The organism is Bacillus sp. FAU20, from assembly GCF_056033865.1.
This window is the reverse complement of the sequence record NZ_JBVYHY010000004.1, coordinates 1-55,632: the sequence shown is the minus strand read 5'-3', so window position 1 is coordinate 55,632 and position 55,632 is coordinate 1. Positions and strand designations below refer to the sequence as shown.

69 protein-coding genes and 2 pseudogenes (1 of these 71 only partly in view) are annotated in these 55,632 nt (G+C 44.2%); 2 read left to right on the top strand and 69 right to left on the bottom strand.

Features of this window, described 5'->3' with window-relative positions:
• The 14 genes from AC0OM3_RS07630 to AC0OM3_RS07565 all read right to left on the bottom strand — a co-directional run.
• On the bottom strand, positions 1-360 hold the 5' portion of the coding sequence (locus AC0OM3_RS07630; RefSeq protein ID WP_474211271.1) for a hypothetical protein. The gene continues 45 nt to the left of window position 1, outside the view; only the first 360 of its 405 coding nucleotides appear in the window; the start codon lies at positions 358-360; its stop codon lies beyond the left edge, outside the window.
• A 140-nt stretch (positions 361-500) separates the two neighbouring features.
• Positions 501-932: a hypothetical protein gene (locus AC0OM3_RS07625; protein WP_474211270.1), complete on the bottom strand. Its 432-nt coding sequence runs from the start codon at positions 930-932 to the stop codon at positions 501-503.
• A gap of 55 nt (positions 933-987) precedes the next feature.
• On the bottom strand, positions 988-1,128 hold the full coding sequence (locus AC0OM3_RS07620; RefSeq protein ID WP_154695881.1) for a hypothetical protein: 141 nt from the start codon (positions 1,126-1,128) through the stop codon (positions 988-990).
• Positions 1,125-1,427, bottom strand: a complete 303-nt coding sequence (locus AC0OM3_RS07615; protein WP_061655124.1) for a hypothetical protein — start codon at positions 1,425-1,427, stop codon at positions 1,125-1,127. The genes AC0OM3_RS07620 and AC0OM3_RS07615 overlap by 4 nt, the downstream gene beginning before the upstream one ends.
• Positions 1,428-1,446: 19 nt before the next feature.
• Positions 1,447-1,785: a hypothetical protein gene (locus AC0OM3_RS07610; protein WP_098605630.1), complete on the bottom strand. Its 339-nt coding sequence runs from the start codon at positions 1,783-1,785 to the stop codon at positions 1,447-1,449.
• Between the two features lie 87 nt (positions 1,786-1,872).
• Positions 1,873-2,136, bottom strand: coding sequence for a hypothetical protein (locus AC0OM3_RS07605; RefSeq protein WP_098605631.1), 264 nt, complete (start codon positions 2,134-2,136; stop codon positions 1,873-1,875).
• Positions 2,136-2,702, bottom strand: a complete 567-nt coding sequence (locus tag AC0OM3_RS07600; RefSeq protein WP_098605632.1) for a hypothetical protein — start codon at positions 2,700-2,702, stop codon at positions 2,136-2,138. The genes AC0OM3_RS07605 and AC0OM3_RS07600 overlap by 1 nt, the downstream gene beginning before the upstream one ends.
• Positions 2,703-2,713: 11 nt before the next feature.
• A complete protein-coding gene (locus AC0OM3_RS07595; protein WP_098605633.1) occupies positions 2,714-3,067 on the bottom strand; it encodes a sigma factor-like helix-turn-helix DNA-binding protein in 354 nt (117 codons plus the stop codon).
• Positions 3,054-3,707 carry a deoxynucleotide monophosphate kinase family protein gene (locus tag AC0OM3_RS07590; RefSeq protein WP_061655119.1) on the bottom strand — a complete coding sequence of 218 codons (654 nt, stop codon included), beginning with the start codon at positions 3,705-3,707 and terminating at the stop codon, positions 3,054-3,056. Before AC0OM3_RS07590 ends, AC0OM3_RS07595 begins: the two co-directional genes overlap by 14 nt.
• Positions 3,708-3,916: 209 nt before the next feature.
• Positions 3,917-4,657, bottom strand: coding sequence for a 3D domain-containing protein (locus AC0OM3_RS07585; protein ID WP_474211264.1), 741 nt, complete (start codon positions 4,655-4,657; stop codon positions 3,917-3,919).
• Positions 4,657-4,920 (bottom strand): hypothetical protein, encoded by a 264-nt coding sequence (locus tag AC0OM3_RS07580; RefSeq protein ID WP_098605635.1) that lies wholly within the window; start codon positions 4,918-4,920, stop codon positions 4,657-4,659. The genes AC0OM3_RS07585 and AC0OM3_RS07580 overlap by 1 nt, the downstream gene beginning before the upstream one ends.
• On the bottom strand, positions 4,920-5,495 hold the full coding sequence (locus tag AC0OM3_RS07575; RefSeq protein WP_061655116.1) for a thymidine kinase: 576 nt from the start codon (positions 5,493-5,495) through the stop codon (positions 4,920-4,922). Before AC0OM3_RS07575 ends, AC0OM3_RS07580 begins: the two co-directional genes overlap by 1 nt.
• A gap of 77 nt (positions 5,496-5,572) precedes the next feature.
• Positions 5,573-5,830, bottom strand: coding sequence for a hypothetical protein (locus AC0OM3_RS07570; protein WP_098877696.1), 258 nt, complete (start codon positions 5,828-5,830; stop codon positions 5,573-5,575).
• Between the two features lie 87 nt (positions 5,831-5,917).
• Entirely contained in the window at positions 5,918-6,151 is a 234-nt protein-coding gene (locus AC0OM3_RS07565; protein ID WP_061655114.1) for a hypothetical protein, read from the bottom strand.
• 357 nt (positions 6,152-6,508) lie between these two features.
• On the opposite strand from AC0OM3_RS07565, the gene AC0OM3_RS07560 reads away from it, so the two are divergent.
• Positions 6,509-6,889, top strand: a complete 381-nt coding sequence (locus AC0OM3_RS07560) for a helix-turn-helix domain-containing protein (RefSeq protein WP_061655113.1) — start codon at positions 6,509-6,511, stop codon at positions 6,887-6,889.
• On the opposite strand, the gene AC0OM3_RS07555 is transcribed toward AC0OM3_RS07560, so the two are convergent.
• The 21 genes from AC0OM3_RS07555 to AC0OM3_RS07455 form a co-directional block, all read right to left on the bottom strand.
• Positions 6,886-7,200: a DNA ligase LigA-related protein gene (locus tag AC0OM3_RS07555; protein WP_061655132.1), complete on the bottom strand. Its 315-nt coding sequence runs from the start codon at positions 7,198-7,200 to the stop codon at positions 6,886-6,888. The genes AC0OM3_RS07560 and AC0OM3_RS07555 overlap by 4 nt on opposite strands.
• A gap of 354 nt (positions 7,201-7,554) precedes the next feature.
• Positions 7,555-7,698, bottom strand: a complete 144-nt coding sequence (locus AC0OM3_RS07550) for a hypothetical protein (protein WP_172793962.1) — start codon at positions 7,696-7,698, stop codon at positions 7,555-7,557.
• Positions 7,691-8,002, bottom strand: coding sequence for a hypothetical protein (locus AC0OM3_RS07545; RefSeq protein WP_474211258.1), 312 nt, complete (start codon positions 8,000-8,002; stop codon positions 7,691-7,693). Before AC0OM3_RS07545 ends, AC0OM3_RS07550 begins: the two co-directional genes overlap by 8 nt.
• Positions 8,003-8,087: 85 nt before the next feature.
• A complete protein-coding gene (locus AC0OM3_RS07540; protein WP_061655111.1) occupies positions 8,088-9,278 on the bottom strand; it encodes a NupC/NupG family nucleoside CNT transporter in 1,191 nt (396 codons plus the stop codon).
• On the bottom strand, positions 9,275-9,445 hold the full coding sequence (locus AC0OM3_RS07535) for a hypothetical protein (RefSeq protein WP_474211256.1): 171 nt from the start codon (positions 9,443-9,445) through the stop codon (positions 9,275-9,277). The genes AC0OM3_RS07540 and AC0OM3_RS07535 overlap by 4 nt, the downstream gene beginning before the upstream one ends.
• Entirely contained in the window at positions 9,442-10,101 is a 660-nt protein-coding gene (locus AC0OM3_RS07530; RefSeq protein ID WP_098605638.1) for a deoxynucleoside kinase, read from the bottom strand. The genes AC0OM3_RS07535 and AC0OM3_RS07530 overlap by 4 nt, the downstream gene beginning before the upstream one ends.
• 1 nt (position 10,102) lies before the next feature.
• Positions 10,103-10,600, bottom strand: coding sequence for a crossover junction endodeoxyribonuclease RuvC (locus tag AC0OM3_RS07525; RefSeq protein WP_474211253.1), 498 nt, complete (start codon positions 10,598-10,600; stop codon positions 10,103-10,105).
• A complete protein-coding gene (locus AC0OM3_RS07520) occupies positions 10,582-11,712 on the bottom strand; it encodes a hypothetical protein (RefSeq protein WP_061655108.1) in 1,131 nt (376 codons plus the stop codon). Before AC0OM3_RS07520 ends, AC0OM3_RS07525 begins: the two co-directional genes overlap by 19 nt.
• Positions 11,713-11,841: 129 nt before the next feature.
• A complete protein-coding gene (locus tag AC0OM3_RS07515; RefSeq protein WP_142340690.1) occupies positions 11,842-12,030 on the bottom strand; it encodes a hypothetical protein in 189 nt (62 codons plus the stop codon).
• Positions 12,031-12,085: 55 nt separating this feature from the next.
• A complete protein-coding gene (locus AC0OM3_RS07510) occupies positions 12,086-12,382 on the bottom strand; it encodes a hypothetical protein (RefSeq protein ID WP_474211249.1) in 297 nt (98 codons plus the stop codon).
• A gap of 185 nt (positions 12,383-12,567) precedes the next feature.
• Positions 12,568-12,783 carry a hypothetical protein gene (locus AC0OM3_RS07505; protein ID WP_061655105.1) on the bottom strand — a complete coding sequence of 72 codons (216 nt, stop codon included), beginning with the start codon at positions 12,781-12,783 and terminating at the stop codon, positions 12,568-12,570.
• Positions 12,780-13,736, bottom strand: a complete 957-nt coding sequence (locus AC0OM3_RS07500) for a 3'-5' exonuclease (protein WP_474211248.1) — start codon at positions 13,734-13,736, stop codon at positions 12,780-12,782. Before AC0OM3_RS07500 ends, AC0OM3_RS07505 begins: the two co-directional genes overlap by 4 nt.
• A gap of 253 nt (positions 13,737-13,989) precedes the next feature.
• On the bottom strand, positions 13,990-15,075 hold the full coding sequence (locus AC0OM3_RS07495; protein WP_061655102.1) for a DNA polymerase: 1,086 nt from the start codon (positions 15,073-15,075) through the stop codon (positions 13,990-13,992).
• Positions 15,076-15,231: 156 nt separating this feature from the next.
• Positions 15,232-15,891, bottom strand: a complete 660-nt coding sequence (locus AC0OM3_RS07490) for a hypothetical protein (protein WP_474211247.1) — start codon at positions 15,889-15,891, stop codon at positions 15,232-15,234.
• A 54-nt stretch (positions 15,892-15,945) separates the two neighbouring features.
• Positions 15,946-16,560, bottom strand: coding sequence for a hypothetical protein (locus AC0OM3_RS07485; protein ID WP_474211246.1), 615 nt, complete (start codon positions 16,558-16,560; stop codon positions 15,946-15,948).
• Positions 16,561-16,675: 115 nt separating this feature from the next.
• The gene (locus AC0OM3_RS07480; protein WP_474211245.1) at positions 16,676-18,451 is read right to left on the bottom strand and encodes a 3'-5' exonuclease family protein; all 1,776 of its coding nucleotides are present in this window, start codon (positions 18,449-18,451) and stop codon (positions 16,676-16,678) included.
• A gap of 58 nt (positions 18,452-18,509) precedes the next feature.
• The gene (locus AC0OM3_RS07475; RefSeq protein ID WP_061655100.1) at positions 18,510-19,235 is read right to left on the bottom strand and encodes a hypothetical protein; all 726 of its coding nucleotides are present in this window, start codon (positions 19,233-19,235) and stop codon (positions 18,510-18,512) included.
• Between the two features lie 132 nt (positions 19,236-19,367).
• Positions 19,368-19,544 carry a hypothetical protein gene (locus tag AC0OM3_RS07470; protein WP_180227090.1) on the bottom strand — a complete coding sequence of 59 codons (177 nt, stop codon included), beginning with the start codon at positions 19,542-19,544 and terminating at the stop codon, positions 19,368-19,370.
• A gap of 68 nt (positions 19,545-19,612) precedes the next feature.
• Entirely contained in the window at positions 19,613-19,885 is a 273-nt protein-coding gene (locus AC0OM3_RS07465) for a hypothetical protein (RefSeq protein WP_098605647.1), read from the bottom strand.
• 15 nt (positions 19,886-19,900) lie between these two features.
• Positions 19,901-20,431, bottom strand: coding sequence for a hypothetical protein (locus AC0OM3_RS07460; RefSeq protein ID WP_061655098.1), 531 nt, complete (start codon positions 20,429-20,431; stop codon positions 19,901-19,903).
• The gene (locus tag AC0OM3_RS07455) at positions 20,412-21,140 is read right to left on the bottom strand and encodes a hypothetical protein (protein ID WP_474211244.1); all 729 of its coding nucleotides are present in this window, start codon (positions 21,138-21,140) and stop codon (positions 20,412-20,414) included. The genes AC0OM3_RS07460 and AC0OM3_RS07455 overlap by 20 nt, the downstream gene beginning before the upstream one ends.
• A gap of 769 nt (positions 21,141-21,909) precedes the next feature.
• Between AC0OM3_RS07455 and AC0OM3_RS07450 the strand changes: the two genes are divergently transcribed.
• Positions 21,910-22,329: a helix-turn-helix domain-containing protein gene (locus AC0OM3_RS07450; RefSeq protein WP_061655096.1), complete on the top strand. Its 420-nt coding sequence runs from the start codon at positions 21,910-21,912 to the stop codon at positions 22,327-22,329.
• 126 nt (positions 22,330-22,455) lie between these two features.
• Here the strand turns inward: AC0OM3_RS07450 and AC0OM3_RS07445 are convergent, their stop codons facing one another.
• From AC0OM3_RS07445 to terL, 34 genes and pseudogenes are all read right to left on the bottom strand, one after another.
• Complete coding sequence (locus AC0OM3_RS07445) at positions 22,456-23,427, bottom strand: toprim domain-containing protein (RefSeq protein ID WP_474211243.1); 972 nt, start codon at positions 23,425-23,427, stop codon at positions 22,456-22,458.
• Between the two features lie 11 nt (positions 23,428-23,438).
• Positions 23,439-23,942, bottom strand: a complete 504-nt coding sequence (locus AC0OM3_RS07440) for a hypothetical protein (protein ID WP_474211242.1) — start codon at positions 23,940-23,942, stop codon at positions 23,439-23,441.
• A gap of 12 nt (positions 23,943-23,954) precedes the next feature.
• Positions 23,955-24,767: a P-loop NTPase family protein gene (locus tag AC0OM3_RS07435; protein WP_474211282.1), complete on the bottom strand. Its 813-nt coding sequence runs from the start codon at positions 24,765-24,767 to the stop codon at positions 23,955-23,957.
• Positions 24,768-25,266: 499 nt separating this feature from the next.
• Entirely contained in the window at positions 25,267-25,491 is a 225-nt protein-coding gene (locus AC0OM3_RS07430; protein WP_474211241.1) for a hypothetical protein, read from the bottom strand.
• On the bottom strand, positions 25,488-25,826 hold the full coding sequence (locus tag AC0OM3_RS07425; protein ID WP_226800209.1) for a P-loop NTPase family protein: 339 nt from the start codon (positions 25,824-25,826) through the stop codon (positions 25,488-25,490). The genes AC0OM3_RS07430 and AC0OM3_RS07425 overlap by 4 nt, the downstream gene beginning before the upstream one ends.
• A 420-nt stretch (positions 25,827-26,246) precedes the next feature.
• Positions 26,247-26,627, bottom strand: coding sequence for a hypothetical protein (locus AC0OM3_RS07420; protein ID WP_098605654.1), 381 nt, complete (start codon positions 26,625-26,627; stop codon positions 26,247-26,249).
• 179 nt (positions 26,628-26,806) lie between these two features.
• Complete coding sequence (locus tag AC0OM3_RS07415) at positions 26,807-27,151, bottom strand: helix-turn-helix domain-containing protein (protein ID WP_061655089.1); 345 nt, start codon at positions 27,149-27,151, stop codon at positions 26,807-26,809.
• Positions 27,152-27,217: 66 nt separating this feature from the next.
• Positions 27,218-27,364, bottom strand: coding sequence for a hypothetical protein (locus AC0OM3_RS07410; RefSeq protein ID WP_154695878.1), 147 nt, complete (start codon positions 27,362-27,364; stop codon positions 27,218-27,220).
• A gap of 103 nt (positions 27,365-27,467) precedes the next feature.
• Complete coding sequence (locus tag AC0OM3_RS07405; protein WP_474211240.1) at positions 27,468-27,656, bottom strand: hypothetical protein; 189 nt, start codon at positions 27,654-27,656, stop codon at positions 27,468-27,470.
• Positions 27,657-27,777: 121 nt separating this feature from the next.
• Positions 27,778-28,038: a hypothetical protein gene (locus tag AC0OM3_RS07400; RefSeq protein WP_098605655.1), complete on the bottom strand. Its 261-nt coding sequence runs from the start codon at positions 28,036-28,038 to the stop codon at positions 27,778-27,780.
• A 16-nt stretch (positions 28,039-28,054) separates the two neighbouring features.
• Positions 28,055-29,086 carry a ParM/StbA family protein gene (locus AC0OM3_RS07395; RefSeq protein ID WP_061655087.1) on the bottom strand — a complete coding sequence of 344 codons (1,032 nt, stop codon included), beginning with the start codon at positions 29,084-29,086 and terminating at the stop codon, positions 28,055-28,057.
• A 160-nt stretch (positions 29,087-29,246) separates the two neighbouring features.
• Complete coding sequence (locus AC0OM3_RS07390) at positions 29,247-30,260, bottom strand: helix-turn-helix domain-containing protein (protein ID WP_474211239.1); 1,014 nt, start codon at positions 30,258-30,260, stop codon at positions 29,247-29,249.
• Between the two features lie 870 nt (positions 30,261-31,130).
• The gene (locus tag AC0OM3_RS07385; RefSeq protein WP_266009562.1) at positions 31,131-31,466 is read right to left on the bottom strand and encodes a hypothetical protein; all 336 of its coding nucleotides are present in this window, start codon (positions 31,464-31,466) and stop codon (positions 31,131-31,133) included.
• Between the two features lie 20 nt (positions 31,467-31,486).
• The gene (locus AC0OM3_RS07380; RefSeq protein WP_474211238.1) at positions 31,487-32,518 is read right to left on the bottom strand and encodes an N-acetylmuramoyl-L-alanine amidase; all 1,032 of its coding nucleotides are present in this window, start codon (positions 32,516-32,518) and stop codon (positions 31,487-31,489) included.
• A 75-nt stretch (positions 32,519-32,593) separates the two neighbouring features.
• A complete protein-coding gene (locus AC0OM3_RS07375; RefSeq protein WP_098605658.1) occupies positions 32,594-32,947 on the bottom strand; it encodes a hypothetical protein in 354 nt (117 codons plus the stop codon).
• 76 nt (positions 32,948-33,023) lie between these two features.
• Positions 33,024-33,167: a hypothetical protein gene (locus AC0OM3_RS07370; RefSeq protein WP_180227094.1), complete on the bottom strand. Its 144-nt coding sequence runs from the start codon at positions 33,165-33,167 to the stop codon at positions 33,024-33,026.
• 101 nt (positions 33,168-33,268) lie between these two features.
• Positions 33,269-33,922, bottom strand: coding sequence for a PHD finger domain-containing protein (locus AC0OM3_RS07365; protein WP_474211237.1), 654 nt, complete (start codon positions 33,920-33,922; stop codon positions 33,269-33,271).
• A gap of 77 nt (positions 33,923-33,999) precedes the next feature.
• Entirely contained in the window at positions 34,000-38,904 is a 4,905-nt protein-coding gene (locus AC0OM3_RS07360) for a hypothetical protein (protein ID WP_474211284.1), read from the bottom strand.
• A 756-nt stretch (positions 38,905-39,660) separates the two neighbouring features.
• Positions 39,661-40,734, bottom strand: a pseudogene (locus AC0OM3_RS07355) (phage tail spike protein); the annotation flags it as partial.
• Between the two features lie 100 nt (positions 40,735-40,834).
• Positions 40,835-42,313: a distal tail protein Dit gene (locus tag AC0OM3_RS07350; protein WP_061654624.1), complete on the bottom strand. Its 1,479-nt coding sequence runs from the start codon at positions 42,311-42,313 to the stop codon at positions 40,835-40,837.
• A gap of 1 nt (position 42,314) precedes the next feature.
• The gene (locus tag AC0OM3_RS07345; RefSeq protein WP_474211236.1) at positions 42,315-45,686 is read right to left on the bottom strand and encodes a phage tail tape measure protein; all 3,372 of its coding nucleotides are present in this window, start codon (positions 45,684-45,686) and stop codon (positions 42,315-42,317) included.
• Positions 45,687-45,700: 14 nt separating this feature from the next.
• Complete coding sequence (locus AC0OM3_RS07340) at positions 45,701-45,958, bottom strand: hypothetical protein (RefSeq protein WP_474211235.1); 258 nt, start codon at positions 45,956-45,958, stop codon at positions 45,701-45,703.
• A 29-nt stretch (positions 45,959-45,987) separates the two neighbouring features.
• A complete protein-coding gene (locus tag AC0OM3_RS07335; RefSeq protein ID WP_098605758.1) occupies positions 45,988-46,434 on the bottom strand; it encodes a hypothetical protein in 447 nt (148 codons plus the stop codon).
• 116 nt (positions 46,435-46,550) lie between these two features.
• The gene (locus AC0OM3_RS07330; RefSeq protein ID WP_474211234.1) at positions 46,551-47,108 is read right to left on the bottom strand and encodes a hypothetical protein; all 558 of its coding nucleotides are present in this window, start codon (positions 47,106-47,108) and stop codon (positions 46,551-46,553) included.
• A gap of 5 nt (positions 47,109-47,113) precedes the next feature.
• Positions 47,114-47,485 carry a minor capsid protein gene (locus AC0OM3_RS07325; RefSeq protein WP_474211233.1) on the bottom strand — a complete coding sequence of 124 codons (372 nt, stop codon included), beginning with the start codon at positions 47,483-47,485 and terminating at the stop codon, positions 47,114-47,116.
• Between the two features lies 1 nt (position 47,486).
• A complete protein-coding gene (locus tag AC0OM3_RS07320; RefSeq protein WP_474211232.1) occupies positions 47,487-47,891 on the bottom strand; it encodes a hypothetical protein in 405 nt (134 codons plus the stop codon).
• Positions 47,891-48,223, bottom strand: a complete 333-nt coding sequence (locus tag AC0OM3_RS07315; RefSeq protein ID WP_061655952.1) for a hypothetical protein — start codon at positions 48,221-48,223, stop codon at positions 47,891-47,893. Before AC0OM3_RS07315 ends, AC0OM3_RS07320 begins: the two co-directional genes overlap by 1 nt.
• On the bottom strand, positions 48,223-48,621 hold the full coding sequence (locus tag AC0OM3_RS07310) for a hypothetical protein (RefSeq protein WP_061655953.1): 399 nt from the start codon (positions 48,619-48,621) through the stop codon (positions 48,223-48,225). The genes AC0OM3_RS07315 and AC0OM3_RS07310 overlap by 1 nt, the downstream gene beginning before the upstream one ends.
• A gap of 63 nt (positions 48,622-48,684) precedes the next feature.
• Positions 48,685-49,826, bottom strand: a pseudogene (locus AC0OM3_RS07305) (SU10 major capsid protein).
• A gap of 84 nt (positions 49,827-49,910) precedes the next feature.
• Positions 49,911-50,576, bottom strand: a complete 666-nt coding sequence (locus AC0OM3_RS07300; RefSeq protein WP_474211231.1) for a hypothetical protein — start codon at positions 50,574-50,576, stop codon at positions 49,911-49,913.
• Positions 50,577-50,711: 135 nt separating this feature from the next.
• Complete coding sequence (locus AC0OM3_RS07295) at positions 50,712-51,659, bottom strand: phage minor capsid protein (protein WP_474211230.1); 948 nt, start codon at positions 51,657-51,659, stop codon at positions 50,712-50,714.
• Positions 51,652-52,332, bottom strand: coding sequence for a phage portal protein (locus tag AC0OM3_RS07290; RefSeq protein WP_226800216.1), 681 nt, complete (start codon positions 52,330-52,332; stop codon positions 51,652-51,654). The genes AC0OM3_RS07295 and AC0OM3_RS07290 overlap by 8 nt, the downstream gene beginning before the upstream one ends.
• A gap of 970 nt (positions 52,333-53,302) precedes the next feature.
• A complete protein-coding gene (locus AC0OM3_RS07285) occupies positions 53,303-53,797 on the bottom strand; it encodes a nucleoside 2-deoxyribosyltransferase (protein WP_474211229.1) in 495 nt (164 codons plus the stop codon).
• A gap of 77 nt (positions 53,798-53,874) precedes the next feature.
• On the bottom strand, positions 53,875-55,632 hold a 1,758-nt coding region (terL, locus tag AC0OM3_RS07280; protein ID WP_080451004.1), incomplete at its 5' end, for a phage terminase large subunit.

The window sequence follows — 55,632 nt, the reverse complement described above, 5'->3', positions numbered from 1 at the left end:
TATCTTTAAATAAGTCCTTACGCCAGTCGCCTTCATATCGCACGATCCTAACGTACCTTTTTCGATTTTCTTCGCATCTACTTCTATCTTTACAGGTACATTTATATTGATTTCGCCTTTGATCTGCTCTAGGTGGTTAATTGCTACCGTAGTCGATGCGAATGTTTTCGGGTTATAAATAACCGCCAGTTTATCGCGCTTGCGCTTGTCCGTCTTATTATCGATCACTCGCAGGATCTCGACCATATCGCCGCGTACGTGTCGTTCTACATCTTCGTGATCGTCGAATGTATAGTCACCGCCGCGCTCTACCATTTCGAATGAGATCTTTAATATTGCCTTGTCGCCTGTTTTGAACATATATAACGCCCTCCTATTAAAAAGACGCCCTATTCGGCGTCCCTTTTATTGTGTAATTAATACATACATAAGGATCGCGGCCATTGTGGCCAATACCGCATATCCTCGTATCAGTCGTTTCTTTACATTTGGCATTATTCTTATTCGCCTTCTTCTTCATAGGTTACGACGAATTTATCACCACGTAAGCCAGCTTTATACGCAGCTTCCATCATGTCGGGAATATCTAAAACGAAGTCTAGATCACGCTCTAGATTTGCGTCTTCGGGACATTCGTGTAGATCGCCGATACTAATGTCGCAGATCCCTTTCGGCATTTCTATTTCTACATGTGATCCGCTACACATTCCGCCTTCTGTATGTTTTACTACGATCTTAAATTCTTGTTCATTAAGCGCCGTTCGGATCAATTCTTGCGAATCTAGTTCGATTACGTCGTACGTGCCTTTCCGATTGCTCGTTTGTCCCATCGAACGACCTAAGAAACTACGATTTAAAAATGCCGCTTGTCCTTTTGCGCCCGTCAATAATTGCCCTGTCTCTTTGCTTACCGCGATATAGATTTTACTCATATATCCGCCTCCTTATCGTTTGTGCTTACATGTACATAAACGCAAAAAAGACGCCCTACGCGGCGTCCCTTGTCTCGATCTTCCATAATTCATTATGTATGTGATTCGCAATATCATCGAACCATGCAGCGGTACATTTACGATTTTCAAATAGATCATATACACGCTCTAGCAATTTCATGTACTTTTCGATCATTTTACGTTACCTCCTTCGATTAATCTCACGTTAGTAATTTCGTCGTGTCCGTCGCAGAATGTAACTTCGATCTTATCGCCTACCTCTAATGTACGAACGACCTCGAAGATGTCGTCTTCATATAACACTACGTCGCCGTTTTCGTTTTCCGCCCAGACTTCGGAATCTGTATGATTTAATGCGGATACTGTATATTGTTCTTTCGTAAAATTGCCGTCATATACGTCCGTATTTGCGCAACCTCCGATCGTTAGGACAATGATTGCAGCAGTTGTCAATTTCGTGATTTTCTTTAACATATGATCGACCACTTTCGATTTAATAGAATATTTTACGAACCGCACGTCTTTTGATCGCTCTAGGCGTATATCGTTTCCACGGTTTCAATTTGTAGAATAAGTCGTACGGCATCGGAACGAAGATAACGTCAGGTTGTGCCGCAGCTTCTTGCATCGGTGCGGTCAATTCGATTGAGCCGCCGTGTATGTCATTCTCTACTTGAATCTCTTTCAATAGATCCAGTACATACTCGTTTGTATATTGCGCATAACCGCCGTGATAACGCGTATTTAGTTTCGTTGTGATCTCAGATACTAAAAGCTCGTCGTTTTCCTGTAATAGCGCGCCAACACTTTGTTTTACTTGCTCTTTCTTCATAGTGACCGCTCTCCTTTTGTTATTTCGCATGTTGCTTAATTAAATAAGTAATACGATATCTTGAAGATGTCAATAAAAAGTTAGAACCTACATTAAAGAGGCTCTAACTACTTGCTTATTACTGACTTCTACCCACAATTTAAATGGTTGGGTATTACTATATACTTCGACTATATTAACACCGTCATCGAGTCGATAATCTTCATCGATCGGGTTACTATTTACACGAATGTTTTCCCAGTCGCATAAGTTAGCGTATTCGGCTTTCGTTAGATCAAGATAGTTAGCTTTAAGAACTTTTCGTACGTGCGGCTTTCTTCTGAAATACGCGAGTAACTGTCCTAGTGTCATTACGCAGCTACCTTTGATCGTGTGATCTTGCTAGATTGCGTCGCCTTGCGGTACGCCTCGTTCTCGCTCGCTAACTTTGCGTCTTTACGCTTATTTACGCTATCCTCTTCGTACGGGCGCAGAATACGTCGTGTAGGTTTGCGATAGTTCATATCGTCAGCACCAACCGTTCTACATGCGCGTTGTACATCTACCGTAATTTCTCCACGACTGATGATGCGGTTTTTCGCCTGATTGTCCGTCATTACTGGGTACTCTTCTAAAGTCATTTTATCGACGCGTGTATCGCCCTCTAGCGATTCGTATAGAATATGATCCGCTAGATATTCAAGTACGCCGATCATTTTATTTTTATCGTTGCGTAGTCGTACGTCCGCAGGCGGTTTTCCGACCTGTTTAATGTATTGATCCGTTAAGAATTCCACCGCAGCCATACGATCATGAATCGGTAGCATTAGATCAACTAGTTTGCGAGCCTCTTCGACGAAGACCGTTTTAAAGTCGCCGACAAACATTCTCGTGAAATTGAGTTTATATTCTTCGATGTTAGTAATTTGCTTTTCCATATGTAGCCCTCCTAGTAATCCCACGCCGTATATACATCGGCGATCTTTTTTAATGCAGCTTTTGTATTACGGCTTGTCGTAGACTTATCGACGCCCATAATTTGCGCAGTTTCTATGTTTGATAGATCTCTACCGAATCGAAGATCCATGCAGCGTGCTTGTAAGTCCGTTAATTCCGCCTGATAGATTGCGTTTTCTAGATCCGCCAGTAGATCGATTGCAGCCGTATCGCCTCGTGATTCCGCAGCAGATCGTATGTTATGTTGTTGTTCTAGTAACGCCTCGACGCCCGCTACCGTGCAAAGCTCGAAACGTACTTCTAATCGTTTCGTTGCCGCTTGTTTATCGAAGTTAGATACGCCCATATCGCATAGCCTCCCTACGTGAAATAGTCTTCATATCCTGATTGATCTTCTTCATAAATTCGCGCCATGACTTATCGGCAGCAATACGGCGCTTTTCTTTTCTATCAATATCGATCAAGATTGCGTCTAGTTGTTGTACGAGCTGAATTAAGCCGTCGTTATTGTAAATCTCGTAATCTACCTCGAATTTATCGATCGCCGTTTCCGTTTCATGATAGAAGTCTTCTTCTTTGAACTCGTCGCCCGCATCGATAATACGTTGCTTTCTGATCTCGTCGTCTACGTTTACACGAATGATATATGTGCCCTGTTCTCGCAACGAATCGATTTCATTTTGTTGTCGTACGTCCGTGATAACCACGTTATGGCCTGTTGATCGTAAGAAGTCAATCTTCGGTTGTAGTCGTTTGATCCAAACTAATGCATCATGTTTGCGCTCTTCTTGCCCTTCGTGTTGCAACAATGCACGACGCTTTCCACCTTCTTGCTTTCCGTACTTGCGATCCACCTGCTTTTTCAGCTCGTCCGCATATGCACCACGTTGGAAACCTCCGCGACGATCCTTCGCCATTAATCGGGCGATCGTATCTTTTCCCGTTCGCATCTTGCCCGCGATGCCGATTAGTACTGTGTTTTTCATGATTCCTTACCACCTTCCACGATCTGATTAATGCCGTATCGAATGCCTAACGCAAACATACCCGCACCCAGCCATACAAATAATCTATCTACCATCATCTTTTTCATTTCTTCGCCTCTTTTCGTTGTTTTGCCTTACAAGTACATAAACGCAGCAGCAGCGTCATATCGGCATTTAGGCAAATAAAAAAGAGCGAAGGCGTATAGCCCTCACTCTCGTAGATATCCCGTTACATATTTCACACCGAACGAAGACGTCGCCGCTTCGCTAGATCCGCGAAACATATCAAACGTATTGCCCTGTATTGCGCCGCCGCGATCCTCGCACACATAAGTACCGTCTAGATCGGGAATTTCGATCTTTGTACCGAACTTATATTGCGGTGGACATGCGAGCGTACGACCTTGTGTGTAGTCCGTTCCGCTTGCCGTCTTTCCTTCGCAGCCGTTGCAATCAGCGCCGTACGCCGTAACTCTCATATCTATTTTGCGCCCACCATTCTTATTTTCGGACGGCTTCACCTCTTCGGATTGATCCTTTTCTTTCGGAACTTCCTTCGGTAGCTCTACCTTCTTCGACTTATTAACGGTGGACGCTCGTAACTTTTTTAAGCGTTCGACCTCGCTCGTCAGGTGTTCGATCGTTTCCGATTTGGTGCGATCTTCGAGTTTCGTCTTTTCGTGATTCTCTTTTTCGACCGCTAGATCCCATTGGGCTTGGCCTAGATCATTTTCTAGATTGTTAATGCGCTTGTATAGATCGAATGTCTCGTCTTCTAGCTTTTTGCGATCACCCTTCGCCTTATTGTGCGCAACTTTTTCGCGTGCTAGATCATTTTCGAGTGCTTCGATCTTCGCGTCAGACGATCGCATCTTATCGATAGATACCGTCATGCCGACGAATAGCAGCATAAAACCGAATATCAGTAACAGAAATTTGATTTTCCTCATTACGACATCAATCCTTCTTTAATTGCCTTACGCACGCCGCGGAAATACTCGACCTGATTGTCGATCGTAATGTTTAGCTCTTTTTTCAAACCATTTAAGAAGTTCTTTGATCCTTTGAGCGGAAAGATATTGCCGAATGCTACAACCTTCTCACGACCTGTTTTAAGTTCGATCAGGTGAAAGCCTTTCGGGTTTGTTGGTGCGACTCTCAATTCGCAGGGAATCGGCTTCGCTTTTGGCCTTTCGTTTGTTTGTGGTTGCATTAAAATTCCTCCCAGTTATAGAAATGTTTGCGGCAAACGCTTCGATATTCTTCGTCGCCGATCAGTACTTCGTCTCCCTCTTTTGCGGGATTCCCGTCTACAAAACGTAAGTTCATCGTAGCTTTGCGGTCGCAGCATTGACACAATCCCTTAATTTCGGAAATGTCGTCCGCTAGTGCGAATAGTTCCGCAGATCCTTCGAATAACTCGCCTTTGAAGTTCGTTTTTAGTCCGTAGCAGATTACAGGAATGTTAAGGCCGTCAACGATCGCGACCGCTAACGTTTCGATAACTCGCTTCGTAAAGAACTGACATTCATCTATTAGAATTACGTCAGGCCGTTCGAATACCGCTGATCGATAGATTTGTTCGGCGTCGTCGATATGTACCGACGTAGCTTCGTGCCCTAGTCCTGTACGACTTACGACGCGATCTTTGCCGTACCTGTTATCGATATTTGGTGTAAATATCAATACACGACGTCCCGATCTTTCGTAGGTGTCCGCAGTCTTTAGAAGTTCTAGCGACTTCCCCGCCGCCATTGTTCCCAGTTTTGCGTATAATTTCGAACTCATATATCGCCCTCCTTCCGTTTTGCTTACAAGTACATAAACGCAAAAAAAGACGCCCATAGGCGTCCTTCGTCGTCGTTCTATTCTTTTTCGTTAAGTTGTCGTAGCTCTATTAATGTAGCCTCTTTTAATTCGATTACTACCGCCATGAACATAAACACTGCGGCAGTTAGTCCGCCTGATACTAGAAATACTATTCCGTTAAAAATACCGTCTTCCGCGTAATCAGTCGACAAAAAGCTCATTAGTGCGAATATGCCGAAGAGAACCGCAGTAACTAGAGCGGCCAGCCTAAAGATTACCGTGATAGACGATCGTACGGTTTGTTGTAAATTCATATATAATAACCTCCAAATTTAATTATCCACGAACATCATTACACAACTTGCGTAACTAATCAAGTAATTGAGCACTAAAAAGACGCCCTATTCGGCGTCCTTCGTTTGTTCTTCTACTAATTTCTTATACCTATCGATAGACATTTGATGAAATTCCGCAGACGTATACGAAGTCTTATCAATCATTGCCTCGATCGATTTAACCAATTCACCTGATGCGATCACTAGATCCATATTATCGGATTGCGACGCAACTAGTCGAGCATGTGCCGCCATTTCTACTAATACGTTGATCTCTAATGTAGTTGTAAGTTTTACCATAACAAAACCCCCATATAGACTTATTTTTAAATATTACGCAACTTGAGTAATATTTAAAAATTAATCGATCGCTTCGATCTCTTCTAATGATCTTTACGATATCCCTAACTTTTCAATTATTAGTGATAAGATGTCCACATTTACCTCTAATCGCGCTCCTATTACAGTATTTATTGGGATTTCAAATAAATTCAACTGTTCCATTGTGATAACTACATATTATTAATTTGTTGAGCTAACCATATAACGATATCGCATGTATGTCAATAATAATTTTTAAACGTTGCAACAATGCGAATAAATGTGATAAAATGAGTGCACATTAATAGGATATCGATATTATCGGGGGTTATATAGATGAACAACTTAAAGTATGTGAATTTCCACAACGCCACGAAAGACGATCCGCGTTGGGAAAAAGCTAAATACAAGGATTTCGAGCCACTACATCGAACAAATACAGGTACAGGCATACGATTCGTATTACGTGAATATCTAGAAAAGATAGGTTTATCACAACGATCTCTAGCCGAACTAAGCGGATTAAATCAGCCGACTGTAAATGACATTTGTGAGAATAGAGCGTTACTACTAAACGTTACACATCTTGTGCGTATATGCAGCGTACTGGGTTGTAACATCACTGATATTATGGTTACAGTACCGATACAGAATACGGAATACACGGAAAGCGATAGCATTCACAATCTACGACAAAAAGAAAAGGCGACTCATTAATTTGAGCGCCTATTTTTTATTTGCTTTTTATGATAATCGATCAGCCATGCCGCCGTACTTACCGTTCGCGGATCGTGGTACGGCAGGTCGAATCCCGATGCGGTTTCCGTCGTGAATCCTTCGAACTCTTTCGCCATATCAGCGGCCTTTGCTTCCGCAGGATATTCCGCATGTAGTCGCCCTAGCTCCATCGCCCAACGATCGTAGGTGTGATCGTCTATGATATTTGTATTGTATTGATAGTAAATGCACGAATGTACTAAGATCTGATGACGTCTTTGCGTAATATTATCGCGAATAGCTTCGTTCATATTCTCGTAGACCTTTCGTATAGCTCTTTCCATAAACTCGTATATGCGACATGTAAATTTCCGTCTAACATATCGTAAAAGCAGCATGGCATTTCCGAAGTATCATGTCCTAGTAGGTGCGCCATTTTATAGCATTTAAATACCTTCTTATCGCGCGTTAAATTCGATTTATAGCCTAATTGGTTTATGTGTAGATCTATATAGCCGTATGTCTGATCCGTGAAATCTTCGACACTTACTGATCCGCCAGACCAACCGTGACGACATTCGTTACAAGACGTATTGATCGGTGTACTGAATCTACATTGCGATAAGACTTAGATCAGCTCGCCGACTGTTTTCTCATGTGTTAGCTTAATCATCTTCGGCCACCTCTTCAATACTAAACTTTTCCCACGCTTCCTCGTTGCGCTCTAGGCCATGATATAGCGCGTCTTCTAGTCTTCGCGCAGATACATCGCCCGTGAATTTGATTACGAATGTTTTTTCTTTAGACATCGAATCGCTCTCCTTTATCGAATTTGCAATCTTTCACGAGATATGGCTTCACACCTCGATACCACCATTCAAATTTGATAGGTCGGCGTACCGTACAATCGATTACTTTCGTTGGTCGTTGCCCTCGCCATTGCTTGCCGTGGAACGATTGTCCTACGCTGATCGCTTCGAGCTTTACGTTTTTACGAATGAACACTAGATCCTCGTCGTATTCGTTGTATAGCTTGTTAGCCTCGTCCCTCTCTTCGGGCGTGTCATAAATTACCAACACGTATCGGGGTTTAATTTGTAGATCCTTTTTCATACTATCGCCTCCTACATACATAAACGCCATTAAACAACAAAAAAGACGAGATCCGAAGACCTCGTCTTTTAACTCTCATTATTTTTTAGAACATCATACCCGCAACCGCAGCGCTTAATAAATTCGCTAGCAGCCCGCCGATCAATGCTAGGAATCCCAGTCGCGCTACGTCCTTACGAATAGAAGGCGCTAACGCTCCGATTGACCCTAGTAAGATCGCGATTACTGAGAAGTTAGCGAACCCGCACAATGCGAATGTAACTACTAGCATCGCTTTCGGTGACATTGTGACGTCAACTAAATGCCCGAATGCTACGAATTCATTAAGTACCGTCTTTTGGCCGATGAATGATGCGGCTTGCATAATTTCGCCACTAGGCACGCCGATAAGCCACGCCAACGGCGCGAATAAGTAACCTAGAATTAACTCGATCGTTAATCCTTCAATGCCGAATAGCGAACCGATTCCGCCTAGAATACCGTTAGCGAATGCTACGATTGCGATAAACGCCATTAACATAGCAGCTACGGAAACTACGATTTGAATACCCTCTTGCGCACCCTTCGCCATTGCGTCGAACATGTTCGCAGATTCTTCATCTTTAACTAGATTTACGTCTTTGATTTGCGACTCTTCCGTAGTTGGCATAATAATCTTCGCGATTAGTAATGCCGCAGGAATCGCCATAACCGCAGCCGTAAGTAAGTAGTTTAACGGAATGCCTAGCGCAGCGTATCCGACTAGGATAGAACCCGCCACCGACGCTAGCGCCGACGTCATGATCGTGAATAACTCAGTTTTGTTTAGCTTCGTAAGATACGGCTTAATTAAGATCGGCGCTTCTGATGCGCCTAATGCTACGCAGCCGATCGCATTAACGCCCTCTAGCTTTGATACACCCATTAATTTCGAAATGATTGTGCCGAAGAAGTTAACGATTCGTTGCATGATCCCGAAGTAGTATAGTAACGATACTAGCGAACTAATAAACACGATAACCATTAACGCATGGAAGAAGAATACGAAGTTCCCTGTCGCTAGATCACCGAATACGAATTCGATACCACCCTTCGAATAATCCATGAAGTGTTGAACGCCGTTACTAGCGCCTTCTAACGCAGCGATCCCGATGTCCGATTTCATAACGAACGCAGCGAAGCCGATCAACATTGCCAGCCCAACGCCTACCGTCTGTAATTTAATATTTTTGCGATCCTTTGATAATAAGAACGCGATCGCTAGAATTCCGATAATGCCTAAGATCCCTCTAATCATTCTGTTACCTCCTGATTATCTATTTGTTTGTCTTCGAAAAATCCGCTTCTTTTATGATGCGTTTCGCAGGCGTGTACGGTAACGCCGCCGCTCATTGTTAGAACAACGCCGCTACATACCGCAGGCTTTCCGCACTCTTTACCTCTGGCTACAGCTTCGCAGTTCATGCGGGCAACCTCCCGATTTTAATTAGTGCGTCCTTAACGATCTGTACGACTTTCTTTTTGTCTTCTTCGTTATTGACGTACTCTAGCTCGGCAACATTAATTTTGATCTTCGGTGAAATATCGTACTTCTCGTACCATTTCGTATATTTTGTGTAAAGGCGATCCCAGTAGCCGCGCTCTACTTCACTTTCAAGGCCGCGATTACGCTTCGCAATTCGTTTCATGGCCGTATCTACGTCACAATCTAGATAGATTAGTAATGTAGGTGCTTGCGCATGTTCTAGCATTGAATCTAGTAGCGTATCGTATGTGCGGAATTCTTCCCACGTCATGCCCTCGCCGCCGTCTTCGAGATCTTCCGCTAACATTTCCGCGAAGATACGATCGCCGAAGATCGAGCGATCTAAGATGCCGCCGCCTGTACGATGGATCTCTTTAATTTGTGCGAATCGCGTATTAAGGAAGTGGATTTGCGTCGTAAACGCCCATCGCGTTTTCTTTGCGTAGAAACGATCGAGCAGGTTTAGAGTGTCCCGACTTCCGATTTCTTCGTATAGTTTGATGCCTAGTTCTTTCTCTATTAATTTCGCTAGCGTCGTCTTACCAACGCCTACGATTCCGTCGCATACTATCACATTCTTTTCCCCCTTGTTCATATTAGAAACCCCTCTTCTCGATGATCTTTTTCTCTACTAGATGCGTCAGAACTACCGCGCAGGCGTCCGATTCATCGTCAGATATAAAGATAAAATCATCGCTTAAATTTAGATAGCGACGTACGGACTTCTCTACCTCATCCTTATCCGCCTTGCCGTCGCCCGTCATTACGCGTTTGATAGTAGTAGGTGAAATTTCTTCGATCGTATAATCGCGAAGTACAAGGTCGCTGATCCCAACGACTTTAAATAGTGCTTGCGTAGTTTGTGCGAATCTACTAAACCCTTTTTCACGAATAATCGTATCGAATGGCGCGAATTCTATTGATGCCTTTTTTAATTCCGTTGCGATTACGTGTAGTCGTTGGCCGTGTCGTTGCCTCGGATTCGTTTTAATTCGGAATTTGTGAACAAGATCTAGCTTCCCGCCTTCTAGATCGATGATCGCCACGCCCGCGCTCGCTAAAGAAAGATCGAGTCCTAAAAATCGGCGTCGCATTGCGCGTCGTCACCTTTCCAATTTCCCTCGATATAGCGCCATGCCTCTAACACGCTATTTTTCTTCCATTGCGGCATACGGGATCTTGAAATACGTTTGACTTGCTCGCCTATTTCCGCGTATTCTTCGGCCGTTAGCGAAGATACAGTCGCCTCTTTATATGAGTTGAACGTAAATTTTGTAATATCGAACTTCGGCGGCTTGTTATTCTCTACGCAATCTAGCACATGCTTGAACTTATCGAGAATTTGCGTTTGTGTCTCACGATCGAATTTGATTTCGAAAGCCCTGATATCGGGGTTTGCTACGTAGTCCTCTTCGCTCATGATCCAAGCCTTTTTCGATAGGTTGCCGTACAGGACGATACCTCGGCTGATGTGCATGTTTTTGAATAGCATTGAGTACGTGATCGATTGCATTTTATGATCCTCGCCGACTTCCTTCATAGAGTAGAATCCAGTTTGCGCGGACGTCGTTTGCTTCGACTTAACTTCGAGCAATACTAGTTCGCCTGTTTTCGTATCTACTAAGATGCCGTCACATTGACCTAAGATCGATACAATTTGTCCGTTATGCTCTACGTGCTCGATCGTTTGGCTAAATTTTTCCCACGCAGGGTAACGCTTGCCGTTGACTTCGACATAGTACGGAACGAACGGCGGATCTTCACCGAATTCACGTTTCCAATGTTTCTCGATGAATAATAGATCGCGTTGGACCATATCGCCGAAGGCCGTACCCATTCGAGTCCAACGTCCCTGATGCGGTCGCCCAGTGTGTTGATCGCGAGCAGCGCCCGAATGTTTCATGTACAATTCGCGGCTATCGCTATTCGTACTCGATGGCGTAAAGTACTTCGTGCCCTTCTTACCCCACGGTAAGCGCTTCTTGTTAGTCGTACGAATTTCGTATTCCCAATAATGGATCTGTGCGTCTAGCTCGTCGTCCCAAACCTCTTTATGGCCGTGCCACTTATCGAGCATTTCGATGAATCGATTTGCGACTTCGCTATCACCGCCACGCTTCGGTAGTTCTGAGATATCTTTCTTCGCCTTAGGTGCGCCTTTCTTTTTCGCCGTCCCTAAAACGTCTACGGGTGTAAATAATTCCACCTTATCGCCTCCTATATAGTTGTCATGGATCGTTCGTGCCTTACAAGTACATAAACGCAGTCCGACACATACACTAGGCGATATGTCAAGTTTATTTTTGCGCACAAAAAAGGGCGACACTATGTCGCCCTATGCGATGTTCAGATATTCGTTTACACCTTCGAACGTATGAAACTCTACGCCGCTATGCAGTTTCGTCGCTTGCATTCCGTCCAATTCATGCGAAGAGATATCTACGATAAACGTTTCGCCGTCTTTCAGTTTATTAACGTAGAACCAACGTGCATCTACGTGCGACTTCGTCTGTATTACCGCCACGATCTCGCTACCTTTCTTGATATTAAAGTCTTTAATTCCGTAAAATTTCATCATGTTATTTTGCCACCTTTTCGAATGTGAATGCGTCATAATATGTTGCACCTGATCCAATCATTTCTACGGCTTTATCGTCCGTAATTTCTACCGCAGTACAACCATACTTCTTTCCTAGTTCCGTCTCGCAGCCGATCACGTTATCGAAGAATCTTGCCGCCTTGTCTTCGTCACTTGCTCCGACTACACCCGCTAGGAAAATTTTACCTAGATCGAAGATTGCGTAATACTTCGGCTCGATCTCGCCTTCGGCTAGTAATTTATGTCTTCTTTCGTTAAATGCGTTTGTAACTTCCATTGATATAACAAACTTATCATCATTTTATATTTTAATCCCGCTCCTTAGTCGTCACATCCGAGGTTAAGACCGTAGATTGGCTGTTTTGTTTTCTTGTCTATTATATTTCACCGATACCTATGTCATGTCGACAATAAATAAATAAATAAATAGAGCGACCATATGCCGCCCTATTCCGATCTATATTAACCGACTGTTACGAAGCCGCGTTCTTTAATTTCTTGCCATTGTTTCGTAGGAAATCGTTTCGTAATTTGTTGCGTACAGTTTGGTGCTCCGATCTCGATAATGATGATCGTGTCATGCAGCGCAACGGGACGTAGCCCGAAGTTATCCACAACGAATGTACGTTTAACTACGTTTCGTTCACTTATAATTCGATTGATTGCGTATTCTCTCATGCCTTGTAACCCCCGTTGTACTTAACGAACTTATCGTTTAATACGACCTGTCCTATCCCTTCGTCTAGCTGAATTACTAGAATGCGTTCACCTTCGTTACCTTCGATCTTCATGCCTTTGTTTTCTTTGACTACGTTTTGTAAGTACGCTTCGATGATCGTCCCTTTTTCGTTATGGAATCGATTGTTTTTATCTCGTACCTTTACACGCTTACCTACTAGATCGATTTCCTTCGGTGTTTTTACCTTCGCATACTTAGGGCTGAATTTGTTCGGACGCTCTTCGCTATCGATAATTATATTCGAAATGTGAGCGCGCGGGATCTTGCGTTCTTCGATCTCCTGTAGTTGCGATTTCAGTACGCCGATCGTAGTTTCGATATCGTTCATCGCTCTATGTGCGCCCTCTAATTTAACGCCGCGACGTTTTGCCGTAGGACCTAAACTTGCGCTTTCATTCGGATTTAAGAAACGCTCGATTGATCGTGTGCATAGGAAATGTTCGTGATTAATACCGAACTTCGATAGATACGCAGAATCGAACGGCAGGTAGTGCGCTACTAACGTGCTATTACCGATAAACGCGTTAAGTACGATCATCATTTGTAATTCGTGTACGCCATTTGTTAGCATGTGCTCACGTAGATCTGTGTTATCGATCAGGAAGTCAGGTAGCTTTTTACCTTCGTGTAATTTTACGTACATATGTAGGCGTCCTAGTTCTTGCTTTAGATCCGTACGAATTGCGGCCACTTCTACGACCTGTTCCGTATTGTAATCGAGTCCCGTCGTCTCGAAGTCGAATACCGTAAATACCTCTTTCGCAGGTGCTTCCGCTAGTACATTTTCGTAGTTATATAGTGTTGTCATTATTTCTTTTCCTCCAATCCTTTGATGTTGATCCCTAATGTAATAGACGCAGCGACTAGAAAGATCGTATCGAGTACGAACCAAACCACGCTACCTTTCACAAACGCCGATATATATGCGAAGATCGCGAACGATACGACGTAGAACACGTCCCACTTTATGCCGCTAAATGGCGCGTACGTCTTGCCGTCTAGCTTTTCGGAAATCTTTTCACCTAACTTTGTACGCGGTGTGTAACTAAACTTTCTCTTAAACATTTACATCAATCCTCTCAAATGAATTAAGGCGATCAGCCTTACACGTACATAAACGCAGGTCGATCGCCTTTTCGGTTAACTTATGCAGATTTCGGTTGTTGTGTTTCGAAGTCCCAGTCGTCGGGATCGTATTCAGCACCCCATACAGTCTCGATTACTGTATCGGATTTCAGCGGTAGAGATAGTTCTACGGATTTCGTCATGATCTCCGTAATAAGATCGCAGTTTTCTTTCGTTAGATCCTTCGCAGGTACTTCGACCTTTACTTCATCGTGAATACTTGCGTTTAGATACCAACCGCGCTTAACGCATTCTTCGTATAATCGAATCATATTGATCTTTAGAATGTCCGCGCCCGTACCTTGAATTACTGAGTTAAAGCTAGCACGTTCCCAGTACGATACAAGGTTTCGCATTTCCGCCAGTGGCTTGATCTTTTCTTCGAGCTGATCGAGTCTTTCTTGCAGGTGCTTCGCTTTTGATTTCACATATTGGCTGCGTACTCGCTTACGTTCGATGTACAGATCCATTAGTTTGCGCTCATTACGTCGAACTAGTTTCGAGTACTCAGCAAGATACGGGAATCGGCGTTTTCGTCCGTACAATGTCTCACTATAGCCGTGATCGTACGCGAATTTACGCTTATCACGAACCATTTGTATAAAAGATGGAAACGCCGTATCGAATTTCTCATAGAACATGTCGCCCACTTCACGAGATACGCCCATCGTCGTACAGAAATTATCGACTTTCTGATCGTATGATTTCGCTAGTACGCCCGTTTTCATCATTGTGCGAGGTTGGAAACGTCCTGTAGGATCGTACGCTTTATCGACGCAGTACTTTTCTTCTAGATTGAAAACCATCATCGCCATTGTCGTATATAGGTCGCGACCTTCTAGGAAGATTGATCGCAGCGAGTTATCGCCGTACACTATCCACATGATATGTGCCATGATTCGCGGCTCTATTTGCGATAGATCGGCCGCTAGATAGAACCAACCTTCTTTCGGCTTAAACGCGCCACGTACTCGCTTACCTTCTTTCGATCTTGCGGGAATGTTTTGCAGGTTTGATCCCTTCGATACTTTATCGTCATTCTGTACAAGTTTCTTTACTATATCGATGTAATTGCTATCGTTAACGTCGATAGGAAATGCCGCCATATTATCACCCTTCTTTCGTTTATTTGGATATAAAAAGAACGCCCGAAGGCGTCCTATTCGTTATTTATCTAATCGGTGCTCTACTGATACGACTAACTTAACTAGTGCATTGTTTGCGACCTTATCGCGACCATTAACCGTTACTGTAGCGCTATATCAATCATCGTCAGCGAAGTTAAATCGATCCTGATGTCTGACTACGCCGATATCCCCTTCTTTTAATCGACCGAGGCAATTGTCGATAACTCGTACGACATCGCACTCTTTTAGTTCGCCGTATTTGCGTCCTAAATCTTCGAAAATCTTGCGTTCTTTTTTCGCAGCAGCTTCTTTCTTCGCCTTCTTAACTTCTTCTTCAGTAGCCTTGCGAATGTTATATGATTGCTTTCCGCCTGTTTTACCTTCTAAATTCATTACGTCGTAGTGATCGTTACCGTTGACTTTCGTAATTTCTAGCACTTCCCCGATCGGGTAGTTGCAGCCGCCAACACTTACAACGTAATCATCTTCGTTGTACTTAACTGTTTGCGCATCACGGATCTCTTTCGCCGTTGCGTTTCGTACGTTTTCTAAGAACTTATACCCGCTCTCCTTACCGTCTACGCTTTTAACATGGATGCCGCTAGCACTTGGAATCCCCGTTACGATTACAACTTCACCTACTTTAAACTTCGGATTTCCGTGACTGTTCGTTACGACTAGATATGATCCAACTTCCGGTTTGATTAGAGACGCTTCGTACTCTTCGATCTCCTTCGGCGTCATGATCTCGAAATCGAACGCATGAATTGAGAACGTAAAACCGTTTTCGCTCATTTTCGCATTAATCGCTTCTTCTTCCGTAACGACTTCGACTTCTTGACATCGCGCCTACTCTGACAATGCCTTTTTCGGATTATGTAGCGGCGCTACTTTGATCGGGCAGTTACTCTCTTTCGTTTCCTGATAAACTACGACTACAATGTCGCCAGTCTCGAAATCATCGCCGAACTGACTACCTTTTGTAATTCGCACGAATGCGCCTACTTCTAATTCGTTAATTGCTTTTCTATGTCTTGCGGCTTTGATCTCCGCAACTTCGCTTTCTGATAGCTTCCTAGCAAACTTCTCGATAATTACCGCTTCGCGCCCATCTTCCTTCTTAACTCGAATCGGGAAGTGCTTCGTTTCGTCATATCCGACTACCTCCACGACCTCACCCATAGTTAGTAATACGTCCACTTGATGTGAATCTACTCGTACGAAATCGCCTGTTTTGAATGGAGACTCGATAAGTCCGATTACCTCGAATGTGTTTTTGTGGAAATATGCGATACTACGCTCGCGTTCGCTTGTTCTTACGTCAGGTGCGTATCCCATTAACTTGCCGTTTTCATACCAAAATACGAAACCGCCGTGATCGATATTTTTAATCTTGTGCGTTTCCATCGCTAAAAGCGCTAAACCGCCCGATACCTTTTGTCCGATTTTGAATGTGTTTGTCATAATTAATTACCTCGTTTCAATTGTTTGTTAAGGTGTTTTCCCCTTACACGTACATAAACGCAGTAAACTTTCAGAACTGGGTTAACGACAAAGAAAAAAGGACGCATATAGCGCCCTATCTAAATTCGTCCAGTATATCGATCGGTCTTCCAGTGTACGCAGCCGAACTGTATCGACCCGTATTCGTTCCGCCCGCATCAAACTTCGAATGAAAGCGACCGTCTACTTCCATTACTTGCGGGATCTTTAGTACGAATGTGTTTAATAACGTTTGATATTCCGCCACCGTTGCGAGCGGTTTTAATGTCGGCTCGTCTTCGAAGTAGATCTTTAGTACGTCCGCCGAAGTCGATCGCTTCTTACCTTTTTGTATCTTGTGCGTACAATCCTTAATGCCTAGATGATCGTAGATAAGATAGCCGATGTGATTGCCATTAGTGAATTCGAAGGATTCGATCTTGTGCGGGTGATCGTCCGATTTAATTAACACATTCAATTCGGCGCGTTCGTCTTTATATTTCTTGATCCGTGCGAGAATGTCCGCATAACGTTTCGTATGAGTCTTGCCGTCTTCTTCGGCTTTCTTACGATCCGCATATAGCTTCGATAATCGCTTGTCTAGCGTATCTAATTTCTTTTTATTCTTTTTGCGCCATTCGATAATCTTCTTACTGTTATTCGTATAGGACATGGCCTCTAAGAATTTATCGTCGATTTGATACGCTTCGAATACGGCTTGCGTAGCTTCTTCGGCTTTTTCTCGGAATTCGTTTTCTAGTCCGCTTAATTCGTCTAGGTCAACGTGGAATCCTGATCGCATTAAGTACGTATCAACTTGCGGCAGCCTACTATCGATTTTTGCGTAACACTCTAGCAATCGATCCGTTTTCTTCATAGTTTCGAATTGCCATTCGGTCAACTTCCAACCGTAGTAAACGTCGTATATTGCGTAGATCCCTACGATAGTAGTATTAAATGGTGCAGGTGATCGTTTTCCGAATAGATCTTCGAACGTATAAACTTCGTTATGAATCCCTAAAAATCGACTTCCGTATCGTTGAATCAACGGTTTTAGTCCGTACTTGTCTAGCGATTCTGTCATGATCTTCATTGCGTCCAGTGAATCCCATACGCAACCGTTAATTGTGTAGCCGTCATTCTCGGCGATATGTAAATCGTAACGGGCGCTTCCCATATGAAACGACTTTCCGTGATCCTTATTCGATAAGTACGGCGAAATTGCGGCGAGAACTTTCGACCTCGTTAGTTGCTTGTCGCCCTCTTTGAATGCGTACTCGCGCGGGATTTCGGGATCGTTTATGTCAACGTGACCATACGCAAGATAGTAACCTTCGTTAAGGATCGGCAGCCATATCGAAAAGCCGATCGATAAATCTAAGAACGAATCTATGCCCGTTCCCTCGAAATCATTTGCGGTTAACGATTTTACGTCTAGCATTTCGAAACGATCCGCCCATTGCTTCCCTTGTTGTCGCACTTCTTTACGTAATCTTTGCAAGAATGGCTCTAGTTGCGAATCGTCCGTTAATACGTGGAAATTCTTCGGGTGATTGTCGAGTACATCTTGTATGCGTTCTTTTCGGGTTTGCGCTTCTTTCTTACGTAGATACTTCTCGCCGATCGATAACGCTTCGCCCTTCGCCATTTTACCGCTCTTTGTACGTCCCGCCTTACCTTTGGCAAACGCTTCGATTGCGGCTTGTAATTGTCGCTCTTCTTTCTTCGTTAACGACATTTGCGAGATCCTTTGTAGCGCTTCTTCGACGGTTTCGTTCGCTTCCGCGACTTTCTTTTTGACTTCTTTCGAGCGGCTTCGCTTAGCCTCGCTATTATCCGCCATTTCTAAATTGATTTGTAAATCTAGTTTCATACGATCAATCCTTTCGTAATTTAGATAAAAAGAAAGAGCGCATATAGCGCCCTATCTCTTAGAATCCTGTATCGTCGTCACCTTCGTTTTCTTGCGTTGTCTCTTCGATACCTAGTCGAGATACATCGAAGCCGAATGCCTTTAAGTCTTCGATCTGTTTTTCAAGATCGTTAACTTGTAACACTTCGCCGAATGCGTTCATCGGGAATTCGAAGCCTTTTGACTCTTCGAACTTCTTGTATTCGGATTCTTTTAAGTCGTCCTCAGGATCTAACACGAGCGAGAACGATACTTGCGTATCAGTTGACAAACCTGTCTTCGTTAATTCGAACGGGTATTTGTCTAACTTCTTCGCATACTTTTTAAGATCCGCTACAATTGCCTTACCTTGTTTCGATGTAAAGTCTACGATAATCGGTTGCCCGTCTTCTAAGTTGACGAAGCCGATCATATAGCGTTCTTTCGCCTTTAACGCATACGCACGATCCTTAATTTCTTTTACTTCGTCCGCAGACTTGCCCGCATCTTCGGCAGCCTTTGCGTCTTTGTATAGTAAGTCGCAAGCTAAATCGTATAGATCAGGCCTTCCGCTAGTTTTCGTACATGGCGTTGTATAGAACACTTTGTACGCAGAATGTGCGAAGTAACGAACTACCGCCGTAGGTAATGCACGAACCTTTAATACTTTTCCTGTTTTAACGGACGTTAACATTTTCGAAGTATCTGCCTTCTCCGTTAGTGCTGCGTCGATTGCCTCTGTTCCTGTAGATACGATGTATGACATATTCACATTTCCCCTTTATCGATTATTTGGCGATTGCCTTACGTAGACATAAACGCCCTACCGATCGCACGATCGGTCAAATGTCAATAACTTTTTTCAAGTCGAAAAAGGGAAGAGCGACTATATGCCGCCTTATTTGCCGTACCCTTCGGTAAACAGTGGTAATAGTGATCGCATTTCGTTAACTACGTGATTGTTAATTTCATGTGGTGGAATAGCCTCGGCCACCTGCGCCATAAGTTCGTTATCTAGGTCGAAGATTAATACCGCGTCATTTACGCCATGATCCTTAACCCCGTTGCGCTCCATAATTCCGATTATAGATAGCGCGATTACCTTTTATTCGATTGGTGTTAGTCTGAATTCTTGCATTTTCATTATTCGTTACCCCCTGATTTTAAGAATGTTTTCGCTACGGTTTCCAAGATCTCGTTAAGTGTACGGCCGATGTCTTCGTTTGACTGGTACGTATCGATGTCACTACCCAGTCGCTCGAATTGTTCGTCTCGTCCCGCCTTTTGCCACGCATCGAAATCGTACTGATCTTCGTTTTTAATTTCGATATCCTCTTCGGACATGACGGCAGCTAGTGCGCCCATTAATGCGATTTGTTGTTTCCAATCTAGATTTAACGTGAATCCTTTTTTCATGTTAATTCCCCCTGTTTATATAAATAGCGCGATTCCTTTTGCGATCTTGCTTTTCTCGACCTTTGCCGCAATAAGTTTCGATCGTGCTTCGCCTCTCAATCGACGATGAATCCCAGTCGAATAGCCATTACGTCTTAGTGAGTCATACATTTTTTGTTCTAGCTTATATTCGCGATCTCGCTTATCGAACTCAGCTTGTAACTTTGCGATCTCTCGCTCCATGTCTTCTAGCTTCGACATTAAGATCGGCTTGATAATGTCGCGCAGCTCGTCCGATGCAATGTTTCGACGATACGCCGTGATTACTACATCATCGGTACGATCTAATACGAAGCAATATCGACGATATGCGAATAATCTGTCAGTTTTTCCTGTATGATCCGTGATTTCACCTAAATATGTAGATTCTTTCATGAATTCGCGCATATATTGGCGAACCTTTTCGTCACTCATGCGGCCACTAGAGACGATCATTTCGTCTTGTTGTAACTCTTCTCTCATTTCTTTAATTGCGTGATATGTAAATTTAAGCGCTGATGTAGTCATTTGTCGTGATACCTTCCTTCATGTTTTTAATGAATGTTCGTACTGATCCGCGAGCGCTATCGAAAGATATAGATAACTTATCGGCTAGACGTCTAGCAATGTCAGCTTGCTTTATGTATGATTTTTCTTGCATGATGATTTCCAAGATTGCTTTATTGCGGTCGTTATCGCCGTACTTTTCGACTAGCTCACGTTCTCTCGCAGTCTCGATCGCACTAGCTTGTACATTTACAGATTCGTCCACGTCGTTAAATACTGGATTTTTTCCTTGAACGCCGCTCGTATCCTCGTCTTTTTCTAGAATTGCGTCTCTAGATTCGAGTACCTTACGTCGATCGCCTCGTCTCGTACAATGATCGCCTGTCACTCGTCTGATTAACGGCTCAATTCTTGCGATGAAATTACCTTTATTGATGTCGTAAGTTCGTGCCGCATATCGTAATTTGTTATAGCAGTCGATAATAAAACTTTCTTCGCTATTCATTGCGTGCCAGTACTTCTCGCGGATCGCCTCGAAATCTTCCAGGAAATACACGAACAACTCTTGCGCCTTATCGAATTCACCGTTTACTGATTGGAAGATACGATCAGTCGATACCTTTCCGTATGCATTGCGGATCTCTTCGCCCGCAACCGCAGCTAGTTCGTTTAATTCCGTATGCATTACTTTCGTAAAATCCATTGTCAATTTCGTTTCTTTTCTTTTCATGATCCATGACCTCTTTCAAATGTGTTTTTGTGCTTACAAGGACATAAACGCCGACCTGTTTTCCGTTTGGGTTAAATTTTTTTAAAAATTTTTTAGGAAAGTTTTTTCTTCGGGTTTTCGGCTCGTCAGATCAATTACGCAAGTTGCGTAATTGAGAACGCATGTACGCCCCAACCCGCGCCGTTGACGCATTTATTTACGCAACTTGCTAAATTTAGGCAAATAAAAAAGGCGAGTAACCCGACTAAAATAGTCAGGTACTCACCCAGAAAAATTAAGCAATATGCGAAAAAAAGAGCTAAATCCGAACAGTCGTTCTCTTTTCAACTCAAAAATCCTAATATATAATAAGTTTTGTAGAAGGTAATAGGTAATATATTCTACATTATTACAATATATGTCATATTAAAAATTGGCAGAATTGTACTACTTGTTTTTGTGGTAGAAAACATGTACAATAAAGCATTGTTTCGCTTGTGGTGAGCGATACAAACGATATTTACTTTTATAGTATTTTTGATTAGGGGTGCGTTGTGGTGACGCTCCCTTAGTTCGTTTTTGCGCAAAAAAAATAAAGGTATAAGATGGTTAGCCTTATACGTAAAATAGAGATTGGTTAGACCTCTTTTCGCAAGTTGTGTAAAAGGTGGTTAGTCTTTTTCCACACTTTTCTATTATAGCAAAGTTTATCCATACTGTAAACGATATTCCGATGTATATAGTCGGTTTATATAAGCGTTGATATCACTACATTACAGAGGTGTTTTTAATGAAAGAAAATGCAGAAAAATCAACTAAAAAGAGAGTGCAAAAGAAACCGCAGATTCACCCCGAATTTGTTGATATCTCGCAGAAACTTCGACGCATACGAGAGGGAAAAGGCCTTACTCTAGTCGAAGCGAGCGATAAGATCGGGATCGGTTTCGTTTTTCTAAGCGAAATCGAACGAGCTTTAAAAGCACCCTCTACCGCAGCTATTAGCGGAATCGCGAGAGTGTACGAGATGGACGAATGCGAAATAGCGATCGCGTATCGTAAAATACCGACATCTGTACTAGAGACGTTAACAAAACGTCAGGATATTTTAAGAATGATCTACGACGTTACAAACAGTGAAGCACTAAGCGATCAGCAGCAAGACGAGCTTTTTAATGATTTCGTAGCTTTATATCGAAGACATAGCAAGTAGTTAGCGCGAATTATATATATATACGTATATTTATCACAATAGATATAGTAACACGCGAATTTTATCTAAAATAGAGAACAAGTGTTCTTTTTACTGTATTAATATAATATAGCAGAAAGCCGCGAACTACGCTACATTAAATAGCGAAGTTTCTACGGCTTTTTTGTTTTTGATCGCTTCCGTTAATTGCCGCGGTGTCATATCGTTAAGGTCTTTGCAGCCTTCGGGAAACTCGATCGTATATAGTCGGATCATACCGAATTTGTTAATTACTTGTTTCTTTAGTTTTTCGCCTGCTTCGTCGTTATCCGCCCCGATGATAAGCTCTTCGATCGGGCTTCGTTCGATTACCGATACCTTTTCGTCAGTGATCGAAGACGTTCCCATCGCAATACCTAAGATCTCAGTAACTTCGTATGCATATTCCGCATCGATTTCGGCTTCGGTTACGATTGCAATTTTATGATCGTCACGATATGCAAGATCGATACCATAAACAAGCTCGCGCATCGGAATACCACCACCTGCATAAAAGAACATTTTCGAATCTGTACGTCGTTTTTTCAACGCAGCTAGACGACCATTTGGCGTTACGTACGGAAAAGTAACGATGTTATTCGCCTCGTCATATCCGTTATTGTAGTATCGCTGCGTCTCGTATGAGATCCCGCGACCTAGTAGATACTCACTTGTGATCGCTAAATTATCTAGTAGTTTCATATCTAGTCCTCGCTCCTTCGTTTTCATTTTTAAACGTGACAGGTCGATCTCTAGTTTCGATTCACCGTCCCATTCTGACGCATATTCAGATAATAGATACTCGATGATCTCTTCTTCGCTGCAATTCTCTAGAAATGCGAGTAGCTGCGTAAAATGTCCCTTTTGAAATTCGCCGCCACCACTATCGCCCCATGACCCCGCAAATGCCGTCGCAGTATCTTCGAAGTAAACGTAAAATGACGGTGACGAATCCGCACGGAAAGGAGAACAAGCGATCAGCCTGTCCGCCCTCCACTTCGGACGATCCCACGAATATTTTTGTATTTCCTTTTCTACATCTACGTCGATCTCTCTTCCGTGTACTTTAATGATCGCCATATGTGCGCCCCCTAATTCAGATCGATATTAAACGTCTCTTGTATCGTACCTTCGGGTACATAGATATGTTTCGCAGTATTGAAGAATGGCGCGACTAGTACATTCGCCCACGTCGATTTATATACGACTTCGGTTTTTTCGATACGTGGTTTTGATCCGTCTTTGATGTATCGTAATTCATCTACGTAATCCGCTCGCTCCATATCGATTCCATAACCTTCGCCCTTTTTATACGCATACTTGTATGTTAATTCGCCGTTTACGTATCCCGAACCTAAGAACATTCGACCTTTCGTTTGTTGTCCGTCACCTAATGCGACTAATTCCGTTACATTGCGTTTTGTTACCATTTCGACATTTTTATCGATAGTGAAGAATAGACCCAAGAATATTACGAGCGCAGTACCGACGATCCCCAACATAACTAGAAATCCTTTTATACCGTTGTCGCATAATTCGTCGATTATAAATCCTACGATAATTCCTATTAATATCGATACACCTAACATAATCATATTATCGCCCCCCTACCAATCATCTTTTAACGCTTCGGCTGCGACTGTTCCTGTAGGCATTTGCGAAATAATACCGTACCCTGCAAGGTAAATCATATTCACGCATACGCCCTCACCGCCGTTACGTCCCTTACCTAGTTTGATAACTCCTTCGCCGTCTAACGTGTCGATTCCGAACGTGTTCGTCGCATCTTCGAGAACTTGCTTCGTCTTCTTAATCTCGTCACGCATTGGCGGTCGTAAGATCCGCTCGTCGTTCTCTTTGTCATTCTCGTCTTTTGTTTCTTCTGCTTGCGTAATTACCATGAGAACAACCTTCGTGCGACCTGCGAGCGCCCGCAGTTTCATCGATAGAGCTGCGAAGTTCCCGCCGTTAACGCCTGATTCGTTCTTCGGTGTGTGCATGTAGTAAAAAGGATCGACTAGTACAACGTCCGCATTACTGTTAATGATGTCTTTTTCTAGTGCCTTATAACTACGGTCTGTGAAATTTTCGCAGTCTACGCCGCGAATAACGATATTCCCTTTAATGTGATCGTTGATATTCTTTAAGAAGTTTTCGAAGTGCGTCATGTGCTCGTCGCTGATCGTACCCATTAACAGATCCTTTGTATTAAATCCTGCGCCGTACTCAACGCCCTTGATCTTTGTTTTGAATAGCTTTTTCGTAGCAGCTACGATCGAGTAGATACGTACAAGTACCTCGTATTTCGACATTTCCAACGCCCATATTAAAACGGTAGCGCCTTCCATTCCCATATGTACGCATTCTGCTAGAGTCGTCGCCGACTTCCCTCGACCTGATCGCCCATAGAACGTATACATATTTCCTGTAAAGTAGCCGCCGATCGCTTCGTTTATATCTTCGAACTTTGATAGCCATACTTTAAACGATTCACCTTGCTGCCTTCGTTTCAGTTCGTATAAGAAATCTTCGGTATCGACTTTTGCGTCCATACCAATTTTCCCGCCGATCGAGTTAACGTCTAGTACATTCTTAACCTGATCGTATAGCCATTGTCCGTACTCGATCCCCTCACTATCGGGCATTTCGGTAAACTTCTTCGATGCTGCTCCTTGTAAGAGTTGTAGATACATATACTTTGCGTTCGTACCCTTTAGATCGTTTACTAGATATTCGTAAGTATCGCCTACGTTCGGCTCGTAATTAAAGTCTAGTACTTCCTCGACTACCGTATTGAATGGCGGCGCTTGATTTCGATTCTTTTCCGCATAACCTTTAATGAATCGTAGTACGTCGCGCTCTTCTTTCGTTCTAAAATGATCTGAATGTAAATTAAAGCGTATGATCGCTTGCGGATCGTTATTTTGAATGATCTTCGATAGTAGCTTCTCGCCCGTTCTCGACATCTGCCGACGCCCCCTTTAATTCCTTGTATCGTTTTGCTAGTTTACGAAATTCAGATAATACATATTGTGCATTCTGCTTTGATAGCCTTCGACTTCCTGCGCTGCCGTACGCCCTGCGATCCGCCCAGTCGTAAAGTGACTCGATTTCTTCTAGTGTTTCTTTTTCGAAGTTCTTCATTTGCGTTTACCTCTCTTACTTGTTCCCGTGAACGTTAATTCTCGCGTCATATCACGAATGCGATCAGGTAGTCGCGGATCTTTGTACAACGCCGCTAACTCTTTTAGCGGTACGTTACTTGTGTAGACCGTCGGTAACTCTTCGACATTGCGGTGATTGATTAACGCATGTAAGTCCATTCGGAATGGCTCTGTTATGTCTTCTCTGACTCCTATATCGTCCATTACAAGGAACGGAACTTCTCTCGCGATCTTTGCCCTTCGGTAATATTCCGCGGCTGCTTCCTCAGCAATATGTCGCGGCACATTCGGCCTATTGAATTGCGTATAGAGCATGTGCCACTCGTTCGCATCGAAGAAATACGCAGGCTGCTGCAATGGACGCAAACCCCGTTTTAGTGATCCGACGTAGTGACGTAGAATGAATTCGTTTATAAGGGCGCAGGCGGTCGTTGTCTTGCCGTTTCCTGTGTTAGGTGAATAAAGGTATAGCCCCATAATTTGTTCGCCTGAGAATTGACGAGAGAACGTTTTAACGTAACGATCTAGTGCGCTATATATCTTCAGCTCGCTTTCGCGTACTTTCGTGTCTACGATCAGCTCGTTTCGATATTGCTTCGGTACATTTGCAGCGTGTACACGCCCGCCGTTTCCGCTATATCCATGTATCGCAATTACATGCGGCAGGATCTCCGCTTGTGTTAGTCCGTCATGTAGTGCGTTTCTTAGAATTCCCTTTTCCATACTATCGCCTCCTTAGAACGTCAGATCGTCGAGATTATCCTCTGACGCGATTTCTAGCTCTTTAATACATTTTATACTATCGAGCACTTTCGGCATCACCTGAGCAAGCATATATGTTCTCATGAACATAAATGAGCAGACTTTATACTTCGGTGACGACTTATACTCTTTTAGGCACTCTTCAATAAACATTTTTGTTTCGAGTTTGCCGTGCTTTTCATACATTTGTTTAATCATCGCGTTATCCAATTTCACGCCACGACTAGCAAAATAGTCGATCCCTCGTACCTCTCGATGTTTGTCGCATAGGAAATTGAAAAACGTAACTGCGTTCCAATCGTCTATGTCTCGCTCTTTCCAATTCTTCGCAGGCGGTAATTTTTTACGTGCCATGCTATCAGCTCCCTTCGAGTACATAAACGCAAGTACGACGATCTTTTAGGTCATATCAATACTGCGTATATTTCTTTTAATTACGCAGACATATATTTATATATAGCTATCATTTAATACTAGTTCTAGTTAGTGTGACGCTGAGCCATGTTACGTAGACGTCACACGGGGATCGTGTGTCATTCGGTAAATATGCGAAAAGCCTTCGAAGGATCTACCGTGTATACGATATTCGTAAATTGATTATCATTTGTACGTACCCATTCCGCAGTTACAAGCGGCTCGCCTTTCCAACGGAAATCTAATAATCGTTTCATACGACGACTCACCGTCTCCCTACGAATCCCTAAATTTCGCGCTAGTTGATCCTGCGACGGATAGCATTTGCCGTTACGATCCATGTACGTTGCAAGCACGCAGTACGTATGCCACAATTCAGCGCCCATTGCTGCCATTAAGCCGTTACGGGCATTCACGAAAAATTTGACGAATACTTCGCCGTTTTGCATTTCATCGTTGCGCAATCTTATCGCCTCCTAAAAACTCGACTACGAACATAAACGCCGTAAACACAAAAAAGACGAGATCTTTTAGATCCCGCCTGCATAGCGATACTCTACTTTTATATGTTTACATCCTTGTCGATAGTTTTTAATGAAGTCTTTCGCCTTTTCCTGCATTTCGCCCAACGTTCCGATACTTACATAACGGTAGTCGATCCATAATTGATAGTGCATTATTCAACACCTCGATAGCAGCGCTCTAATATTTCGTGATCGCGTTTAAACTTCCTATAATAGTAAAGAAACCCCGCCGACAATACTGCCGCTACAAAGGCGACTATTGTTGTTTAAACCATGACACCACGACCTTTACGTGTAGATTTTCTTCGAGCATTTTGTAAAACGTCTTTTCGTCTACCTGTATGTACTTGTAACCCTTATCGGTCATAACTTCGACGCGTATTTCATTCTCGAAACCCGTCCCCGTGACATTGACGTAACCGCCGAATAAATCATTTTTAACCATTGTTGTAAATCTCCTCCTTTTTTCGATACCTTTACGTACATAAATGCTTGTCGTATTATGTTTCGACCAACAAAAAGACGACACCTTCGCGGTATCGTATTTTCGTCATTTTTATATTAAATTAGAGATCGAATTCTTTAATTGCGTCATTAGCTTTCGGCGCTTCTCGTGGTGCTTGTTCGCTAGGTTGCGCGAATAGTCCTGTTTGCATATTTGCAATCATCTTTTCAATTGCCGCCTGTTTTGCGTTCTCTATCCTAACGTAAATCTTCATTGCTTCTATTATATGGTACTGCGTTGGCTTGCCTTCGAGAAAATCATTAATCATCTTTTCGTCGGGTTTTGACGAGTCCGCCTTGAAAGAATGCTGCTTGATAGCCATTAGTAACCCCCCTTAGTTAAACCGTTGCTTTCACGTCTTGAACCATCGCATATTTAGCGTAGCCTTTAGCGTTTGCCGTTTGTGCGCCTTGTTCTGCTTTCGTGTTAACGCCTGTTAAGTACGGTTTAATGTATTCGTGTAATGCTAGTAAGCTACCACCCGTGAATAGTACTACGTCGTAATCTTTTAATACATATCCTAAATTATCCACACGCTGCATTACGGTACGTGCCGTATATTCTAGCGCTTGTTCCATAATATCTTTAATATCGTACTCTTTGCCGCCCGTCTCAATTATTACTTTCGATAAGACTTCCTTGTCGGTGAATTCGTCTTTAATGTATTCACGTTTAGCACTTCGTAACAGGCTATCCATATGCAAGAATGATACGATACCTCTAGCGCCTTGTTTCGTAAGCTCGTCTTTAATGATACGGTTTGCTTCCATCATTCCGACTTGTACGCCGTCGTAACGTATTGTGCGTAATCCTTTCGCCTCGCATACGTCAGTAGTACCGAACCCGATATCGATTACTAGTTTGCGCGCATCTTTTTCCCATTCCATACCTTTACGGATCTTTAGGTTGTAATCATAAATGCGATTCACTACCGATCCGATCGGCTGCATAGGCGTATAAACGCGAACTACTTCGAATGTCTTTTCTATGTCATTGATCTTAACCGTATGTTTTCCAATCAAATTACGTTTTACCTTTTCGTGATTCTCTTCGTTTTTATAATCTTCGCTAGGAAGTCCCGTACCGATAACAACTTCGCTTCCGTCTTTAACTAGTTGCGCTACTGCTAGGATCGTTTCTGTACGATATCCCGCGCTAGAATAACGATCATCATTTCTTGCGCTACTGCTTGCGCTCTCTTCTTCACCGATAACGTATTGTACGCCTTCGTATGTATAAACCGTTAACCCTGTTGTATCTTCGAATGATTCCACTCTTCGCGATGTGTTCAAATAGCATAAATCTTCGTTTACTGATGCAACTTTCACGAACGAATTCGCAGCCTCTACGCCGATATAATCTACCGTCATGTGTATAACCCCCACCAAATTAATATATTTAATTATCGATAACTACATTATACTACACTTGATATTGTATCGCAATATAGTCAGTGGTAGTATTTCGTATAATTTCCGTAGATCGACTATATAATAACGAAAAAGTGTAGCGGAATGTATAGATTTATAGTCAATACGGTAGATCGTCGTTATTGAAATCGTTTGGAACTATATGTACGTTACCATAAACGGTAGGCATTACGAAGGTAGGTCGCTCAATCTTCGTGTTTTTTAATATATTTGCAATTTCGTTGTTAAATAGATCTAGTTCTTCGTTAGGATCAACGGTAGGCGCTTCGATCATAGTTAAGCGATCCTTAAACATTTCTAACGCAGTAGTATAAATATAGCCGCCTAGTGTCGTATGTATATCGCCGTTACGATGCCTAATTACACAATCTCTTATGCGGTTTCCTAATTCCGTAGCAAATAAGCAGTCTTGTATACAAAGCTCTTGTAGTGTCCATTCTGTCTTTTGAGATAGTTCGCTATTTTTGAATGCTAGAATAATATCTTTTGTTAGTTTATTGCCTAGATCATTTTCTAAACCTGCGTATGCAGTTCGTAAACATTGTGGTGTATCTGCAAATAGTTTGACTTCCCTTACTTCTTGATCTTTAACTAGATTAGTATTGTTATTCTTTTCGAAGTCTTTTAAGGTTTTATTGTTTAAGGTTTTAACTGGGGTTTTAGAAAGAGTTTCACTTTCGATTTTCGGCTGCTCGTCCTTACTCTCGCAAGGGATTTCGTCACATGGTCGCTCTGCAACTGATCCTGCAACTGATCCTGCAATAGCGTTTGAAAGTACATATACATTTGCGCCTAGTCCGCCTGATTTCTTTCGGCGAGTCTCGACTTTGTACAAGATTCCTAGATCTTCTAGTTTCTTAGTTGCGTAGTTAATTGTACGGATTGATTTGCCGACTGCACCTGCGATAGTTTTTACGAGTAGTTTCGCTACGCCTACGACCTTAACCGCATGTTGTGCGATGAAGTCTAGAACTTCCATTTGCGTATAACTTAACTCTTCAGCGTGGTAACTTTTAGCAATTGCGATCGTCTCGTCCATTGCTTCGATAGAATCGAATTGCGATAAATTAGCGTATTCGCTCATGTAGTGTTTGTTTGTAGTTGCGTTTGTCATAATAAATATTCTCCTTATATAACAACGCCTCTTTACCTACGGGGATATATGTAGTATAATCGTGGTAGGTTTCGTTCTGCCGCGCCAACGGCTTTACGAATTATATAGAGTACGTTGTTACTCTTTATATTTTTAATTTGATATTTAGGCTTTACCTTTACCGCTAGCGACTGCAATCGTTGGCGGTTTTTTCTTTGCCTAAAACTAGAATACACCGATATCGCCGTATTGTCAATGAAAAAGTTGCACCGTCGGGAATCTCGTCGAAATATTGCCCTGCTGCGTAGTTTTTGCCATGCAACGACCCTGCAACTTAGGACTACAACCGACGCGTTTTTCGCAATAAAAAAGAACGATCGCCGCTGATCGTCCTACATCGTTGCTACTATTGCTTTCGAGAATAACACAAGTACGTAATACATAAAACCTAGACATACCGCTATTTTTAGTGATCTTCTGAACATTTCAATTGTGGAATTTTTTATTTCTCTTTCCTTCTTTCTTTTATAATTTCATAGACTACGTTTCCGACTATTAATATCGAGAATGTTCCTATTAATATATCGACAATCATCGAATACCTTCTTTTGTCGTTTTTTGCTACATTCATATTTGTTAATTTAATGTAAAATCGATATCGCAAACTTTTCAAAGGCTATTTTACTCAAGTTGCGTAATAATTTCACGTACCACACTCAAAATCCTTTTAAAGACAAAACGAAACACCCTAGAACTTCGTCAGTAGGGCGTAACGTTGTCGCAGTTTTTGGAGATAGATGTTTTATGAAGAATAAGAATAAGCCGCGCAGCAGTTCGCCACAAACTACCACGCAATAAGGATCGCCACAACCCTTACATGTACATAAACGCCTAGCCTAGCCCGCGTTCGGTTAAATCTTGATCGATTTTCGTAATTTGTGCGTGCTGCCAACGCTCATTCGCGCCTAAGAACGTTACGGCCTCGCTAGGTTTATCACCGTAACCGCTACCGATCGACGCGTTATTAATGATGCCTAGACCGATCAGGACAGTCGTTAACCAATCCGCCAACGTTACGATACTGTCTGCGACTTCCTGCGTTGGAATATAGCCGTATGCCAGTCCTTGCTTAACTAGGAACGCTACTAATGCTAGCAACGTCCCTTTGTTAAGTAGGCGAGCTTTTAGCTTTCGGAAGTATAGCTTATTACCGATTTTCTTTAACATATGATCGCCTCTTTCGTTTATTAGTCACGTACGAAACGTGTATATGACGGATCTAATTTGACCCATTCGTCTGTACCGACGCAAGCCCAGTCGCCTACGATTCCCCATACTTTGAATGAGCCGCTATTGATGTGCTTAACGACCTCGTAGTTAGTGCCCGCGCCTTTACGAACACGTACGTTAGTACCTGTAACGTATACAACGCCTGTTACTGCTTGCGGTTGTTGTCCGTATAGTTTTAACGTTGTGTACGATGGATCAGCGTATACCCATTCGCCATTACCTACGCAAGCCCAACCGTTTTCCATAGCCCATAGGATATAAACGTTCTTTGGAATGTATCGTTTGAATGGATAGTTAGTGCCCGCACCTGTACGGATTCGAACGCCTTCGCCATTGATCGTAATTGTTCCGATACCTTGCTGCGAAGATCCAGCGCCGCTCGTTGGTGGTGGCGTTGGTTGCGATGTGCTGCCGCCAGTGTTCCCACTGTCTTTGTAGCTCTTACCTAAGTACGTACAAATTGCTTTTGCGTATCCTTGCGCTAACTTTCGTAGCACTTCGTTTTTATGGATATGTGCCATGTCTGACGCGTTGCTGATGAATCCGTTCTCTGTTAAAACTGCGGGCATATTAGTTTCGCGAACTACTGCAAGATTTGCCGTTTTCTTACCACGATCTCGGAAACCTAAAGGCGCTAGTACTTTCATCGCTTCCGCATGAAGTAAGTCTTGTAACTGATTCGTACGGGCGTTATTACGGTTGTATACGAATGACTCGTACCCTAATGCGCTAGGATTGTCCGAAGAATTGAGGTGATTCGAAATGAATACCTTTGCGCCTCGATCGTTTGCCATTTTAGCTCGGCCAGACAACGTTACGAATACGTCCGTCGTACGAGTCATATACGTACTAACACCGCTCGCTTGAAGTTCTTCGTTTAGCATGTGCGATAGTGTTAGCGCTCGCTCTTTCTCTAGCAATCCGTTTCCTACTGCGCCGCTATCGTGCGCTCCGTGTCCTGCGTCGATTACTACATCTACGTTTGTCATTTAAATTCCCCCTATTTGATTTTTATAGAACGAGTGAGCGGCCCTACATGTACATAAACGCGGCTCGTCCCGTATTTAGATCGGAAATGCGAGTTTTATTCCGACTAGGCCGCCTAGTACCGTTAAGATCGCAATGATAATCACTACGAACCATTTGACTAACTGCATTTGATTCGACATGAAAACATCTTGCTTCTTATCGAAGTTATCGATCTTCTCGCCTTGCTTAACACTAGACTTCGTTAATTCGATCAGGAGGGCGTTTATTTCGTCCATACGCCTTTCTAGTACGGCGATCTTTCTATGCGCTTCCTCCGCCTCTTGCTTCGTGTCATACGTAACCTCTCGCAGCTTTGCGATCGCTCGCTCTAATTGCTGCTGCTTGAAGATAACGTCGGCTAGCGTCATTTCCCTTGCTTCTGCCGTCATACTCACGCACCCCCTTTCGCAGATTGCTAAATTATCCAAAAAGAAAAAGAGCGGTAATTTACCGCCCTATCTCTCGTTAAATTTCGGGTGTTTGTGGTGCGTCGATTACTTCCGTCATAGGTTGCGAAGGCTCTTTCGCGGCGTTAGCTGCGGATCGTTCCGCCTCTAGCTTCTGTACTCGTACCTCTAAATTTAATTTATCGTTAGCTAGTACTCGCACCTGCTCGGACAAGATCGCTTTATCCGTCGTTAAACTTGCGATCTGTAATGCTAGGTCGTTTCTGATATTATCGTGATTTACGTCGATGTGTACTTGTGACATTACGCATTACCTCCCATAATTTTACGTAGTTCTAGAAACTCGTCGTTCGATAGTCTCCAATTTAGATGTGTAGCAATTCCGAATGAGTCGCGTTCCCTTGCGCCTCGAAGGTCTAATCTGTACTTATCGCTAAATGCTTCTAATGCTGCGATACGCTCTTTTTCTCGCTTTTCTAGAGATGGTACTAGTTCCTCGTATAAATCCGTGTAATCACCGTGAATCATAGCGATAGGCGTACGATTTCTAAGTCGAAGAAACCAATATAACTCGTCGTACGGCAATGGCTCACCGTATAGCTGCTCGATTTCGTCTAGCTCTCGTAATTGCTCATAGACAACGTAATATCGTAGTCTTGCAGGCTCACCCTTAATAATGCGCTCGATTTCTTCGGGCGTTGGATCTACCCATATACGACCTGTTAATTTTGTGTAGCATTCACGACATACGCGAATTCCCGACCAGTTGATCGTGCTGATCGTTTTAAAACACGATTGGCAGAAGTCTCGGCGCTGCTTTTTTGGTCGTAGTGTGATCGTTCCCGATGGATCTCCTTCGATGCTCATTTCCATGTCAGGCAATACGCCCGTTCTTCGTACGATCTCGTGAGGCAACTTAATAAGGCCGTCTTCTTGTATTGTTGTTTGTTGTGTCATATGCGTACCTCCATGATTGTATTTAAGGCGAATCTAGCGCCTCACGAACATAAACGCTAGACCGCCCTCTATTTTGGTTATAGTCTTACTGCGACTTTCCACGAACCGCCGATATATACGTAGATTGCGTTACCCGCCTGATCGTGCCAACCGACCCATATCATGCGATCAACCCCCGCAGGACGTGAATCAATACAACGATATCCCATAGCCTCTACGTGGCTTTGACGAACTTCGATTGGGTTATTTCCCCATATACGAAGACGTTCAGACATTTCAAGACCTACGCCGTTTGCGTTTCGACCTGCGATACTTAATCCGCCGCCCTCTACTCGCGTATTACCTTGCATCATAAGATTTCGAAGGTGCATACGAACGGGTGATAAGTGTCCATTTGACATCACCCATAGACTATCTTCTGAATCGTAAGGTACGGCCTTATCTCCTTGAACCGCCTGTACGCCGTCGATTAACGCATGTTCACCGCCATTTACACGGAAACGTAGGCGAATCCTGTTCGTTCTCTCGTGATTTAGTGTTGATGGCGTGGTTACGGTGAATCCATAACGTACGAACTCTCCCGCAGGAGTCGAAGGTATGGCGAAGTTTTTAACTTCCGACCCTATGACACTACCATTCTTGACATACTCGACTTGTACTTGTGGCGCACCTGCTCCGATGTAAAACGGCTTACTCGCGTGGAATGATATCGTATACTTTGTGTTAGCCTTCGCATCGATGTCTTGATATACGTAAGCGCTCGAATTAACTAGGACGGCCTTTCGTCCGAATGCGCTTGATCCTTCGGGTACATCCGTGTTGTATCCGTCGATCATACGAGGTGAACCGACTCTAGCCCATCTACCGTAACGATCATTCTCGGTAATGAATTCCCAGTTAATGAATCTATAACATTGATTCCATATATCTCCGTCCGCCGATAACATTTCGAATGAGTGGTCGGCGATCAGGTTGGTTTGCGATTGTAGAGAATGTGTAAACCCTGTCTTCGCGTCTTTCACTAGGAAGTCGGCTTGTGTTACTTGTACACCATCCTTACCGATCGTTACACGTCCGTTACTGATCGTTACGTTATCGGCGTTTATCGTACCTGACGCGATGTTCTGCGCCTTTAAGTTAATGATATTCGTATTGTTAGCGTTAATCGTTCCGCCCGTAATACGATCCGCCGACATCGTTCCCGAAGTGATAACGGCTGCGCTTAGGTTTCGTACTTGTACCTTATTCGCATCGAGAATACCTGACGTGATTTTATCCGCCGTAATCCCTGCTGCTGCGATTTTATCGGTAGTGATCGAACCTGCTGCGATCTTCGAAGCGTTAACGGCATTGGCTGCAATCTTATCCGCAGTTACCGCATTCGCTGCCACTTTATCGGAAGTAACCGCATTTGCTGCGATTTTACTTGCATGTACAGATCCGTTTACGAGTAGTTTGTTGTCAGTCATTCGTCGGATCGTTACGTCAGTAAACACCCACTCGCCGTGCTTTTCCGTTGCATTAATCTGCGTCCATACTTGTATATATCTAGCGTTATCAGGTAGTTGAATTTCGCCCGACATCTTCGACCAACCGCCCGCATTGCGTCGTATAGCAGGGTAATTAAATACCGTTCTATTTTGATCGAATACGAAGAACCCGACTGCGAATTGATTGTTGCCGCTGATATGACACGATGAATATTCGATCAGAAAACGATCGCCGCCGTTAACTGGGATTAATTGCCCGCATGTTGCGTCTCTTCTATCTTTCATAGACCCGACGTTAGGGGTTGGTGATCCCGCAGGGATTCCCGTAGCATTCCATGCCTTGACAGTTATTCCGTTCCACTCTGCGCCCGACCCTCTATCGAAATTCGGATTAGGGCACATATTTGTAAAATCACCTACGGTTAGCTTATCGACGGATATCGACTTAGCTCCAATACGACCTGCATTTAAGATACCTGACGTAATATTCTCCGCCTTTAGATTCGTAACACCGATCTTCGCTGCGTCGATTGTACCCGATGTAATGTTTGCCGCATTAATTCCGATTACAGTAATCTTACGTGCATCGATTGTACCCGACGTGATCTTATCTGCTGAGATACCCGCCGCCGCAATCTTATCGGTAGTGATCGAACCCGCTGCGATCTTTGCTGCCGTTACTGCATTCGCTGCGAGTTTGTCTGCATTAATTGCGTTCGCCCCGATTCTAGCTGCGTTTAGAATCCCTGACGTAATATTCTCCGCCTTTAGATTCGTAACGCCGATCTTCGCTGCATCGATCGTACCGCTCGTGATATTACCTGCATTTAAGTTGATAATATTCGTATTCGCTGCGTTGATCGTACCGCCATTAATTCGATCAGCAGTCATAGTACCCGACGTAATGTTATTCGCTTTTAAGTTCACAACGTCTACTTTGTTCGCATCGATCTTACCTGCCGTAATACGATCCGCTACGATTGCGCCGCTATCTACCGCAGTAACCGAAGGTGAATGCCATAAAATAGACGCTGCTTTGTTCTTCGCTTTCGGATAATACCCGCTATAGAATCGCATACGTAAGTACTTTGTAGCGTGGTGCATTCGATATGACGACTGTATGTTTCTACCTTGTGGCGCTTCGTTTCCGTCTGATTGCGAAGCTACCGCATAACCGTCCATGAACTGCCACTGTCCAACCGTACCCAATCCTGACCAAAAATACGGATTCGTACGAGGTGTTCCGCTTAGTGCGCCGTTAGTTGGATTTAGCGGCTGCATCGGAAGTTCCTTTTTATTCTTGTCGTATGCTTGTACACCGAAGTACTGCGATCCTTCTCTCTCGTTCTTCTCGACAAACATTCCGATACTGAATTTGTATGTTTGGTTTGGATCTACTTCGAAAAACTCTGAATGATATAGCGTAGGTGTATCGTGCTCCGTCGTCGTGAACGTATGGACAAGAACATCACCCATATTTTCAGATCCTCGAAGGTTTACCGTAGATGTCGCATGTTTCGATACTTGCCATCCTGTAGAATCATTTCCAGTTATCGAAGTGTTAGCGACTAGACTTTTCGCTAGTACATGCAGCTTGTCCGTCGTGATCGCGTTCGCCGCAACCTTATCAGCAGTAACCGCATTTGCTGCGATCTTATCTACGGTTACGGAATTCGCCTGTAACTTCGAAGCGTTGATCGAATTTGCTGCGAGTTTGTCTACCGTGACCGCATTCGCTGCGATTTTTTCAGCCGTAACGGAATTCGCTTGCAGCTTCGAGGCATTAATCGAATTTGCTCCGATACGTTCTGCGTTTAACGTACCTGTACTAATGTTGCTAGCATTAAGGTTTACGAAGTTTGCTTTATTCCCATCGATCGTTTGTCCGTATAATCTTTCAGCGGATAACGTACCCTTTGTGAGAAAACCCGCGTCGCTTGCTAGCTCTTCGAAATCTAGCGGTGATGGCGTCCATTGTGAAGATACCTCGCTTACTTTCATCATTACGCCAGTGACGCAAGCCTCGCCGTTAGATCCTTTTAGACAGTTCGCCGTGATTCGAACTTCGTCGAGGCTTGTCATTCCTGCCCAGTCGTTAAATTCGAACGTAATCCATTCCCACCCGCGGCCGCGAATGTCGTTTGCTGCGCCTGCGTTTACGTACTTCATGATCTCTTTTCCGTCTTTGTCCATACCTCGGAATCTCGCATAGAAACGAATACCGCCCGTTGTCATTGAGTGGGTATAAACCCACCCGCCGAACTGTACTTTATTCCCTAAGATTCGAGCGTTTGCGACTGGAATTGTATTGATTAAGAAGTTTTCGGCCGTTGAAGGTTGTTTGTTTATTAATCGGAATACGTGCGTAAACCCGTTTAATGCGCCAGTAGTTTCGATCGTCCATTTATCAGTGACTCCTGTTTGTGTAGCCGACCAACCCAACCAACCTAATTTCGCAGCACTATTTAACGCTAAGTTTTGACCGCTTGCTGATCCGATAGTGTCTCGTACTTCTTGTAGCTCTTCTTCTCGTGGTTGGTCGTAGTCGGTCGCCATTGTACCGATCCCGACTTTGAATTCTTCTAGCGTAATTGTCCCGCCTGTAAAGTCGCGAGCCAATACATACGCGGATAGTGATTTGATCGGTTTATCGAATACGCTACCTGTCCCCGATAGTAAAAGGCGACTATATTCGACGTTTGGTTTTATAATCTTCTCGCCTCTACCGCTGATGTATTGCGATGTTCCATCTACATAATCGATCCTTACTTCCATACCGATCCACGGATTTGTATTGCCGATCGTCGCTACCTTACCCGACACTTTTAGTGATACCGTTAGCGGCTTCCCTTGAATATCCTTGATCGCATAATCTACGAATTTAAAGTACGTATAATCTTTTGCAGCACCGTCTTTTACGATATGCGTTACGCCCTTTGTACCTAGTAGTAAGTTGCGGCCGACATTCGATAAACCTGCGATTCTGTCCCCTAGTTCTTTCGCTGCCTTTTCTTCTGCCGCTTTCTGCGCTGCATCTGCCTTTTTCTTTGCATCTGCTGCCGCGGCTTCTTCGGCTTTCTTGCGTGCTTCTTCCGCCAGTCTTTCTGCCTCTGTTTTCGCATTCTTTTCGGCTTCCTTACGAGCTGCTAGAATACGATTATCGGCTTCGCTCAATGCGCCTTGCTTTGCTGCATCTGCCTTGTTTTGCGCATCTTGCTTTAGTGCCTCTTCGACTTGTTTCGTTACTTCGTCCGTATGTGCATTTGCTTCTTTTTGTGCCTGCTGCGCCAGTCTTTCGGCTTCTGTTTTCAAGGCTGCGTCTAGTTCTTTCGCCGTTTTAATCGCTGCGTCTCTCGCTGCATTCGCTTTTGTATCAGCATCTTGTTTTAACGCTTCTTCGACTTGCTTCGTAACTTCGTCCGTATGCTTCTTCGCTGCTCCTTCGGCTTCTTTAGCGATCCTTTCGGCTTCTGTCTTGATCGCCCTGTCCATTTCTTCGGCTTGCTTGATCGCTGCATCTTGTGCCTTCTTCGCTTCGTCCTGCGCCTTCTTCAATGTTTCCGCAGGTGTTTCCGCTCCGATATCCTTCGGCGATGTTGGCGAAGCTGCTTCCCATTTCTTTGTTTTTTCGTTATACTTGCGGATCTTGTTTGGTGTACTTGACATATCGAACCATATCTGCGTGAGATCTTCGGGCGGTGTTTCACCGTAATGCCACTCTTTTTCCGCATAACCTTCCGCGAATAGTTTCGCATTCAGTTCGGCGTCTTTCGCCTTTTGATCCGCATGTTTCTTGACTTCGGCTTCGACTTCTTCCGTTAGTCCTTCGACATATGACTTCATTTCGATCTTAATCTCTTCGTCCATTTCTTCGGCTACTTCGATCGCCTTTTCTTCGGCCTTCTTCGCTTTGATCGCCGCGTCTTCCGCTGCTTCTGCGATTGCAGTCTCTTCGGCTTTGTTCGCCTTGTCCTGCGCACCTTTTGGCGTTTCTGCTCCGATTTCTTCGGGCGTAGTTACCGACGCATTAACCCATAGTTTTTTCTCAGCGTCCCAACGTTTCATAACGTTTGGTTGCTTCGAAGTATCTAGCCATAGCATATCGGGTGTTCTCTTGCTAGGTAGTGGCTCAGTGGCGCTCTTATAAACGACTTCGCCGCCTTGCTCCCACTTCGTCATATTTTGATTAATCGTTTCTTGAATCGCTTCGATTTGTCTATTCTTATCGATCACTAGCGGTACGAATTCGCCCAGTAATACGTAGTCTTTCGCAGGATTCGTATATGATCGGTAGATTGCGATAACGCGCGCATTAACTGCGAGAGCAGGCTCGAACATTGTATCTTTTACTAAGATCGTATCGCCTAGACGTACCTTTTCGTGCTCATAGCCCGTTAACGATTCCAGTAATAAGACGCTAACTTCGTATGTTGCTCGTGGCTGCTTAACGCGTTTTAGCTCTTCTACTGCCTTTTTCATTAACTCATACTCATTATCCACGCTATTTAAATCTAAGCGCTTGAATAGGTGCTTTCCGTTCTTTCCATATAGCTGCATCGCGTGTTCGTCGCCTACCCATTTCTGCCCTTTAGGTGATACATAGCCGTCGTGGATATTCTCGAATGCTTCGATCGTCAGGCGCTTCCCTGTCTCGTCAGCTTTACCGATTGGAATAATCGCGGTTGCGATATCGGATCGATCTACTTCTCGCGTTACGCCTGTTAGATCCTTTCCGTACGTGAATCGCTTCCCAGTAACGTTACCGCGTCGCTTAACTAGATGTACGAAACGATCTCGCACTTTCATACCCATAAATGAAACGGTGAATTCCATTTCTAAACCGTACTGATCGCGAATCTGATGTAACGCAGCTAGTGCGGTAGGATATTCGTGTAGATTGACATTTTGTAGTCCCGCATAATCTACGATACCTAGTTTCCAACCTGTACCCGCTAGTACTTTCTCCGCTGCATCTTTCGCCGTAACTGCGACTAGTGCTTGACCGTCTACGATATGGTTGTATAGATCATCTACGGCCGCATTTTCTGCGAATACTCGACGCACATACTTGTTGTCTTTTCGCTCTTCTACCGTACGAATAATCGTAAATAACATGAGCTTACGATCTTTGTTTCGTACGATTACGTTATTTCCTGCGACTAAGTGTTTTGTGTCAGGATCGCTTGCTAGCGTACTAAACTCATATGTTAGTAGTCCGTCTAACTGCTCGAAGTGGCCGTCTTCGAAAAACTGCGGCGTCTTCGGTAGGTGATTCGTAAGGATCGTTAATTGTCTTCCGTATTGATCCGTTACGATAATCATGCTGTTAACATCGTTTGTCATTTTATCCCGCCTTTCCGTGGAATCCCCACATATACATAAACGCGAGCCTATCGTAATTTGACAGACTCGCGTTTTTAGGTTATAGATATCGATTTGTGAATTTGATGCTTGTTTCTCCTGCCGATGGTGGGTAGATCGCAATCTCTGATCGTCCCGTCGGAATGCTAAAGAAATCACTAGACGGATCTAACATATCATTTGCTAGAATTCCGTTTTTGTAGATAGACGCCGAAGCCATATCGACCTCTAACGTGTCGCCTCGCTTAAACGCCATATCGTTAACCTGCTCGCGTTGATTCTCGTTGTACTTGTATACGTTGACGTGATCTAACGTCATGTAGTAGCGTTTGTCGCCATTACCTAGCGCCGATGTTTCGAGTTGTATGCCTGCTAATTTGTTAAGATAGCGCCCTGTGTAATCCGCATACTCTCGATATAGTTCGGTATGGAATCGTCCTGTTTTCGCATCTTGTAACGCAAAGTACGTAAACCATGTAACGTAGCCCTTGCGTTCTTTGCGTCCGAATCGGATAATTCCGTTATTCCATTCAGACCAAACCCCATCGAAGCCGCCGCGATCGTAAACCATCGCGATACCGTTCTTATTGTCGCCGAACTTAACTGTCGCAATCTGCTGCGTTTTAAGCCATGTAACATCGTTTAGATGCGCATTACCGAACTTGCGGCCGTTCTGATCGAGTAGGTAGAATCCGACTCTTCCCATATCTCGACGATCCCACGATCTAAACGTAGAATGCAGCTCGACCATAAAGTTATCGATCGGCTCAGGAATGTTACGATACATAGATGCGCCGTGCCAACCTGCGAAGCGATCTTCGGGCTTGTCTTTGTTTCCGCCGTAGTCCCACCCCTTTTGGTGGAATAGATAGCCGTTACTTTCGAATGTACCGTACACGATCCCGTCGTAAATCTCGCTCGCATCCGTCCATTGTCGTACATCGATCAGCTCGTCGTATAAAACACGCTCTTCGTATGGAACTGTCTGTTTATTGTAGTCAGGCGCTTGTCCCGCAGTTACCGCATAATCCTTTCCGATAACGGAAACTGTCGGTGTATCTTCGGCGAATGTAATACGTACGTTCGGATACGCTTCGGCCGTTCCGTCGTTCACGACTTCGGTTTTCATATTTCCGCGCTCTATCTTATATTCTTTCTCTAGTCCGTCACCTACTGGATCAGAACATAGTAATGTGAATTGAATCATGCAGCTTGTTCCGATTGGCGTTATAGGCGTTGATCCGTCGAGCTTTGCCGTGTAACTTACGTGATTCTTAAAATCGAAGATTAATTCGCCGTCAGGTACGTTTAACCAACGCCGAATGTCATCTAGCTTCGTTTCTCGCTCTAATTCCGTATCTGCCGTTATCGTAGCGACAACGTTATAACGCATTACGTCCGTTTCTGATCCGAAATCGTAAGCGCCGATTTTACCCGACGCTTTTAATAGATTTGCGGTTTTTTGCGGTAGTAGATCCCGCTCGATCGTATTTACTAACATGTATCTGCTTGCGTGTCGTCCTCTATAGATGAATGACATTCTATCTCCCCCTCGATCTTTCTTTCGCTCGTTCCATGCGCTTTAATTCCGCTGCAATGCGCTCCACGTCCGCCTCTTCACGCACATGTAATTCAGCGATTTGGAAGTTATTCGTTACTCGACGATCCCCGCCGCCTTGCTGCGGTTTACCCTGTCCGAACGCTGCTACCGTAGTAGGTCGATTCGCAGTACGAATAAAGTTGAATAAATTCGCTTGCTGCGCTTGTGTTAAGACCATTTCGTTTTTAAGTAGACGCGCATCTACTTCGTCAAAACGAGGGCTTCTCCCGACTAGTCCGCGGGGATTTCCGCCGTTATGAAACTTTGGTCGCGTAGATCTGTTCGAAGGTGATGCACCGACTGTCCCGCCTGAATGGAAGTACTTTAACGGGGATAAATCACCCAACCATGATAGGCTGATAGTTTTCGTTGCTGCCCTAGTGATCTTACTCATTAACGATTCGTGCTTCTTGTCTGCGTTCGAAGTATCTGCGTCGATTGGCTTCGTCGCTTTCTTTTCCGCGTGTTGGTCGAGTACTTTGATGACCGCATCTGCGAGCTTACCATCACCGAGAATCTTCTTAACTTTCTCCGCTAAGGCTTTGCGATCGGTGTCGGCGATTGCGGAATCGGCTTGCGACTTATCCGCCTTGACCTTCTTCGTCTTTTCTGCGGTCGCTTTCAAGTCGAGCATATCGATTAATAACGAAGCCGCCGTCGTATTGCCGAAGATCTTCTTAACCTTTTCGGCTACTGCTTTCTTATCGAGATCCGCGACGCCCTTGTCCGCCTCATTCTTATCGACTCCGACCTTCTTGTCCGCCTTCTCTTCGACTTTCTTTTTAAGTTTGGCGTTATCTTCTTCGGCTTTCTTCGGATCTAGTCCCGCCTCTTTGTCCGCCTTCTTCTTGATATCCTCTTCTAACTTTTTGTTATCGGCTTCGGCTTTCTCTTTTTTAAGATTGACCTCTTTATCGACGGGCTTTCCTGCCTCTTCGTTAAGTTTGCCGTACTCTTCTTTTTGCTTTTGGATCTCTTCGGTATTTTTTGCGTGATTCTCGCGAGTTTCACTGATAACTTGCTTCGCCTTTTCCGCAGCTTCCTTCGATTTTAGGTGGTGTTCGTACTCTTCCTTTTGCTTATCGTTTAGCCCGTCTTGCGAGTTCTTCGCCTTTTCTAACGACGCTAACTTCTTTTCATGCCCTGCGATAGCCTTGTCGAGCGCTTCGATCTCTTTTCCTGATTCTGCTGCGACGTTTGCTGCTGCTAACGCCTCTTTAATACGAATCTGTACCGCGTTTTCTAGACCGCGTTGCTTTTCCTGTAGATCCTGCAATGTAGCACGCGATTGTTGTAACGTCTGTTCGTTTGTCGCTTGCTCCTGCTTTGCAGCTTCGAGACTCTTCTGAGCATTCTCTAACTTGTTTTTAGCGAAGTGCGCCATTAATTTATTGCCTTCGTCTTTGTACTTGTTGTACTCTTTCTCACGCTCATTAACGCGTACTTGCATTTCGTCTACGTTATTTTGTAGTTGCTTACGTCTACTGATCGCCTCGTTGCCTTCGTCTACGGCTTTCTTGTAATCTTGTAGATCTTTAACTTGATTTTTATAGCCTTGTGCGATCTGCTGCGCTAGTTCGATCTGCTGCTTTTCTTTTAGCGCTGCTACGAGTTCCTTCGCCGCCTGCGTATTTTCTGCGATAGCTTGTCCTGTTGTACTGTATACTTGTGCCGTGGTTGGTGCTTTTGCGATCAGCTCGTCAGATAGTCCGATAGTTTTGTTAATCTCGTCGTTGTTGGCCTTTGCCTTTTTCGTATATCCGTCCAACTCTTTTTGTAACGCTTGTTTTGTCGCAGGATCTTCGACGCGTTTAATTTCCTCTTGTAAGTCGCGATATCGTAGTAATTCTTCCGAAGATAGCTTTACTTTTCCGCGCATCTTATCGTATTCCGTCGCAGTTTGTTCTAACGATCTAGCCTGCTCGCCTAACGATTGGTAAGTATCCATATTGACTGCTTTGTACTCTTCGGTCTCATTTTTCGCACCTGATAGCATGTACGTAAGACCTCCGACCGCAGCCGCTACCGCTCCGATAGCTAACGTATATGGATTCGCAACCATTGCGATACGCAGTACGTTTAATGCTGATACGACCTTACCGATATTCGTTACGAAGATCATTAACCCCGCAGCCGTTCCCGCAGCCGCTAAACCTGCCGCTACGAATCGTGGATCGATTTCGGCTAGTGCTCCGATAAGAACCGTCGCGCCTTGTGCTAACGAAGTAAACGCAGGTAATAACGCCTCACCGATTCCGATCGCTAAACCTTCCGCAGCCGATTTAACTTGCGTCCATGCTCCGACAAGTGTATCTTGTTGGATCTTCGCAATACGTTCCGCAGTTCCGCCCGATTGTTCTAGCGCCGTTTTGTACGCTTGTAACGATCCTTGACCTTGATCGATTAATGCGAGGAATCCCGCCGACGCTTCTGTACCTACTAATTGCGCAGCCGTTACGGTTTTTTGTGCGTCTGTCATACCTTCCATTTTCGAACTAATATGACCGATCAATTCGGGAAGTGGTTTAAACTGTCCGTTTGCGTCTACTACTGAAATCCCCAGTTTCTTGAACGCCTTTTCTGTTTGTCCCGTCGGATTCGCTAATGACAGTAACGCAGCACGTAAAGACGTACCCGCTTGCGATCCTTGAATACCTGCATCGGACATTTTCGCTACTGCCGTCGCTGCGTCGGTAATATCCCAACCTAACGATTTCGCTACTGGTGCAACGTATTTCATCGCCATACCTAATTGATTCATGTCGGTATTTGCAGTCGTGAAAGTCTTCGTTAACACGTCCGCCGCTTTTCCTGTATCAGTGGCGGCAATTCCGAACCCTGTCATGATATTAGAGGATATGTCCGCCGCCTCACCTAATCCGATAGCACCTGCCGCAGCTAAGTTTAAAACGGCAGGCATTGCGTCGATCGAGTCTTTTGCGCTGAATCCCGCTAAAGATAAGAACGACAGACCGTCCGCCGCTTGCGAGGCGCTGAACTGCGTCGTCGCTCCTAAGTGCTTCGCAGTTGCGTTTAACTGCTTGAATTCTTCGTCCGTTGCTCCTGATATCGCTTTAACCTTCGCCATTGACTGCTCGAAGTTTGCTGCTGCTTTAACCGATGATCCGACCGCAGCTACTACGGCAACCCCTGCGGCCGCCGACGCCTTACTTAAAGCCGACATGCCTTGCGAAGATGATTGCGCATTCTGATTTAATCCTTGCATATCTTGTCTTGCTTGACTTACGCCCTGCCTAAACTGAGCGTTATCGAGTACGAGCCGCGCCCGTACTTCGCCTGCATTTGCTGCCATACAATCACGCTCCTTTACGATAGTGCTCGTAGCTCTTCGAATTTGCTACGATTGAACTTTTCTGTTTTCAGTTTGATTCCCGCTTCTCTCGTCCATGTGCGGATTAATTCGCGGTACTCTTTTTGCTCTAGGTTTCTAGCATTTATGATCGTTAGTAGATCCAGTTTGCGCGCAGCTTTTCGATTTCTTGATTTCTCAGCATACGCAGCAAGATCGATAAGGTAATAGTCTTCTTCGATCTGTCTTTGTGTAACGCCCATTACCGAAGCCATTTCGAGAAGGAAATCTTCGAAGGGATCGTCTAGGCTTCCGTCGTAGCCTCGATCGTCTCCGTCGCTTCCTCCGTCTTCTTTGCTTTTGGTAACAGGCTTATCAGGTTTTTTACCATACGCTCTAGATCGTTGTATTTAACCATTTGTACGAGGTATTCTACGATCTCCGACATTCCCGCTTCGCCTTGCAGGTATTCAACATCGATACCCGTTAATTGCGAAGTGATCGTTACGAAGTCGTCTGTCGCAGCTTCTACGGCCGCGATCGCATATGCAGCGTACTGATCCGCAGGTGCGTTAATTACTTGAATAATTAGATTCGGAACGTTACCCGATACGGCGATCAGCTCTTTGAACTCTTTCGGCGTAACCTTTCTGATACGAACCTTCTTCATACCTAGCGTTAACGTGTCAGGCGCTAACATCGCCTTACTCGCTTCTTTCTTTGTAAAAACATTGGTGATTTTTCTAAGCATATATCTTCCTCCTTGTCAAGTTTGACGAAACACAAAAAATGTGCTTTACAAGAACATAAACGCCGATAAACGACAAAAAAGACTAGAGCCGTAGCCCTAGTCCTGATTTATCGTGCTTATTTAGTTACGGAAGCCTTTACCGTTTCTTTTTCCTTGACAGTTTCGTCACCTAAGATATATAGAGTGCCGTCCGCCTCAGGGAACGCATTGAACGTAATGTTCGCGATACGCTCGTTGTCAGGATCGTACGTGTAATCAGGATCAGCTGACGCCGCTGCGTTTGGTACAGTGATCCAGTCATTCGGCGTAGTGTCAGGCGCAGTCGGTTTAATAACCATTTTCTTCGCAGTCGATAACATATCGAATCCCGCTTGCGCAGATACGAACAACGCTTGCTTATCGCCGTTTTCTACGAATTTAGAGTTTGGCATTACTTTTGATAATCGTTTTAGATCGTGTAATGCGAATGGTACTGTCGTCTCAGCCTTACGTCCTTTCATGATAGACTTTACGGGCGTTTCACCGTATTGATCGACTGTAACCTCTTGTACTGATGTAGATACGCCGAATGAGATACCGCCTTTCGTGATATCGAATTTAACCATGTCTTGTCCTTCACCGTATTCTACGATTGCAGCACCGATCGGTACATTGATTGTGTTTGATTTAGCCATAATTATTACCCCCTGATAGTTAGTTGAAAGTTTAGCGAAAAGATAGGACGTTTCGCTTCGTCCGTTCCCGTCCATATTGGTTGGGATTGTAATGCTTGTATTTTCGAGACCGACCAATCGCCGATCATAACGTCTTTTTTATACTTGAATTCTTCGTACAACTCGTACGCTTTCGTTTCTGCCGTTGCCACATCGCCAACGTTCCCACGCACTAAGAATTGTAGTGTCGGCTGCCTTACACCCGTCTCTCGTGTAGGCATTCCGCCATGTAGTACGATTAAGACGCATTCGTCTTTCGACTTCGTAGGATATGTGTAGGCGTAGTATGTATTCGGTATGATCGAATCGACGTACGTCCTGACGTCTTGTGCTCGCATACTACCTCAATCCTTTCTGAACACCTTCGCCCAACCACTGTAAGTACTTTTGTGACTCGCCTTTAAGTGGTCGCTCTAAATACTTACTACCGACCGCATAACCGTTAAAAGATCCCGTAGAACTCGGCGTATACGACCATTCGTGCATGGCTATTGCGTAATTAAAATTACCGCGTCCGAATGCCGAGAACGAAACTTCTCCGATTACTTGATCGCCTTGTTGTTTGACGGTCTTTTTATGTGATTTACGTAGACTGCTCGTATCGATAGGCGCAATATTTGACGAGATCCTAGCGAGATCATCTACGCAATCCTGCATAGCTTGTTTAGTCGAATGTTTAACGTCGTTTGTGATCCGATTCATATTTCCGTCGAAGCTGCTAAAATCGATTGTGAACCCTGCCATTAAATAAACACCACCGTCAGCAACGGATTACCTGTGAAATCCCGCTGAATTGTAATGTTTTTCGGATTACCTTTGTAAATCGTTCCTGCTTCGTTGACGTACTCAATTTCATCTTCGTAACCGATATCAGCTAGCTTGTCTAGCAATAATTTCAGATCGACAACGATTGTTGCGCCGTGCATTTGACTATTTCGATCCGTTGTGGTGTGCGATCCCTCGACCGCACGACATGTAAGTTCGGTTTCTTCAATCCTTTCGGGCTTTCCCCATATATCGAGATCTCCGACCGCCCTTCGTCTAGTGACTGTTTGTTTTAATGGTACGATTGCCATTATGTAAGCCACCCCACATTTCGACCCGATACGTGTAGATCGTCGTTTACTTCTTCGATAAGCTCTACTACACTGTCAGGTATAAGATCCTTTAGCGATTGCCCTACCGCACTAGATACATTGTTTTCTTTGAACGTGAAAGAACCTACGCCTGTAACGCTGAATGATGCGATTCCTTGTTGCTGCATCTTGTTCGTGTCATTGTAAACGATAGCTAGGTACGCAGCGAATTCGTAAACTGCTTTGTCGGGGATCGTATTTCCCTTGAATTTCTTTTCTAGCGTCCTACCTGCCGCATTCATAAGGCGAACTTTCTTTGCTTCGTCGGCATCGTGCCAATCTTCGTTACTAATTACGTAAGCGTCGATGTGTTCCGTTGCTGCTGCAATTCTATCCATCTATCACGACCTCCCGTATACGAAAAGGCGACTAGAGCCGAAGCCCTAGCCGATCAGTTTCGATTATTTTTTAGCTGCTGCGCGTGCCGTAGTTGCTTTAGCAGGTGCTTTCTTGCCAGTCGCAAGACCTACGATTTTAGCGTGTGCCGCTTCTTGTAAGAACTCTAGCGTGTACTCGCCGACGATCATACCTTGCATGTAATCGCCTTTCTTACCTAAGTAAGTGTGAGCGAATTCACGCGTTTGTAGTGGACGGATATCTCGATACGGTTTGCATCAATGATTAATACCTCACCCGCAGGCATGTTGTTATTTAATAAGATCTCAGCGTTACCGAAGTCAGATACGTAGTGGTCTACTACTTGTCCGCGTCCGTTATCTTGACGAGTTAAACGGATTTGAGCATTGCCGAATTGTGAGATCGCGATCTTTTGCGTAGCGCCTACTACGATCTTGTAGTTACCGCCTTGATTGAAACCGCCCGCTTCGAAGATCATGCGGAAAGCATCGATTAAGTGCTCGTCAGAAATCGCAGCACCACCCGCAGGGATAACGTTTGTTTCGATGAATGAGCGAATACCGCGCATCATACGTTTGTTACCTTGCTCGTACTTGATACCGTTGATTACCGCTTTTTCTAATGCTAGCGCTAATTCTAGTTGTTTCTTTTGTTTCTCTTTTTCGTACTCGTTGTCAACGCCATATTGAGCGACTGCCATTGCCGTACCTGTGATTTCTACAGTTTCGTCGAAGATTTGCGTAATATTAGATACGCGCTTACGTGGTTTGTGACGACCGTCGCGAGCGTCTGATCCTTCTTCACCCTCTACGAACATTACTTCTACCACTTCGCCTACTTCCGCAGTACCCGCAGCAGTATCAGCGTAACCACGAACTACTGTTAACTTCTCGCCTTCGACTTTAGCTACTAAGATCAACTCTTCGCCGATACGAATTACTTGACGAGATCGGAATGCTTCGCCGCTTTCTACTTCTACAGTTGTGTCGTCAGCAGTTAGAGCTTTTGTCAATGCGCTCTCTTGTGCGAACATTTCATCTTCGAACCATACGTGCTCGACGTTCGTTACTGGGCTACCGAATTGAATTAGGTTTAACATTGGTGTTTGTAGTGGATTTAATAGTAAAAATTCATCTACTACCGATTCTTTCTTTCCTACTAAGTCCTCTGTATAGATCTTTGTCATTTATAAAACCCCCTGATATTTTTGTAATAGAAAAAGCCGCCCACAAAAGGCGACTTGATTTGATTTGTGATTTATGTTAAAGGCTTAACGCCCTAACTTCTTTTTCATTTGCGCATACTTGACCTTATCTTCGATGCGACCGTAACGGCGAACATTTGCCGCTAACTCTTCTAGAATTTGCTCGTCAGTCTTTTCGAGTGGTTTCTTCGCACCATTCGAAGCGCCGCCGATTTCCTTCTGCTTTACTTCTTTTTCCTTAACTAAGTAAGGGCGATCTTTCGCTAGCTTTTCGACGATCTCGGCAATCTTTTCGACTTCCGTTTCGTCATTAACGCCCGCTAACATTCGAGCATCTTGTAAATACTCTTCGGGAATGTTTGCTGCTTTCGCTGCTGCGTTGAATGCGTTCGTCACTTTCATGTCACGATCCGCCTTCTCTAATGCTGCGATGCGTGCTTGTGCTGCTGCGATCTCTTCGTCTTTCTTCGCTGCAATCTCTCTCGCCTTTTCTAGCTCGTCCAGTTTTGCGAGACGTGCTTCGTCGGCTGCTTGATCTGCCGCTTCTGCTTTCGCTTTTAATTCGTCGTAATCTGCGAACTTTTCTTTTACCTTGTTCTTATTACGTACGATAAGTGCGTCTAGTTCGGATTGCTTTAGTGTGACAACTTTTTCGTCGTCTTTAAGCTCGTCCGTTTTGATTTCTTCTTTGATTTCCTCTTCGTGAGTTTGGTTATCTAATTTCTCTGTCATTCTGATACCCCCGTTTTAAACCCGTCGGTTATAAATTCTGATGCTTAACCCCGTCGTAAGGCTTGTTTCTTATCTCTTTCCTCATACTATAGGTACGACTAATCGATCGTTTGTTGTATACTTTGCGTAAACTTTTTAACTTTTTTCTTCATTTCTTAAATTTGGATCGCGTCCGCCTGCTTTTTCCGCAGCTTCTCCGATAATCTGCTGCCTTTTCGCAAGTTCCTTCGAGTGATCGTCTAGTTTGTCGTAATCACGAAACGGCACGATATGATGTTTGCAATTCGGATGGAAAATCTGCCCTGTTGCTTTCAACTCGTCGTACGTGGGGTATGACCCTTCGGCTTCGGCCTTTAGTTTAATGATCCGCCCTTGATGGAATCGACACGCATCTTTTGTAGATCCGTTGAATGAGATCGTCGCATAATAAGCGCCTCGACTGATCGCCTCGTTTTCCGTAGCTTGTTTTTGGATCTCAGTTAGTTTCGTACGCGCTAGCATTTCCGTATAGTGCTCGACCGACCAACGGCGACCGCCCTTGTCGATGATCCCAGTATCAACGCAATCTTTAAGTTGCTGCTTTAGCTCGTTGATCTTTTCTTTCATCTGATCCGACATAACGGTAGAATTACGAGACGTTGCGATCCCTGTCGCTATAAACTCGGCTGATACGGCGCGTATACCTCGCTGCATTTCCGTAGCCATGTTATCGGTAATCGCAAGAACGTTTTTCATCGTGTCCGCTGCTGCTACTCGTGCCATATCTGCGTTTGTCTGACTAAATCGAGCAATTCGATAGGCAGCTTCGATCGTGTCCGCGTATCCTAGCGCATGTAGCGTTTGTGCGATTCCCTCTTTCGCAGCAAGTGGGACATTTTCTTTGATCCACTCGGCCGCTTCTTTGTCTACCTTGATAAGCTCTAATTGAATATTATGCATAAGTGCAATTCCAGTCGCTCTATTCAGATCAGCGATTTCCATCTGATCGATTTGTGCCTGCATGTTCTGTAATGCCCGTCTATAAATGCGGACAAGCCGCCCAACGTTATATACGTAAGACGGCTCGATTCGCTTATCATTCATTTACTTTTTCGTCCTCTTCATTCATTGGAAGATCTAGTTCGATTTCGCTTTCTTCGTTGAAGACGTTAGGCGTTGCAGGCTTTAACGCTTTTTCATCTTCTAGAATTCTATCGACTACGGCCTTCGCTTGAATGTCGTCTAGACTATCCATTTCTTTGATAGCAGTTAATCGATCGATCGTAGGAAGACCACCAGTACGGATCTGCATGATTTCCGCTTGCTCTTTCTCGTTCGCAGGCAATCCGTCTCTCCATCTGATTTTCGGGTAAATCGCTTCGTAATGCTCGAATGATCCTTCGTTTGCGTAGTTCTCTAGTAACTGGGCGCAATATAACGAGTCTCTGAAAGCACGGTCTACGTTCGTACGAACACGTTTGACTTTCGATAGGATCGGCATAAATCTTGCTTTGATCGCTGAACCGTCCGTATGTGACGTCCCAGTCCCGCCGACGTTACCGATCGATGTACCGAATAACCATTGTGGCGTCTCTGAGATTTGGAAAACTAGATTGATTAACGTCTCTAGTTGCTTGAACGCGTCTGTTAGCTTTCCGTCCCACGTCATATAAGCGGGTGCGACTTCTCCGTCTCTTACTGGAATATAACGGCCACCCCACGTAAGATTGACGTTTTGTAAGTCTACGCCGTATGCGGTAGGATCGCTATGTTTCATTAAGATATAGTCGATCTGAGTTAAGCGGTCATTGATCGCATAGATTAACGATTTGACTTTCTTCGTTGTACTAATGCCTCGCCAGTGTGTATCGGTTGCCTTGTACGGAATATGTCGTACTAGGATCATAGGTACGCCCGTTTCTACTACTCTGAAACCTTCGTGTACTTCGTCTAAAATCTCATATTGTGGCTGATTAATGCCGTACTTCGTAATGATGTTGGGTTTCGAGGATAGTCGGAATCTTCTATAATGAATGTATCCTGCGATATGGCGTTCTACATTCAGATATGGCGTTTCGCTTCCGTCCTTTTGTATAACCCATTCGATCGCCGCAATATTTACGGCCTTGAATTTCTTCTTTGATCCTCGCGCTAACTCAGGGAATACAGTCGATGGATCTTGCGACTCGATGATCGCTTCCATTTCGACGCCCTTCGGAATGTACGGAAGTTCGCTAAAGTCTTGACGGTATGAGAAATACGTCTTAATGAACGAATCCCCTCGGAAACCTGCGCCCACGACTAATTCTTGACCTAACGCAGAAAGATCGTTCTCTTCTACGATTGCGGATAATCGCTGCTGCTCGATCGAATCGGGATCTAGGCCACTTTCGAACGTTGGATCTTCGTTAAACATAAGATCAGCGGGCTTGTGGACGATAATGTCGAGAAGATTGACCGCTAGATATAACGAATTTAATCGTTCTGCGTGCGGTGTATCCTTTAACATTTCCTGCGCTCGCTTAGGTAGCGTTTTGAATTCTCCTTCATACAGTCGCTTACCTGTCTCGTAATCTGCTAGACGCTCTAGATCGTCCGTCGGCGGAAATAGCTTCCCGACTTCGAATAAGGTGTCATTCGGTTTGAATTCCGTTTCTTGTGTGCTATCGTGCTTGTCATGAAAATTATGATTCGTCATTCTATCGCCTCCTATATAAATAAAAGAGCGCCCTTATAGAGCGCTGCAATTAAATAACCGTGCCTTCGTAGTACACCTTTTCCAGTTCGTGAACATGTACATCGAAGTTATACTTCTCTAATGCTTCGCGACCTTCTAAGAATGCATAACATGATTCGGTTAACATGATATTTCGTGGTAGATCCGTATTATCGTCGAATAAGATTACTGGACGTTGTACGGCCGATGCTGCTCCTAGTTCCCAGTTTGTGCCGCTATCAGTCGAATGAACTGCGACAACGATATCGCACTTTAAGATCTCGTGACAGTCGTTTAAATACGTAGCTTTTCGCCACTCTACCGATCCGAATTCTAAATGTTCATTTTGATGTTCGCGAGGGCTAAATACTTCTAGGCCTTTATCGCGTAATACCTTTTCTACGAATGCAACGCATTCGATCTCTTCGTCATTGAAGAACGGCGATGCCAGGTAGACTTTTAACGGTCGTTTCGGTAATTTAAGAACATTGTTATGATTAACGTAAGATGCTTTGATTTTTGCCATATTTAACAACCTCCGATTTTCATGTTAGGGAAGACCGCCCGAAGGCGTATCTTCCCTACATGTACATAAACGCTAGACTATAACCAAATAGGCTTATCTCGCATAACGGATCGTGGACGTGCGACGTGCTCTACAGACATTTGAAGGGCGTCGGCAGAATCTACATAGTCACCGTAAGGATATGCGTCTAGCTGATCTAGTAATAGTTTGTGATGTCTATTAAAGATCAACGTTTTGTTAACACAATACGGCTCTAGTGACTCGATGCGCTGCTCTTTCGAAGACTTGTGCCCTTTAACGTCGATTACTTTCGTAGAATACAATCCCTGACGTGGCAACTCTTCTTGTAATTGACGGTAGAACTCGTGCTGCGCGTTGATCGTCTCGACGACGAGTAGGTTTGGTCGATATGCTCGCACACGATCGATAATGCCCTTCATGAACTTGTGCGGCGGCTCTTTGGTTGCATACTCGTCCAACACAAAAATACGCCCTGACGCTTCGTGACGTCCCGTTATTACTAACGAGTTGTAACACGAGCGGGCGCTTTTACCCATTGCGATATCCCACGCGGCCGATATTGACATATCGCGTAGTCTATACGTTTCCCCGTCGTATACGCAGGCTCTTTCGCCCGTGAAGTGATCGAAGTCGTATACGTAATACCCGAATTGATCCGTAAAGAAGAACTTTTCATCTTCGCTAAATGCGCGATTTCGATACTCTGAGTTAAACGTCTTCGTACCCATATTCGCTTTACGCTCCATTAACGCTTTATACGTCCAACGCCATTCCCACGCGGTTTCAACGCCTAGCATCATCGCAGTTTTATTCTTTTCGTAAAACTCTTCGGCCTCGCCGTCCGTACCATGCAGGTATTTATCGATGTACTCTTCCCACATCTTCGGAAATTTTGGCTCGGAAACGATCGCATCATAGAAACACGGTCGGAAATCTCGGCGCTTTAATACGTGCGCTAGTAATCCAGTCGCAGAAACCATCGTACCTACTAGAATGTGATTCGTAGTTTTCCCGCCGATCGGTAATACAACGGCGTTATACCAGTCGATCAGCTTTTGTCGAGCTTCTTTAGTACCTTCGTTATTCATAGATGATGGATCATCGACCACGCACGTTGTCGGTCTCAGCGCGCCGTGACGTTTACCACGTAATTGCTTCCCTGATGAACTCGCCTCGACTAATTGATTCGCTCGCGTAATGAAAGAAGACTCATTATCGCGTTCGTTTGCCATTGGGTTTTCATATAGAAGTAATCCGAAGTCCTCGATCAGCTTCTTATTGAATTTAAGCTGCTTATTACACCACCCGATCAACTTTTTCGATAGATCGTCGGTTTCCGAAATTACTAGTATGTAACGATGCGATAACTGACGAAATACTAAGCCCTTCAATACGTACGCATTCGAGAAGATACCCGACTTCGAGTGTCCACGAGGCGCGGCGATCGCTAGGTTTGTACCTGTTCCCGCGTCTACATCGTCACATAATCCGAAGAACTCGCGATGTATTCCCGCCATTTCGTCAAGACCTTGATGCGGTGTACCATCGTCAGAATTTTGAATAATATTATCGTCATTTTCAGGGTTGCATTGATCCGATAGATATTCCATCGTAAAGAATGCGTTATCTACTTCGGCGCGGTGAACGCGCTCTAGTCGAACGAGTTCGTTTTTCTCCCGCATCATCATATCGATATGGTATTCGCTTGCGTTTCCCGATTCGTAAAGATCTAAAAGAGAAGAAAGGCGATCTTTTACGATCGCAATCCTTTCCGCTCTTTCTTCGCGATTTAAAAACTTGCTGCCGATCCACAT

Coding starts and splice junctions, on each gene's coding strand:
- AC0OM3_RS07290 (WP_226800216.1), bottom strand. CDS start 52,332: ATGAAACATAGCGATCCTACCGCATACGGCGTAGACTTACAAAACGTC.
- AC0OM3_RS07310 (WP_061655953.1), bottom strand. CDS start 48,621: ATGGATAGAATTGCAGCAGCAACGGAACACATCGACGCTTACGTAATT.
- AC0OM3_RS07380 (WP_474211238.1), bottom strand. CDS start 32,518: ATGACAAACGTAGATGTAGTAATCGACGCAGGACACGGAGCGCACGAT.
- AC0OM3_RS07625 (WP_474211270.1), bottom strand. CDS start 932: ATGAGTAAAATCTATATCGCGGTAAGCAAAGAGACAGGGCAATTATTG.
- AC0OM3_RS07425 (WP_226800209.1), bottom strand. CDS start 25,826: ATGCTCTATACGCAATTCAATAGGCCGAATGTGCCGCGACATATTGCT.
- AC0OM3_RS07400 (WP_098605655.1), bottom strand. CDS start 28,038: ATGGCTATCAAGCAGCATTCTTTCAAGGCGGACTCGTCAAAACCCGAC.
- AC0OM3_RS07395 (WP_061655087.1), bottom strand. CDS start 29,086: ATGACGGTAGATTATATCGGCGTAGAGGCTGCGAATTCGTTCGTGAAA.
- AC0OM3_RS07435 (WP_474211282.1), bottom strand. CDS start 24,767: ATGTATACGTTCTATGGGCGATCAGGTCGAGGGAAGTCGGCGACGACT.
- AC0OM3_RS07470 (WP_180227090.1), bottom strand. CDS start 19,544: ATGGAGCGCAACGGGGTTAAGGATCATGGCGTAAATGACGCGGTATTA.
- AC0OM3_RS07420 (WP_098605654.1), bottom strand. CDS start 26,627: ATGGCACGTAAAAAATTACCGCCTGCGAAGAATTGGAAAGAGCGAGAC.
- AC0OM3_RS07575 (WP_061655116.1), bottom strand. CDS start 5,495: ATGAGTTCGAAATTATACGCAAAACTGGGAACAATGGCGGCGGGGAAG.
- AC0OM3_RS07540 (WP_061655111.1), bottom strand. CDS start 9,278: ATGATTAGAGGGATCTTAGGCATTATCGGAATTCTAGCGATCGCGTTC.
- AC0OM3_RS07560 (WP_061655113.1), top strand. CDS start 6,509: ATGAACAACTTAAAGTATGTGAATTTCCACAACGCCACGAAAGACGAT.
- AC0OM3_RS07590 (WP_061655119.1), bottom strand. CDS start 3,707: ATGAAAAACACAGTACTAATCGGCATCGCGGGCAAGATGCGAACGGGA.
- AC0OM3_RS07530 (WP_098605638.1), bottom strand. CDS start 10,101: ATGAACAAGGGGGAAAAGAATGTGATAGTATGCGACGGAATCGTAGGC.
- AC0OM3_RS07440 (WP_474211242.1), bottom strand. CDS start 23,942: ATGATTATGTTAGGTGTATCGATATTAATAGGAATTATCGTAGGATTT.
- AC0OM3_RS07345 (WP_474211236.1), bottom strand. CDS start 45,686: ATGGCAGCAAATGCAGGCGAAGTACGGGCGCGGCTCGTACTCGATAAC.
- AC0OM3_RS07585 (WP_474211264.1), bottom strand. CDS start 4,657: ATGAGGAAAATCAAATTTCTGTTACTGATATTCGGTTTTATGCTGCTA.
- AC0OM3_RS07595 (WP_098605633.1), bottom strand. CDS start 3,067: ATGGGCGTATCTAACTTCGATAAACAAGCGGCAACGAAACGATTAGAA.
- AC0OM3_RS07335 (WP_098605758.1), bottom strand. CDS start 46,434: ATGCTTAGAAAAATCACCAATGTTTTTACAAAGAAAGAAGCGAGTAAG.
- AC0OM3_RS07450 (WP_061655096.1), top strand. CDS start 21,910: ATGAAAGAAAATGCAGAAAAATCAACTAAAAAGAGAGTGCAAAAGAAA.
- AC0OM3_RS07555 (WP_061655132.1), bottom strand. CDS start 7,200: ATGAACGAAGCTATTCGCGATAATATTACGCAAAGACGTCATCAGATC.
- AC0OM3_RS07490 (WP_474211247.1), bottom strand. CDS start 15,891: ATGAGCGAAAACGGTTTTACGTTCTCAATTCATGCGTTCGATTTCGAG.
- AC0OM3_RS07570 (WP_098877696.1), bottom strand. CDS start 5,830: ATGAATTTACAACAAACCGTACGATCGTCTATCACGGTAATCTTTAGG.
- AC0OM3_RS07315 (WP_061655952.1), bottom strand. CDS start 48,223: ATGGCAATCGTACCATTAAAACAAACAGTCACTAGACGAAGGGCGGTC.
- AC0OM3_RS07455 (WP_474211244.1), bottom strand. CDS start 21,140: ATGAAAAGAAAAGAAACGAAATTGACAATGGATTTTACGAAAGTAATG.
- AC0OM3_RS07545 (WP_474211258.1), bottom strand. CDS start 8,002: ATGAAAAAGGATCTACAAATTAAACCCCGATACGTGTTGGTAATTTAT.
- AC0OM3_RS07385 (WP_266009562.1), bottom strand. CDS start 31,466: ATGTTAAAGAAAATCGGTAATAAGCTATACTTCCGAAAGCTAAAAGCT.
- AC0OM3_RS07475 (WP_061655100.1), bottom strand. CDS start 19,235: ATGTCATACATCGTATCTACAGGAACAGAGGCAATCGACGCAGCACTA.
- AC0OM3_RS07505 (WP_061655105.1), bottom strand. CDS start 12,783: ATGAGAGAATACGCAATCAATCGAATTATAAGTGAACGAAACGTAGTT.
- AC0OM3_RS07615 (WP_061655124.1), bottom strand. CDS start 1,427: ATGTTAAAGAAAATCACGAAATTGACAACTGCTGCAATCATTGTCCTA.
- AC0OM3_RS07525 (WP_474211253.1), bottom strand. CDS start 10,600: ATGCGACGCCGATTTTTAGGACTCGATCTTTCTTTAGCGAGCGCGGGC.
- AC0OM3_RS07535 (WP_474211256.1), bottom strand. CDS start 9,445: ATGAACTGCGAAGCTGTAGCCAGAGGTAAAGAGTGCGGAAAGCCTGCG.
- AC0OM3_RS07340 (WP_474211235.1), bottom strand. CDS start 45,958: ATGGCTTCGGTAATGGGCGTTACACAAAGACAGATCGAAGAAGACTAT.
- AC0OM3_RS07300 (WP_474211231.1), bottom strand. CDS start 50,576: ATGACAGAGAAATTAGATAACCAAACTCACGAAGAGGAAATCAAAGAA.
- AC0OM3_RS07580 (WP_098605635.1), bottom strand. CDS start 4,920: ATGCAACCACAAACAAACGAAAGGCCAAAAGCGAAGCCGATTCCCTGC.
- AC0OM3_RS07330 (WP_474211234.1), bottom strand. CDS start 47,108: ATGGCTAAATCAAACACAATCAATGTACCGATCGGTGCTGCAATCGTA.
- AC0OM3_RS07350 (WP_061654624.1), bottom strand. CDS start 42,313: ATGTCATTCATCTATAGAGGACGACACGCAAGCAGATACATGTTAGTA.
- AC0OM3_RS07320 (WP_474211232.1), bottom strand. CDS start 47,891: ATGGCAGGGTTCACAATCGATTTTAGCAGCTTCGACGGAAATATGAAT.
- AC0OM3_RS07485 (WP_474211246.1), bottom strand. CDS start 16,560: ATGACAAACACATTCAAAATCGGACAAAAGGTATCGGGCGGTTTAGCG.
- AC0OM3_RS07550 (WP_172793962.1), bottom strand. CDS start 7,698: ATGTCTAAAGAAAAAACATTCGTAATCAAATTCACGGGCGATGTATCT.
- AC0OM3_RS07360 (WP_474211284.1), bottom strand. CDS start 38,904: ATGGACAGGGCGATCAAGACAGAAGCCGAAAGGATCGCTAAAGAAGCC.
- AC0OM3_RS07565 (WP_061655114.1), bottom strand. CDS start 6,151: ATGGTAAAACTTACAACTACATTAGAGATCAACGTATTAGTAGAAATG.
- AC0OM3_RS07620 (WP_154695881.1), bottom strand. CDS start 1,128: ATGATCGAAAAGTACATGAAATTGCTAGAGCGTGTATATGATCTATTT.
- AC0OM3_RS07390 (WP_474211239.1), bottom strand. CDS start 30,260: ATGACAAACGCAACTACAAACAAACACTACATGAGCGAATACGCTAAT.
- AC0OM3_RS07480 (WP_474211245.1), bottom strand. CDS start 18,451: ATGAAACTAGATTTACAAATCAATTTAGAAATGGCGGATAATAGCGAG.
- AC0OM3_RS07600 (WP_098605632.1), bottom strand. CDS start 2,702: ATGGAAAAGCAAATTACTAACATCGAAGAATATAAACTCAATTTCACG.
- AC0OM3_RS07495 (WP_061655102.1), bottom strand. CDS start 15,075: ATGGCGGCATTTCCTATCGACGTTAACGATAGCAATTACATCGATATA.
- AC0OM3_RS07410 (WP_154695878.1), bottom strand. CDS start 27,364: ATGCACTATCAATTATGGATCGACTACCGTTATGTAAGTATCGGAACG.
- AC0OM3_RS07295 (WP_474211230.1), bottom strand. CDS start 51,659: ATGAATGATAAGCGAATCGAGCCGTCTTACGTATATAACGTTGGGCGG.
- AC0OM3_RS07405 (WP_474211240.1), bottom strand. CDS start 27,656: ATGGTTAAAAATGATTTATTCGGCGGTTACGTCAATGTCACGGGGACG.
- AC0OM3_RS07430 (WP_474211241.1), bottom strand. CDS start 25,491: ATGAAGAACTTCGAAAAAGAAACACTAGAAGAAATCGAGTCACTTTAC.
- AC0OM3_RS07445 (WP_474211243.1), bottom strand. CDS start 23,427: ATGGCGATCATTAAAGTACACGGAAGAGAGATCGACGTAGATGTAGAA.
- AC0OM3_RS07375 (WP_098605658.1), bottom strand. CDS start 32,947: ATGACGGCAGAAGCAAGGGAAATGACGCTAGCCGACGTTATCTTCAAG.
- AC0OM3_RS07465 (WP_098605647.1), bottom strand. CDS start 19,885: ATGAAAAAAGGATTCACGTTAAATCTAGATTGGAAACAACAAATCGCA.
- AC0OM3_RS07510 (WP_474211249.1), bottom strand. CDS start 12,382: ATGGAAGTTACAAACGCATTTAACGAAAGAAGACATAAATTACTAGCC.
- AC0OM3_RS07285 (WP_474211229.1), bottom strand. CDS start 53,797: ATGGCAAAAATCAAAGCATCTTACGTTAATCATAACAATGTTCTTAAA.
- AC0OM3_RS07610 (WP_098605630.1), bottom strand. CDS start 1,785: ATGAAGAAAGAGCAAGTAAAACAAAGTGTTGGCGCGCTATTACAGGAA.
- AC0OM3_RS07460 (WP_061655098.1), bottom strand. CDS start 20,431: ATGACTACATCAGCGCTTAAATTTACATATCACGCAATTAAAGAAATG.
- AC0OM3_RS07365 (WP_474211237.1), bottom strand. CDS start 33,922: ATGACACAACAAACAACAATACAAGAAGACGGCCTTATTAAGTTGCCT.
- AC0OM3_RS07325 (WP_474211233.1), bottom strand. CDS start 47,485: ATGCGAGCACAAGACGTCAGGACGTACGTCGATTCGATCATACCGAAT.
- AC0OM3_RS07605 (WP_098605631.1), bottom strand. CDS start 2,136: ATGACACTAGGACAGTTACTCGCGTATTTCAGAAGAAAGCCGCACGTA.